Consider the following 56,778-nt stretch of genomic DNA (forward strand, 5'->3'; position numbering starts at 1 on the left):
TCCAGCATGCCGTCTGGATGATGCTGCGTGAGATCCCCTACGGCGAGACGACCTCGTACGGCGAGCTCGCCGCCCGGCTGGGCGACCGCAACCTCGCCCGCCGCGTGGGCAACGCCGTGGGGCGGAATCCGATCAGCATCGTCGTGCCGTGCCACCGCGTGGTCGGCGCCGACGGATCGCTCACCGGGTACGCGGGCGGCCTCGAGCGCAAGCGGTTCCTGCTCGAGCTCGAGGGCGCGCCCGTGGTCGCCCAGGCCCGACTGTTCTAGCCGGTCCGGGCGTTCCCGATCAGTCCTCGGAGATCTCGGCGACGGTCTCGGCGATCTGCGAGACCGACAGCTCGCGGGCGATGTCGGCCTGCGCGATGATGCCGACGAGGTCGTGCCCGTCGATGACCGGCAGGCGACGCACCTGGTGGTCCTGCATCACCTCGAGCGCCTCGCGGATGTCGTCGTCGGCGCCGATCGTGACGGGCTTGCCCTCGGCGAGGCTTCCCGCCGTGACGGTGTTCGGGTCGCCGCCCTCGGCGATGCACTTCACGACGATGTCGCGGTCGGTGAGCATGCCCTTCAGCCGGTTGTCGTTCCCGCAGATCGGCATCGCGCCGACATCGAGGTCGCGCAGCAGCCGCGCCGCCTCGACGAGGGTCTGGTCCTCCTTCACGCACTGGGGGTCGGGCGTCATGAGATCGCGTGCCACAGTCATCGGAGTCGTCCTTTCTCTGGGCTGTGTGCGGCATGCTACGCACGCGCCGGCGTCACCGCGCGGGGGTTGACGCCGGTGCCCGCCGACTCGCCCCGAGGCCTACTTGCCCATGATCGTGTTCAGCGCGAGCACGATGATGAAGCCGTTGAAGAAGAAGCTGAGCACCGAGTGCCAGACGACCGTCCACCGGATGCGCGGCGTCGTCTCGACGTCGTTGGGCGTGAAGCTCGTGCCCACCATGAACGCCACGTAGACGAAGTCGAGCAGCGTCGGTTCGGTCGTGTGCAGGAAGACGAGCGGCGGCTCGGATGCCGCGGCCGGGGTCGTTGCCGCGGCCGCACCGCCGGCACCGCCCACCCGTGCCCGCCGTACCCTGCCCGGCCCCTGGTGGTACACGCGGTAGTAGATCTGCGCGAAGCCCCAGTGCAGGAACCCCCAGGCGAGCAGCATCGCCCACACCCCGAAGAAGTCGATCGCAGTGCCGAAGGCGGGGTCGGATCGCAGCACGAGCAGCTCGCTCGCGGCCGAGACGCCGATGAAGCTCGACACGATGGTGATGAGCAGCGACGCCAGGCGCCCGGGCGGCCTCGTCGAGATGAGGGTCGGCGAGCTTCGCCACGAGCTGCGCGAGATGCGCCCGAGCACGATCATCCAGCCGACCATGTACGCGGTCGAGAGCAGGCACCACAGCGCGAGCGAGATGATCTGGAAGTCGGTCCCCTGGTCGGCGAACACGAACGCCACGCCCACGATGAGCACGATCCCGAGCGCCACGAGGTTCAGCACCCGCCCCGCGCTCCGGGTGGCGACGACGACCCGCGACGCCGTGGCCTCCGACATGCGCGCCTCCCCCGTGAGCACCGAGCCCGCGACGCCGTGCGCGGCGCGTCCCCCTATGGTGCACCGGGGCGGGGCTCCGTGGCCAGAGGCGGGCGCATGTCCCGTGCGGCGGCGCGGATGCGCGGGGACCGGATGGCCGGGCGGATGCCGTGAGCGGATGCCGCGAGCGGATGCCGCGGCATCCGTCATGCTTGAACGCATGCCCGAACCCGCAGCTCCGTCGTCGCCCGAGGCACAGGCCGCCCTCGCGGTGCTGGCCGATCGCGTGCGGCGGCGGCACGCGGCGTCCGCTGGACGCGTCGCGCTCGGCATCACCGGGAGCCCGGGCGCGGGCAAGACGACGCTCGCGCAGTCGCTCGTCGCGGCGCTGAACGCGGACGCCGCCGCAGCGACCGCCGCTGCGCCCGGCCTTGCCGTGCACCTGCCAATGGACGGCTTCCACCTCGCGAACGCGACCCTCGACCGCCTCGGGCTGCGGCACCGCAAGGGCGCGATCGAGACGTTCGACGGCTGGGGCTTCGTGGCGCTGCTCGAGCGCGTGCGACGCGAGGTCGACCGCACGGTCTTCGCGCCCGCGTTCGAGCGAGACGTCGACGAGCCGGTCGCCGGCGCGATCGCCATCGAGCCGGCGGCGCGCATCGTGGTCGTCGAGGGCAACTACCTGCTCGGCGAGGCCGAGCCCTGGAGCCGGGTGCGCGACCTGCTCGACGAGGCGTGGTTCTGCGACGCCGACGACGATGAGCGGATCTCGCGGCTGGTCCACCGGCACACGGCCTTCGGCCGCTCACCCGAGGCGGCCCATGCCTGGGCGACCGACGTCGACGGCGCCAACGCGCGCGGCATCGAGCCCACCCGCAACCGGGCCGACTTGGTGGTGTCGGGCGTCACGTGGCGAGCGCTCGACGGCTGAGGCCACGGCGTCGGTGGTCGCGGTTGGGGGTGCTGCGTCAGCCCGTCGTGTCGGTCGTCACCCGGCCCGACGCATCCACCGTGACGACCGTCGTGAGCTTCTTGCGATTGAGCGCGCGGTAGGCGACGTAGATGAGCCAGAGCCCGCCGGTCAGGATGATGAGGACCAGATTCCAGAACCAGCCGATGCGCTTGTTCTTCGAGAGCACCGCCTGCCCGCCGGTGAACGTCTGCACGGTCCAGCCGCGCTGCACGTAGCGCGCGACCTCGGTGCTGAGGATCTGCGTGCGGGTCTCGTCCGACAGCGGCACCGGGCCGCCCGCGTTCACTTCCGTCATCCCCGTACCGTACCGCCGGCGATGCCGTCCCCACATCCCTCGGGACCGGTCGGCGCCTCGAGGAGTACCCTTGGGGGCAGCCGTGGGACCCGAAGGAGCCGCCCATGCCGTACTACATCATCGAGCGGAACTTCGCCGAAGAAGTGCAGACCCCCGTCGCCGACGCACTCAACATCAACCTCATCAACGATGAGGAAGAGGTGCGCTGGCTCTACTCATTCCTCTCGGTCGACCGGCGCAAGACGTACTGCCTGTACGAGGCGCCGTCCATCGAGGCGATCCGCGCCGCGGCGGTGCGGGCGGGGCTGCCGGCCGACGTGGTGACTGAGCTCACCGGCCGGGTGATGCCGAACGGTCTCCTGCAGACGATCAGCTGAATTCACGCCAGTCCGCGCTCGCGCGCGACGGTGATCACGCCAGTCCGCGCTCGCGCGCATACATCGCAGCTTGGGTGCGGTTGGCGGCACCGATCTTCGTCAGGATGTTGCGCACGTGGTTCGCGGCCGTGTGCTCGCTGATCACGAGTGCACCGGCGATATCGCGGTTGCTCCGCCCCTCGGCGAGGAGCCCGATCACCTCACGCTCGCGTGCGGTCAGCATGCCTTCGCCGGTGCCCGTGCCCGCGTCGGCCGCGGCTGGGGCGAAGCCGACGTCGAGTTCGTGCAGCACCCGTGCCATCCCGGCCGGTTCGGCGAGGGCACGAGCTCGCGCCGCATGCGCGGCCGCCTCCGCGGAGCCCGGCTCGAGGCGGTCGAGGTGCGTCGCCATGGCGGCGAGCGTGCGAGCAACGTGGAGCGCGGCATCCGTTCGCTCCGCGAGGTCGAGAGCGGCGGCGAACCGATCGGGCGGTGAACCAGTGCCGCAGAGCGACTCGACCTGCCCGAGGTAGCAGTCAGCCGGACCGAAGGGGGCCACGAACAGGCCGGACATGAGGTTGAGGCCCGAATAGTCCGACAGCCATCGGTGCAGGCGCTGTGCGACGTCGGCGTCCTCGAGCCAGAGCGCGGCCTCCGTCATGAACGCCAGGCGCGCGGGCCAGTCGCTCGAGTCGGGCGAGACGGCGCCGACGTGCTCGAGCATCCAGTCGAGGGTGCGACGCGTCGGCTCCCTGAGCCCGAGCTCCGTGTAGAGCGCGAGGAGCCCCGGCGCCCAGCGATCCGCCGGCGACTCGTCGCCGCTCACGAAGGGACGTATCCGCTCGAGGGCGCCCCGTTCACGGCGCAGCATGTAGCTCTGCAGGGCCGACGCACTCGCGTCGCCGTCCGAACGGAACGTCTTCTCGTCCCGTTCCACGCGTTGACAGGCGCTTGTCGCGTCGTCGAGCCGGCCGGCGATCAGCGCTCGGATGAACTGCAGGCTGTGGACCCAGTAGTCCCAATGGCGGGTCCAACGGCGGCTCAGCTCGACGCAGTCCCGCTCCGCCTCGTCCATCGCGGCGCGATCGCCGACGAGGTACGCGTTCGCCCCGAGGTGCAACGCGGCGGCGCCGATCCATTCCGTCCCGGTCAGGTGCACGAGCGGGAGGAGCTCGCGCACCCGTTCCAGGCGCCGCTCGACGCCGGCAGGGCGGAGCGTCAGCGAGACGGTCGAACGCAGCACCGCGGTGAGCACCTGCGGATCACCGAGGGCACGCGCCAGCGTGACGGCATGCTCGCCGATGCGCTGCGCGTCGTCGACGGCGCCGGTGAAGGCCGTCGCGCGCGCCGTCGACGCGAGCGCCTCGACGTAGAGCGGATCGTGCTCGTCGGGCTGGATGGCGGCCAGCGCCTTCGTCAGCATCTCGAGGGCCCGGCTGCCCGGCAGCCCCGGGCGCCACGAGGCATCCTCGAACCCGATGGCCGCACGGACGCGCAGCCGCGGATCGCCCGACGCCCCGGTGGCGCGCTCGTAGAGTGAGCGCGCTCGGGGCGTGTCGGACGCCAGATTCCAGCTCTCCGCCGCGCGGAAGAGGAGTTCGGCGCGCTCGTCGGCGTCGGGCGTGATCTCCGCTGCGCGCTCGAACAGTCGCCCGGCGTCCTCGTATGCGACCCGATCCTCGGCGAGCTGGGCGGCGCGCACGAGGTAGGTGACCGCGCGGTCGCCGAATCCGAGCGCCCGCGCCGCGGCGTAGTGGTGGGCGAGTCGCTGGATGAGCCGGGGAGCCGCGGGGAAGTCGGCTTCGAGGACCTGGGCGATGCGGGCGTGGACGCGCAGGAGCTCGGTTCCCGGCATGAGGTCGACGACCGCCTGCCGCGCGATGGCGTGGGGGAACCGGTACCGGTCGCCCGCCTGCCGGGGCGCCTCCAGCAGTCCCGTCCGCGTCGCGGCATCCATCGCCTGCAGTGTGACGTCGACGGATGCCTCGCTGATGCCGAGTACCTCGCTGAGGTCGACCTCCTGCCCGAGCACTGCCGCGAGTTCCAGCACCGCTCGCTGCGCGCCGTCGAGCAGGGCCGCGCGGGCGCGCACCTGGTCCCCGACCGAGTCCGGCAACTCGATGACGCGTCGATCGCCGACTCGCTCCGCCTCGACCACCCGCCGCCACATCGCGCGGAGGAGGAACGGGTTGCCGCCCGTGAGCTCTGCCAGCACGCCAGCCGACTCGCGGGCTTCCGACGGCGACACCCCTGCGCGGACGACCACGTAGTGGGCGATCTCGTCGAGCGTGAACGGCGGAAGCTCGATCCGCTGCACGCCGCGGAGCCGCTCGAGCGATGCGAGGGTCTCGGCCAACGCGTCGGAACGGTCGGGTGGTGCGGCGCGGAGGGTTCCGATGAGGAGCAGCCTCGATGCCGTCATCGATTCGACGATGCGACCGAGGAGCCGGATCGCCGCGGGGCCCGCCCAGTGCAGGTCCTCGAGCACGAGCACAACCGGACGCCGTCCGGTAGCGGATCGCAGCACGTCGACGACCGCCTCGAACACGCGCTCCTGGCCGAGGAACGGGGCGCCGGCGTCCGGCTCGGTGCGCTCGAGCATGCGCTCGATGAGGTCGGCCGACTCCACCTCTTCCGCGTCGGTGGCGCCGTCGAGGAACGCCGGCGCCAGCACGCGCAGCGGGTCGCCGAAGGGCTCGAACGGCGCGCCGAGCTCCTGGATGCATGCGCCCACGAGCACGGCGGCGCCGTCGCCGTGGATGTCGGTGGCGACCTCGCTCACGAGGCGCGACTTGCCCGAGCCCGGCTCGCCGCTGAGGAAGACCGCGCGCCCCGCGCCGCCCACCGCGTCGGCCCACGCTGCGTGGAGCGCCTCGACCTCGTCGTGCCGGGCGATGAATGGCGGCTGACCGGACGTCGTCCATCCCGCCGGCAGCGCCGGGGCGGACCATTCCCGCATCTGCCCACCATATTCCCGGCGCGCGCGGGCGGCGATGGTCCGAATTGACTAGTCTCCCCGCCGCCGGAAGATGGGCAGCCCACGTCATGCGGCGCCTCCACCGCCTTCCTAGCGTGAAGCCCACGATGATCCTCCGGACCGTCGGATCATGAAGGGAATCAGATCATGGACGTTCGTGCGTTCCTCATCATCCCGGCGGCCGTGGTCGTGGCCGTGCTCGCCGGGTGCGGACAGACGGGTGCGGCATCCGGTGCCGGCGCGGGCTCCGGTGCCGCGCACGTGAAGGCCCCGTCGACGTGGGTGTGCAGCGCTCCCGCCTACATCAGGGAGCGGGCGCCCGAGGGCGCCTGCGACAGCGTGGACGGCAACGGTGCCGACACTTCGGCGGTCGATGACGACCTCTCGCCGGCGATCGGTCGGTGACCACTGGCCGACACCCTCCACCGACGCCCGCCGCCCTGCCGCTCACCGCGGTGGGGCGCCGGCGCGAGTGCGGGCAGCGGCTCGGTCACCCCCCATCCGTGGGCTTGCCGCTCGACCGGGCACGACGTAGTGTCACCAACGACTGCGCTCCCGGAACCCGATCGGAGTCACGATGCCCGCAACCGCACTCCCCTCCAGTGGTGAGAGTCGGCCTGAACCCCGACCGAGCGGCATCGCCGCGGCCAAGACCTGCGACGCGAGCGGCATGGCCGAGATCCATCGCATGTTCCGTGCGGGCTTCGGCGAGGCGCCGACGCTCGTCGCCGGGGTGGCCGACGGCGACGTGGCGCACGCCGAGGTGGTGAGCGACCACCTCCGCATGCTGTCGGTCGGGCTGCACGCGCACCACGAGGGCGAGGACGCCATGCTCTGGGATGCGCTCGGCCAGCGGGCTCCGTCGTGCAGCGTGCACGTGCAGCGCATGAAGGCCCAGCACGCCCAGCTGCTCGTGCACCTCACGGCCCTCGATGCGGCGCTGCCGGCGTGGCGGGCGAGCGCAACGACGACGGATGCCGCGGCGGTCCTCGCAGCGCTCGACGGCATCAATGCGGCGCTCGCCGAGCACCTCCCCGACGAGGAGTCGAACATCGTGCCCGTGATGGAGACGGTGATCACGCAGCAGGAGGTCGACGCCCTCGCGACCCACGGCCGCAAGGCGACGCCGAAGGGGCAGATGTTCCTGCAGTTGGGCGCGATCCTCGCCGCGCAGCCCGACGGAGGGGTCGCCTGGCAGAAGGCGCACCTGCCCGGGCCGGTCCGGGTCATCTGGCGCGTGGTGGGCCGCTCGAAGTACGAGGCGAACCGGGCAGAGCTGGTCGGCGACCGCCGGCCGTAGCGGAGGTGCCCTCGGCCATCGTGCTCAGGGCAGCGGCGGCGACGGCGCCTCGTGCAGCATCCGGAACTCGTGCCGGCGCAGCAGCTTCAGCACCACGTTCGCCGGCGGTCCGAACGCCGTGAGGCCCGCGTCGGTCGTGCAGGGGGCGATGCCGTCGATCGCGTAGTCCCGTCCGTGCCAGACCACCGTGCATCGACCGTGGGCCGCCTCGACGTTGCGGTACCAGTTCACGCCCGTGCCGTAGGTGAGCTCCGCGACGAAGCCGTCGGGCACGCGGGCGAGGATCAGGGGCGTCTCGAACACTGCACCCGACTTGCGGCCGGTGTGCCGTACGAGTGAGAACGGCCCGAAGCCGGCGTGCGCCATCCGCAGCGTGAGCGGATTCAGGGCGTGCTTGATCGTCCAGAGCCATGCCCGCTTGATGGGGCCGCCGGTGCTCCGCGCCACGGTGGGCCCGTCACTCCGCCATCGACGAGCGCCGACCGGTGCTCGGGGCCACGGACGCCTGCAACGGCGCCGACTGGAGCAGCTGCAGGATCGCGTTCAGCGGGATGGCCGCCCACGTCGGGCGGTTGCGGGTCTCGTAGATCGCCTCGTAGACGGCCTTGTCGAGCTCGAACGCGGCGAGCAGGTCGCGGTAGCGGCTGAGGTCGAGGCCGGATGCCGCGACGTAGCCGTCGAGGAAGGCTCGGCGTGCGGCATCCGCCCACCGTGCCGCCGTGGCGGCGCGCTCGGGCAGCGCCAGCGCGGTCGATCCCGCGACGTAGTCGAACGAGCGCAGCATTCCGGCGACGTCGCGCGCGGGAAGGTCGGGACGGCACCGCTCGCGCATCGGGCGCAGCGGCTCGCCCTCGAAATCGAGCAGCACCCACCCGCGACCGGGCACGAGCAGCACCTGGCCGAGGTGCAGGTCGCCGTGGATGCGCTGCAGTTCGGGCCACGCGCCGGCCCGAGCCCGAGCGTAGAAGGCCTCGATCGCCGGGCGGTGCCGGTCGAGCTCGTGCACCTCGGCCACGGCGATGCCGAGCCGACGCGTCCAGGCGCCCGTGATCCGGTCCACGAGCGCCGGCTCGGGTGGCTCGCGCGGGAACAGCTCGCCGAGCGAGAGATGCACCTCGGCGACCGCGGCGCCGAGCGCGCGCGCCTCGACGTCGAACGGCGTCCCGGCCGATGCGGCGGCCAGCGCCACGCGCCAGGCGTCCTCGACCCCGGGCAGGAACTCCTGCGCGAACGCGAGGTGGCCGCGCGCCCGGCCGCTGGGCCGGCCGACGTCGTCCCATTCGCCCAGCACGTCGCCCACCGTCGCCGGCACGTGCGGCGAGCCCGCCTTGGCCAGTGCCGTCTGCAGCGTGACATCCGGATTGTCGCCGTCGTGCAGCTGCCGGAACACCTTGCAGATGATCGGTGCCGACCTGGCCGGCCGGTAGATGATCGACGTGTTCGACTGCTCGCCGCCGAGCACGGTCGCCGGCGCGCTCCGCGGCGGTCGAGCGGATGCCGCGGCGTCGCCCGAGTAACGGCCGCGCGCGGTCGCGGCACTGGGGCCCGCGGCGATCGCCTCGCCCTCGTCGACGATCATCGCGAGCAGCGCATCGGTGTAGGCGGGGTCGTGCGGTCCGTCGTAGAGCCACCGGTCGCCGCCCTCGGGTCCGCCGCCGGGCACTCCGACTCGAGCAGGCAACCGGGCGATGAGGTGCTCGGATGCCGCGGGCGACTCCTGGGGTTCCGCCCGCTCGACCACCGGCACCTGGTAGAGGATCGGCGGCTCCGAGGCGTCGTCCATGAGGAAGAGGGTGCGGACGTTCGCGCCCTCCTCGGCGGTGGGCGACTCGAGCGCCCCGATGACGCGAAGCTCGGGCGCGTGCCCCTTGCCGCCGAACCAGCGCTGCTGCGGCATCCACCCGGCGATCGCGGCAACGGCCCTGTCCATGCCTGAACCGTACGGCGAGCCGCGGCGGATGTCGAGGCGAGACGCCGAGCGCAGGGCGGAGCGCGGCTCGCCAGTCGCGAGTCGCCCGTGCGAACCAGCCTTGGCGGCCGTGCACAAGGGGCTGACCGGCACGCGGCCGCGCGCCGATACTGGGCGCATGTGGACGGCATTCCTCTTCGGCGCGGTGGCGTCGGCCGCGCTCGTGATCGGGGCGTTCATCGGTGGGCGCTTCACGCTGCCGAAGCGCTTCCTCGCGATCATGCTGTCGTTCGCGGCAGGCATGCTCATCACTGCGCTGAGCTTCGAGATGTTCCAGGATGCCTATGAGCGGGGCGGCATCTGGGTGGCGGCCGTCGGGCTCCTGGTCGGCGCGCTGGTCTTCACGACGCTGAGCGCCCTCCTCGACCGTTGGGCCCAGGCGGGCTCGGATCCGACGCCGGCCGACGAGTACCGGGGCAGCGCGAAGCTCGACACGGATGCCGCGGCCGAGGGCCGCCCGGCCACGGCGGCGTCCGTGCAGGGGGCGGCCGGGCTCGCGCTGCTCGCCGCGGCCACGCTCGACGGCGCACCGGAGAACCTCGCCCTGGGCATCTCGCTCACCGAGGGAACGGGTGGCGTCGCGCTGCTCGCCGCCATCTTCGTGTCGAACCTGCCCGAGGCGCTCGTGGGCGCGGCGTCCATGCGGGAGCAGGGCCGCTCGATGCTGCAGATCATGGGCCTCTGGGGCGCGTGCGCGGCCGTGCTCGTGTTCGCCGTCGTCATCGGTGCCGGCCCGCTCTCGGGCAGCGACCCCGAGGTCGTCTCGTTCCCCCTCGCGTTTGCAGCGGGCGCTGTCATCGCCGCGCTCGCCGACACGATCATGCCCGAGGCCTACGAGCACGGCGGGCCGGCCGTCGCGCTCAGCACCGCCGCGGGATTCGTGCTCGCCTTCGTGCTCTCGCTCGCCTGACTCGCGACCTCAGTCGGCCGTCACCGGGTCGCCGACGGCGATCGTGTCGGCCCCTGACGAGGCGTCGAGGTCGGGGACGAGCCAGATGCCGAACCACGTCTTGCCGTCCCACCTGCGGTGCTTCGCCAGCGTGCGGATGGGCTCCTTGCCGCGCGCCAGCGACACCGGGTCGATCGTCGTCATGACGCAGCGGTCGCAGACGCCGCTGACCCGAAAACGCACGCCGCCGAGGTGGATGAACGGCCAGCCGTCCTCGGCGAACGGCTCGGCCGGGTCGCCGTCGATGACGACGTTCGGACGGAACCGCAGCATGTCGAGCGGCGGCGTGCCGCCGTCGGTCCACCGGTCGAGCTGGGCGAGGGAGGACTCGCTCGCGAGCAGCAGCGGGCCGGTGTCGGCGAGCGACATCCGGTCGTCCGCGAGGCCGCCGTGGGCGGGATTGACCGGGCGCACTCGCGGGTCGGGCTGCCACACGAGGCGCACGGAACGCCCGAGCCGGGAGCTCAACCACTCGTCGGGCTCGAACCCGGCCGGAAGCGCGGTGCGCTGGCGCGACACCGTCACCGTGACGGGTGCGGCATCCGTCGGCTCGTCGACCCGCAGGGGCGCGCCGCCGCCGTCGCGGTCGGCGAGCAGCAGGCCTCCGTCGGCGAGCGGCTCGGCGGTCAGCGCCAGCAGGCGGTTCGCCTCTCGCGCCGTGACGAGATCGCCCGCCGAGTCGACCACGGCCCAGCGCCGATCGCCGACGAGCCCCCACGGCAGCACGGACGCCGAGCGGACGTCGAGGCCTGCGAACGACTTGACGGGATAGACGCGGAGCCGGGTCACCTGCATCAGAGCACGCTACCGCGACGCCGTCATCGTCGCGCAGAGTTCGTTGCCCGTCCGGGCACAATGCGGCAGGCGACCGCGTCCGGCTCCGTAGCATCGGCGGTATCGCGACCGCCCGACGTCGCGACGCTGCGGCCGGAGGGGTGAGATGGCCGAACGCATCTGCGAGACGTGCGGCACGAGGAACGACGCCGAGGCGCGGTTCTGCGTGAACTGCGACTCCTACCTCGGCTGGGATGTCGGGCGTTCGACGCTCGACGGCGACGCGCTCACCGGCACCATCCCGAAGATCGTGCAGTCGGTGCCGACCGCCGTTCCTGACCCGGCGACCGCGCCCGTCAGTGAGCCGGTCGCGACGCCCACGACGCCGCCTCCTGCGACGCCCACGACCCCGCCGCCGGCCGTGAAGCCCACGGCAACGCCTTCCGCTCCGTCCGCCGCCGAGCGTGCGCCCCAGCCCGATCAGGAGCCGCCGCGACGCAAGCCCGCACGCCACGACCCGCCGACCGTCACCGTCACGACCCCCGACGTGGTCCTCACGCCCGAGGCTCCCGCCCGGATCGAGCTCCTCATCGAGAACACGTCGACCATCGTGGACGGCTACGACATCGACGCCGTCGACCCGCCGGCCTGGCTCGAGCTCACGCCGCCCGACGCGCACCTCATGCCGGGCGAGGCCCGCACGGTCATGCTGTCGCTCGCCATCCGTCCCGGCGTGCTCGTGCTCGCGCAACGCCGGCCGCTCACCTTCACCGTCCGCTCGCTCGAGGACCCCGAGCGGATGGCGACGATCCACGTGGTCGCGACGGTCCCCCCGCGCGGGGCGCGACTCGCGATCGAGGCGCGGCCGATGCTCATCCGGCTCGAGGATGCCGCGACCGGTTCGTTCTCGCTCCGGCTCGACAATCGCGGCGCGAACTTCCCGCAGACGGTGGGCCTCTCGGGCGAGGACCCCGAGTCGGTCGTGCGGTTCACGTTCACCCCCCAGGTGGTGGAGGTGCCCGCCGGCGCCATCGTCGAGGCATCCGTCGACTTCGTCGCACCGCCGCCGCAGCCGGGTGCGGTGCTGAACCGCCAGCTCACCATCTCGGCGACCAACGACGAGGGGCCCGTGACCGCGACCGTCACGCTCGTGCAGGAGACCGCCCCCGAGCCGGTCGACGCGCCGCTGCGCGTGCAACTGCAGCCCAGCACGCTGCGCCTCCTCGACGCGCAGGACGCCGACTTCGACGTGAACGTCGACAACCGCGGCGGCCACACGCCGATCACCGTCACGCTCACGGGCGCCGATCCCGAGCAGCGGCTCGCCTTCGCATTCGCACCGGTCAGGTTCATCGCCGTCGCCGGGCACATCACCCGCGCCCACGGGCGGGTGCGGGCGAACCTCCCCGCCCGCGGCGCGAGCGCGTCGCATCCGTTCACCGTCGTCGCCTCCGACGGCACGACGGATGCCGAGGCCGCCGGCGTCCTCGAGATCACGAGCTCGGCCGCGGCCATCACGACCGCGAGCCTCAGCGTCAACCCGCAGCGGCAGGACATCGGCACGCACGGCAAGGGCACCTTCGGCGTCGACGTCGACAACCGCCGTGGCTCCGAGGCCGTGCAGGTCGCGTTCGCCGCCCGCTCCGACGACGGGCAGGCGCGGGCGACGTTCGCGCCGCCCCAGCTCGTGGTGCCGCCCGGCACGACCGGGCACACGTGGATGACGGTCTCGGCGCCGCATCCGCCGCGCAACGGCACGGTCGTGCGCCGGCTCGAGGTCAGTGCGAGCGACGGCACGCAGCAGCTCGTCGGGAACGCCGAGCTCACCCAGACGGCGCCGAGCCGCAGGGGACCGCTCAGCGTCTGGCTCGTGATCCTCGGTGCGGTGCTCGTGGTGATCGGCACGCTCAGCCCCTGGTTCGCGCAGTTCGAGCCCCTGCTGCCCGCGGTCGAGCTCGTGCGGATGCTCGTGCAGTCGTCGAGCCTCGACCCCGGCCTGATCGTCGAACCGGCGCTTCGGCTCCTCCTCTTCATCCTCGCGATCACGATGGCGTTCGGCCTGAACGGCAAGTCGGGCGGACTCACCCGCAAGTCGGCGATCCTCATCGTGCTGCTCAGCGCCGGGTTCCTCGTGTTCCTCGCGATCGCGGCGTTCGTGCCCGAGCTCGCGTTCGGCATCCTCCTGGTGTGGCTCGGCGCCGTGCTCGGCTACGTCGGCGGGGTGCTCGCGCGATCCCGCGACTGACGGATGCCGCGACGGGCGATCCGCCCCGCATGACGGATGCCGCGTCGCGGGCACTCGCGACGCGGCATCCGTCAGACCTCAACCGAGCAGGTGCTCCAGCACCCGGCCCATCCACGCGGCCCGGGTCGCGGCATCCGTGATGCCCTCGAACCCGAAGCCGGCCACGAGCGAATGCGGCGTGGCGACCACCGCGGCCTCAGGGAACCCGGCCGCCGTCGTGATGATGAAGTTGTTCGGGTTCGGTCCACTGCCGGGCGGGGGACCGGTGACCTCCCAGCCCGCGCTGTCGCCGTTCTCGAACGACGTCGTGCCCTGGCCCGTCGACACCTCGATGTCGTCGACGAACACGCCGAGGCCCTGGGTCGACCAGTCGCTCACGTACCCGATGGACACCTCGACCTGGCCGCCGGCATAGGCCGACAGGTCGACCGACCACTGCTGCCAGCCGGCCGAGTTGCCCGACGTCGCCGACCACGAGCCGGTGGTGCCGGTCGAGGTGCAGGTCGTGGTCGCGGCGTCGAACGTCTGGTAGTGGTCGAGCTGCGGGTGCAGGTCGCGCCAGCCGGCCGGACAGCTCTGCCCGGTGCTGTCGGTCGTGTGCCCGTTGAGATCGGGCAGCGTCGTCCAGTCGTCGCCGCCGGCCGTGCGAGCCTCGACGGCCAGGTGATCCCATTCGGCCTCGGTGTCGTACGAGGTCCAGAACGACATCGTGGCGCCGCCGGCCGGCACGTCGATCGTGTTGGTCAGGCGCTTGTACGACACGTCGCCGATCTGCGAGTAGGCGTACGCATCGCCGGTGTGCGGCGCGAACGGGCCGCCCTCACGGTCCCACCTCGCCGCCACCCAGCTCTCGAACTGCGGGTACACCGCCGGGTCGAGGATGCCGCTCGTGGTGATGTACGAGTTGCTGTGGTCCTGGTTCTGGGCGCTGTCGTCGCCGTTGAACCCCCATTCGAGCCCGGTGAGCGGCGTGTCGACGCCGAGGGCGTTCAGGATGCTCCCGTCCTCGGTGGTTCCGGCGTCGTCGACGGTGAGGTACGCGCCGAGCCAGTACTGCAGGGTGTCGTTGGTGAAGTCACCCGATCCGCCGAGGGCCCGACACCGGGCCTGGACCTCTGCATCGGCCCGGCACTCGGCGTTCGCCGCCGTGGGGTCGTACAACTGGGTGCCGAGGTTCGGCGTGTACTGGCTGCCGGCGTACTTGCCGGTGTAGAGCACCTTGCCGCCCTCGTTGAGGAAGTCGCGCACCTCGAGGGTCTCGTCCATCGCGAGCCGCGAGGCGTTGCCGCCGCCCCAGCCGGGCTCGCGGGTGACGATGTCGTCGCCGGTGTACCAGATGACGCCGTCGTAGTGCGACAGCACGCCGAGGCTGTCGGGCGCGGTCCGGCCGCGGGCATCGACGTCGTAGACGTCGTAGCCCGTGCCGTTGGCGTCGAGCGCGGCCGTGTAGGAGTCGAGGTAGCTGGGTCCGCCGGCCTGGGCCGGCGAAGCGCCCGTGTAGTCCTCGGCCGACAGGATCAGCACGTCGTCGTCGGATTCCTCGACGGCATGGTAGGTGAACGAGTCGCTCGTCGCCCCACCCCCCTCGAACCACACCTTCACGCTGTCGCCGGGTTCGGTGCCGGTGACGAACCCGCTCATGATCCGGTAGTACACGTCGGTCTTGCCGCCGTAGCGGTCGCCGCCCGTCCACTCCTCGGTCGGTGCGCTGATCGGGGCCCCGCCGTTGATCGAGTACTTCACGGTCACGTCGCCGAGCTCGCGCTTGGCGACGACGCGCACCTCCTGCGGGTCGCCGTAGGAGTAGTCGAACGTGAAGTTCGCGAGGGGCAGTCCGTCCTTGTAGGTGTCGTCGCTCTCGAGGTAGAACGGCTTGGTCGTCAGGCCGAGGTGCGACACCGGATCGGCCGGGTCGGCCGCGGACTTCGCCACGTCGAGCGAGAACGGCAGTGCGCGCTCGAACTCCGCCTGCACCTGCGCCTCGTCGTCGGGGAACACGAATCCGCCGCCCGCCGGCAGGCCCTCGCCGAGCTCCGGTGTCCATGCGAGGGCTCCGCGCTGCACGTGCGCGAAGTCGGTCGTCTCGCCGTTCGTCACGTACAGCACGTCCGAGGAGAGGCCGGTCTCGAAGCCGGGGATCGCGGAGTTGTCGCGATTGCCCGACAGCGCGTAGTAGATCGGGTCGTCCGCGGTCGGGGTGCCGGTCTGCCAGCCCTCGGCGTACAGCAGGTAGGGCCCGTAGGAGTGGTAATTGACCTGGAACGAGAAGTCGGCGCGGTCGAACAATGACATCATCGCCTGCGTCTCGGGCTCCGATCCGGCCGAGGGACCGCGGTAGGTGTCGCTGGTGGTCTGCGACGACGAGCCCTCCTCGTCGTATCCGAAGTGCTCGGGGAAGTTGCGGTTCGGGTCGACCCCGTCGGCCCGGGTGACCTGGCCGTCACCGTCGTTGTCGCGCAGGTTCTTCCGCCACAGCCGCTCGTGGTCGAACGTGTACTGGTAGCCGTCGGGGTTGGCCACGACGACGAACCACAGCTCGTTGTTCTTGAGCAGGTTCTTGATCTCCTTGTCGTTGGCCCGCCATCCGTCGATGTACCAGTTCAGCAGCCGCCGGTTCACCTCGGTCGAGATCCACTCGCGGGCGTGCTGGGTCGAGCTGTAGAGCACCGCAGGACGGGTGCCGTCGGCGATCCCGCGCGCGCCCTGGGTCAGCTTGAGGGCGATGAGCTCGCGACCCTGCTCGGTGTGGCCGAGCACCTCCAGCTTCACGAGCTGCGGGTTCTTCTTCGCGAGGCTGTAGAGCTCATCGCGGATGCCGCCGGGTTCATCCCACGACCGCCAGACGTCGTATCCCGACGCGGCCTGCTCTTCGGCCAGCTGCCGTGCGGACTTGCCGTCCTTGTTCTTCTTCACCTTGACGTCGACGCCGCGGTCGCGGAGGCCCTTCGCCTCGCCGGCGGTGAGCACGACGTCGAGGCTGACGCCGTCGTCGGTGATGCGACTGTCGGCGACATCGAAGCCGCCCGCCGCGATCTCCGCGGCCTCGGCGGTGCTCACGTCGGCCGTGTACATGTCGAGCGCGCCGGCATCATCGACGGTCGCGTTCGCGGTCACGGGGGCGAGCACCGAGAACGCGAGTGCGAGTGCGGCGATGCCGAGGACGGGGCGAAGTGGAAAGGAACGGGTTCCGGCCATGACGACTCCTTCGGCCCGTCTCCGGCCAGACATGCGTGACGACATCGTCGGGTGCCTGTTGTTCGCCACGTCCCTGGTGCTCACTGCGGACCCTAGGGCATAGCCTGCTGCGGTACGCGCTCGGCTGTCAAGGAATCCGTGAGTCTTCCTCACGCGGGGCGGGCCGACGGGGCGGTCAGACCCACTCGCGGCGCACGGCCTCCGCGCCGAGCTGGATGCGCGTCGTGACGCCGCCGCGCTCCATCAGCTCGGCGACCCGGCGCTGCACGGTGCGCACCGAGATGCCCAGCTGCGCGCCGGCCGCGGCATCCGTCAGCCCGAGCAGAAGGAGCTTCAGCAGGTCGCGGTCGATCGCCTCGACCTCGTTCTCGAGCCCTCCGTCTTCGACCAGTCGGGTCGACGCGCGCCACGCTTCCTCGAACATGGCGTTCACGAGGTCGAGCAGGCCGCTCGGATGCACCAGCAGGGCGCCCGACACCTTGCGATCGCCGTGCGAGTACATGGGGAGCAGCGCGAGGATGCCGTCGGCGACGAAGAGGCGCGTCGGCAGCACCGGCAGCACCCGGATCTCCTCGCCCAGCGGCATCACCTCGCGGGCCTGGTCGAGGAATCTCGGACGCTCGAGCACGGATGCCTCGACGACGACCCGGTAGCGGACGCCCCGTGCGAGCGCGCGGTCCTCCTCGGTGTTCTCGCTGCCGTCGATGAGCGCCACCTCGCGCAGCACGAACGCGTCCACCCGTCGTTCTGCGGAGGCCTGCAGTTGCCCGAGCCGCTGGCGCACCGCCTCGGGGCCGAGCACCACGTCGACGACATCGGGCACCTCGCGCTGCACCGCGCCCTGCCGGTAGAGCTCGCTGAGCTGCACGAGCGTCTCGTGCGCCTCGGTCAGCCGGCGCTCGCGCTCGAGCAGCAGCGGACGCAGCGCGAGGGCCGGCGGCGAGGCGACGACCCGATCGGGGGCGGACGCCTGCCTGGCGAGCAGCCCGATGCGCTCGAGCTCGTCGACCACCGCCTGCACGCGCGCCACCGGCATGCCGGCCGATCGGGCGATCTCGCCGACGTCGGCCGAAGGCGTCGCGAGCAGGAGCCGGTAGACCGACGTGTGCTCGTCGTCCAGTCCGATCGCGTCGAGCACGAGCGCCGCTCCCGTCGTCTGCGCCGTGGCGAATCGCGGCCATGGCATCTCTCCGCCACCACCCTAGCGGCGGACGTGTGGCAGCGTGCTTGCAAGCCAGCAACACATGCGAGAGGTTCCCCCATGCCACAAAGCAGCAGAACAGCCGCGCAGCGCCGCCGCCGTTCGATCGCCGCCGCCATCAGCGGCTTGGCGATCGGCGTCGCGGGTGTCAGCGCCGTCGCGCTTCCCGCGGCCGCCGACCCGGCCGATGGGGGAGGTGCTCCGCCTGCGGCATCCGGCACCTCCCCAGCTGCTGCCGCAGGCGGCACGCACACCGTGACCCTCATCACGGGCGACCGCGTGAAGGTCACCGACCTGCCCGACGGCACCCACACCGTCGACGTCGACACCGCGGTGCCCGGCGCGGCCGTGCAGACCGTCGAGGTCGACGGCGACCTCAGCGTGCTGCCGCAGTCCGCGATGCCGTACCTCGCGGCCGGCGTCGTCGATCGCGACCTCTTCAACGTCTCGCAGCTCATCGAATACGGCTACGACGACGCGTCCGTCAGCGCGACGCCCGTCATCCTCGAGTACGCCGACGGCCCCGCGGCGTTCAGCGCGCCGCTGCCCGGCGTCGAGATCGGCTCGACCCTCGAGAGCATCGGCGGCGCTGCGGCGACCGCCGACCACGCGTCTGCGGCCTCGACGTGGAGCGCCCTCACCGCGGCATCCGGTGCCTCGACCTTCAGCAGCGAGGTCTCGCTCGGCGGCGGCATCGAGGCCATCCACCTCGACGGCAAGGTGCAGGCCACGCTCGACAGCTCGGTGCCCTGGATCGGCGCGCCCGCGGCCTGGGAGGCCGGCTACACCGGCGCCGGCGTCACCGTCGCCGTGCTCGACACCGGCTACGACGACACCCACCCCGACCTCGCCGGCCGGGTGCTCGCCGCCGAGTCGAAGAGCTTCGTGCCCGGCGAGGACGACCCCGCCTCCGACCCGCATGGCCACGGCACGCACGTCGCCTCCACGATCGCCGGCACCGGCGCGGCCAGCGACGGTGCCAACCGCGGCGTCGCCGACGGCGCCGACCTGCTCGTGGGCAAGGTGCTCGGTGCCGACGGCTCCGGCCAGGACTCGTGGATCATCGAGGCGATGCAGTGGGCCGGCGATCACGCCGACATCGTGTCGATGAGCCTCGGTTCCTCCGAGCCGTCCGACGGAAACGACTTCATGTCCGAGGCGCTCGACACGATCGCCGAGCAGACGGGCGCCCTCTTCGTGGTCGCCGCAGGCAACAACGGCGCGCCCGAGGCGATCGGCGCGCCGGGCGCGGCAGCCGAGGCGCTCACTGTGGCGTCCGTCGCCGACCCGACGGGCGCCCTCTCGTACTTCTCCAACCAGGGCCCGCTCGCCTTCTCGGGTGCGCTCAAGCCCGAGCTCGCCGGCCCCGGCGAGGACGTCACCGCCGCCCGCTCGGCCGACAGCCCCGGTGAGGGCTCGTACGTCGCGATGAGCGGCACCTCGATGGCGACGCCCCACGTCGCCGGTGCGGCCGCACTGCTGAAGCAGCAGCACCCCGAGTACACGGCCGACCAACTGCGCGCCGCGCTGCTCAGCACGGCGAAGGACGTCGGGCTCCGCTCGTACGAGGCCGGTTCCGGCGTCGTCGACCTCGAGACCGCGATCGACGCGCCCGTGATCGCGTCGGGGTCGGGTGACTTCGGCATGCTCGCCTGGGGTGAGGAGCCCGAGCTCGTCACGCGCACCATCGACTACACCAACCGCAGCGCCGACGAGGTCGTCCTCGACCTCGTCGCGTCGCTCGACGGCGCCCCCGACGGTGTGCTCACCGTGGCGGACGACCAGCTCACGATCCCGGCCGGCGAGACCCGCTCGGTCGAGCTGACCGTCGACCCGTCGAAGGTCGAGACCGGCACGCAGCTGTCGGGCGCCCTGGTCGCGAGCCTCGACGGTACCGCCGTCGCACGCACCGCCCTCGGCACCATCGCCGAGCAGGAGCGGTACGACCTCACCATCACCGCCACCGGCTTCGACGGCGAGCCCGTCGAGACCTACGCGGTGCTCTACGACGTCGCCAACGACTGGTACGAGCCGATCTCCGTGAGCGGCGAGACCACCATGCGCCTTCCCGACGGCGAGTACGCCGTCGTCGCCTACATGACGGTCGATCACGCCGCCGACGAGTCGGTGACCGTGCTGGTCGGCGACCCCGACCTCGTCCTCGACGGCGACGCCGAGGTGGCCTTCGACGCGCGGGCCGCGAAGCCCGTGACGGTCGACGTCGGCACCGACGGCCTCATCCCGTGGTTCAACCGCCTCGACCTGCGGGCCGACACCTTCACGTCGAGCTACATCGACACGGTGACGAGCGACGGCTTCTACGCGCAGCCGATGACCGCGCCGAACGCCGAGGACTTCTCGTTCACGAGCCGCTGGCGGCTGGCGAAGCCCATGGTCGACTTCGCGGCCGGCAAGGAGTCGCTCGACCTCATCCCGCTTCCCGGCTCGATCCTGCGCGACACCACCGTGAAGGCGGTTGCCGTCGACGCCGGGCTCGGCAGCGTCGAGGAGTTCGCGAAGGCCAAGGCACGCGGCAAGGTCGCGGTCGTGACCCGTTCGACCGAGGTGTCGGCGTCGGCTCAGGCGGCGAACGCGCTCTCCGCGGGTGCCGCGGCCCTGCTCATCGTGAACGACGCCGACGGCGAGTTCAACACGTGGGTCGGCAGTGAGGACTACATGAGCGAGGTCGACCTGCCGGTCGCATCGATCAGCGGGGTTCAAGGGCGAAAGCTCCTCAAGTCCATCGGTTCGAAGAAGCTCACGATCACGGGTTCGGTCGAGGCCGCTCCCGAGGAGGTGTTCGACATCCTCCGCTTCGTCGACGGCTCGATCCCCGAGGACCTCGACTACCGGCCGGACGGCCTCGCCGAGGTCGACACCACGTTCCACGGTCAGACCGGCGAGCTCATCGGCGAGTTCCGATGGGACTTCGACCCGGTCACGCAGTACTCGGTCGGCGCCATGCTTCGCACGGAACGCGGCATCACCCGCACCGATTGGGTCAACACCGACCAGGTGGAGTGGAATCAGGGTGCGATGCTGATCCCCGCCAGCTGGGAGGTGCGCGACCTGCGTCGGTCGTACGAGCCCGGCTCCGTCTCCGAGGCGACCTTCTACGGCCCGATCGTGCGCCCGTTCGTGGGGCCGGGATACTGGGCGCCCGAGCGCACCGGCGGCTACGCACAGGTCAACGTGCCCTCCTGGGCCGACGGCGGCAGTCCCCAGCACACAGGTGCCTTCGACGTCTTCGAGCCTCGCGACGATCGGTCGCAGACCACCGACGTGTGGGTCGACGGCGAGCTGCGGGCGTCGGTGCCGTGGCAGTCGGCGACGGTGTTCGACATCCCCGACGGCACCACCGACTGGCGCGTGCTGAACACCGCGGTCCACGACGGCAGCTACATCCCCGGCTCGACGAAGACGGTGACCGAGTGGACCTTCCAGTCGACCGGCACCTCGGATGACTACACCGAGCAGACCCTGCCGATGATCCAGGCCTACTACGACGTCGATGCGGATGCCTCGGGCGCCGTCGGTTCCGGACGCAAGGCCGGTGCCCCGGTCGACCTGGGCCTCGAGCTGAGTCACATCGAGAGCGCCGACGGTATGGCCGAGCTCACCGACGCGACGCTCGAGATGCGCGTGGCGGGCGGCGATTGGAAGCCCGTCGAGCTTGCGGATGCCGCTGCCGACGCCGCGACCGTCAGCCCGATGATCAACTACCCGGTCGAGCGGCCGTTCCTCGAGCAGTACGCCGCCGAGCTCCGGGTGCCCGACGCGGGTGCGTGGATCGACCTCAAGGTGACGGCGAAGGATGCCGCGGGCAACACCTTCTCGCAGGAGATCGAGCGAGCGTTCGAGGCGGCACCGGCGAAGGGCGGTCACGGCGGCGGCAACGGCGGTCAGGGCGGCGGCAACGGCGGCCAGGGCGGCCACGGCCCCCACGGCCCGCACGGCGGTCACGCCTGACCTGAGGCACTGACCCACAGCAGCGACGCGGCGTCGGCCCGATCCTCGGATCGGTCGGCGCCGCGTCGTCGTGTCGGCCGCGCGTGCGAGCATGGGTGCATGCCCGCCGATCCCGCTCCCCGTGGCGGATCGCGCCCCACGGCCGGCGACTGGCGCCGCGAGCTCGCGCCGTTCACGCCGGGCCTCGGGCACGAGGCATCCGATGACGGCGGGCACGTGGCAGCCGATGCCGCACCTCGACGTCCCCTCGCCCTGCAGTTCGAGCTGCGCCGACGGGTCACGCGTCGTCCCGGCGAATGGCAGGGTCCACGTGACGAGCCCGCCCGGCGGGCCGGGTCGGTGGACCGACTCGCGGTGCGCCCGGTCACCCAGGGGGCACGGGGCGCCTGGATCAAGGCGGGCCTCACCTGGCAGAACGTCGGCTTCCAGGCGACCGCCGGCGGTTACGACCCGGCGCAATCGCGCTGGTTCGCGCAGTTCGTGATGCTGAAGGGCTCCTCGCCGAGCGTCTTCGCCACCTACGGCTCCGAGTGGATCACGCTCGACGAATTCGAGAGTCCGCTCCTCTGGGCCCTGCTCGACGAGGCCGCGCGGCTCGGCATCGAGCTCGTCGGTTCCGACGTGACGCCCGGGCTCGCCGTGCTCGGCGCGGCATCCGTCGTGCTCGACGCCGCGATCGACGACGGCGGCGGCCTCGAGCTCGCGCCCCGGCTGGAGTTCGCCGCGAGCGGCAGCGGCGGCCCGGGCACCGTGCGAGCCGTCGGCGACGCGCGTCTGATCGCGCGACACGGCCTCTACCGGTTCGACCTCGATGCGGGCCTCCTCGAGCTGGCGCCCCTGGCCCGACGCCTCGCCCCGGCCGAACGCTCGGCGCTCGCACAGCCCCGCACCGTCCGGGTGCCCGCCGACGAGGTGTCCGAGTTCCTGCGCGGGCACTTCCATGCCCTCGCCCGGTCGATCACCGTCACCAGTCGTGACGGCAGCTTCGACCCTCCGCCGCTGCCGCCCGCGGCACTCGTGCTCGACGCGCGCTTCGAGCCCGACGACGTGCTGCGGCTCGCGTGGCACTGGGAGCACGCCGACGGGCGCACGGCGGCGGTCACGGCATCCGTCGACGCGGCCGCGGCCGACCCCGAACTCGACGACGACCTGCTCGCCCGCGTCGCCGACGAACTGGGCTGGGTGCCGCTCGACGCCGTGGTGCTGCGCGGCGTCGACGCGGCCGAGTTCACCGCCGAGCGCCTGCCGCGACTGGAACGCCTCGCTGTCGGCAGCTCGCTGCGCATCGACGTCACCGGTGAACGACCCGAGTACCGCGAGGCCACCGCCGAGCCCGTGATCACGGTCACCACGGTGGAGACGCTCAAGCGCGACTGGTTCGACCTCGGCGTGGTGCTCACGGTCGACGGCAAGCTGGTGCCGTTCATGCCGCTGTTCCGGGCGCTCGCCAAAGGGCAGAAGCGACTCCTGCTCGTCGACAAGAGCTACCTCATGCTCAACCAGCCGGTCTTCGCGCCGCTGCGCGAGCTCATCGAGGAGGCCGGCACGCTCGCGGAGTGGGAGACCGGCCTGCGCATCCACCGCTCCCAGACGAGCCTCTGGGCCGACTTCGAGGACCTCGCCGACGCCGCAGAGCCCGCGATCGCCTGGCGCCGCACCGTCTCCGCGCTGGAGGACGGCCGGGTCGACGAGCTGCCCCCGCCCGACGGCCTCGCGCTCCCGCTTCGCCCCTACCAGCTTGCCGGGTTCCGCTGGCTGGCGTTCCTCTGGGCGAACCGGCTGGGCGGAGTGCTCGCCGATGACATGGGCCTCGGCAAGACGGCGCAGACGCTCGCGCTCATCGCCCACGCCGTCGAGCAGCCCGACGGCCGGCTCCCGTTCCTCGTGGTGGCCCCCACCTCCGTCGCCTCGAACTGGGTGCGCGAGGCCGAGCGGTTCACGCCCGGCCTCCGGGTCGCGAGCGTCACGGCGACCGAGGCGAAACGGCGCGGTCGCATCGCGGATGCCGCGGCGTCGGCCGACCTCGTCGTCACGACCTACGCCGTGCTCCGCCTCGAGGCGGCGGCATTCGCGGCGGTCGAGTGGGGCGGGCTCGTGCTCGACGAGGCGCAGTTCGTGAAGAACGCGGCGACCAAGGTGCACGAGGCGGCACGCGGCATCCGCGCACCGTTCCGCCTGGCCGTCACCGGCACGCCCATCGAGAACCACCTCGGCGAGCTCTGGGCGATCCTGCGGATCGTGGCGCCCGGCCTGTTCCCGTCGCGCCGCGCGTTCGACGAGCGCTACCGCAGGCCGATCGAGCAGGACGGCAACGCCGAGCGGCGCGAGCGCCTGCGGCGACGCATCCGCCCACTCATCCTGCGCCGCACAAAAGAGGTGGTGGCCCCCGAGCTGCCGCCCAAGCAGGAGCAGGTGCTGACGGTCGAGCTGGCTCCCCGCCACCGCCGCCTCTACGACACGGTGCTCCAGCGCGAGCGGCAGAAGCTCCTCGGGCTCATCGACGACCTCGACCGTCAGCGGTTCATCGTGTACCGCTCGCTCACCCTGCTGCGCCTGCTCGCCCTCGACGCCACGCTCGTCGACGAGGAGCGCTATGCCGGCTACCCGTCGGCCAAGCTCGACGCCCTCTTCGAACAGCTCGACGACGTGCTCGCCGAGGGCCACCGCGCGCTGGTGTTCAGCCAGTTCACCTCGTTCCTCGGCCGAGTGGCGAGCCGGCTGGACGCCGCGGGCGTCCCCTACGCCTACCTCGACGGGTCCACGCCGGTGCGACGCCGCGACGCCGAGATCGCGCGCTTCCGTGCCGGCGAGGCATCCGTGTTCCTGATCAGCCTGAAGGCCGGCGGGTTCGGCCTGAACCTCACCGAGGCCGACTACGTGTTCCTGCTCGACCCGTGGTGGAACCCCGCGAGCGAGGCGCAGGCCGTCGACCGCGCGCACCGCATCGGGCAGGCGAAGCAGGTCATGGTCTACCGGCTCGTGGCGCAGGACACGATCGAGGAGAAGGTGATGGCCCTGAAGGCTCGCAAGGGCGAGCTCGTGGCGTCGATCCTCGACGCGGGCACCGAGGCCACGGATGCCGCGGCGCTCGACGGCGCCGACACGATCAGTGCCGACGACCTGCGTGCGCTCCTCGACGGCTGAAGCCGTCGGCGGCCGCTGTCGCGCTTCCTGAGCGAATGCTGAGCTTCACTCGAAAACGGTCTGCTACGCTCACTGGGACGCTTGACCCACACCCGAAGGGTCGCGTCAGGCCCGATCCGGGCCGCCGCATACCCTACGACGTCGCGCCTCGGTGGCAGAGCCCCGAGGCGCGCGTCCGGCATAGTCAGGTCCCGCGCTGCGCTCCGAGGCTAGCGCCTCCAGCGGTCGCGTCGACGCGTGCGCGGCTCGTCGAGGCCGATGTGCACGCGCGTGCGCTTGCGTTCCCACACGATGAACGCCGAGCCGAGCGCCCAGAGCGGCACCTGCGTGAGGAACGCGATGCGGAACGCCTCCAGGCTGTAGGTGTCGGGGGAGCCCGCGCCCTGCGCGTCCATCGCGATGCCGATGAAGAGGATCGCGAGCAGCGCCGCGAGGAACCCGCCGACGTTGACGATGCCCGTGGCCGTGCTGAGCCGATGACTCGGGTTGAAGGTTCGGGCGTGGTCGAATCCGATCATCGAGGCCGGGCCACCGGTGCTCAACGCGAACGCGAGCAGGAAGAGCAGCCAGATGGGCGCCGGGCCCGGCCACGCGATCACGACCAGCCAGACCAGCGCCTGGATGCCGATGACGGGGAGCACCAGCATCCGTGACCGCCGCATCGGATGCCGGCTCGAGAGCGCCCCGATCACCGGACCGGCGACCATGCCGAAGATCACGTACACGCTGAAGATCAGCGAGGCCATGGCGGGGGAGAGCCCCTCGCCGACCGTCAGGAACGGGAAGCCCCACAGCAGGATGAACGCCGTGCCCGAGAACGGCGTCGTGAAGTGCGACCAGAACGCCAGGCGGGTCGCCGGATGCGCCCATGCCTCGCGGAAGCCCTCGCGCAGGTCGGCCGACGACATCACCGCGTGGATGGTGCCGGTGGCGGTGTCCACCGAGACATCCGCGTCGCGATCGGGAGGTCGGTTGCGGATGACCGCGAAGGTGAGCACCGTGAACAGGGCGCCGAGGCCGGCGAGGCTGCCGAACGCGACGCTCCACGAGGAGGCGTGCAGGATCGCGGCCATCGGCAGGATGGCGAGGAGCTGCCCGGTCTGGCCCACGATGCCGGTCATCTGCACGAGGAACGGCGCCTGCCGCTCGGGGAACCACACCGCGACCACGCGGAGCACGCTCGGGAAGACCGCGGCGTCGCCGGCGCCCACGAGCATGCGCGCGAAGATCGCGGTGCCCACGTCGGGCGCGAACGCCATCACGAGCTGGCCGATCGCCATCAGGAACATGCCCGCCGTGATGATCGGCCGTGCCCCGAACCGGTCGAGCAGCAGGCCCACTGGGATCTGCATGGCCCCGTAGACGGCGAGCTGCACCACCGCGAAGAGGGACAGCACCGAGGCATCCGCGTCGAAGCGCACCGCCGCGTCGACGCCGACCGCCGACAGCGACGTGCGGTTCGTGACCGAGACCACGTAGGCCGCCACGCCGACACCCCACACCAGCCACAGGCGCCAAGCGCGCACGGGAGGGATGGCAGTCGTCACGAGACCTTCAGGGAGAAACGGATGACGGCGGCCTCGGGTGCGAGCCGCCGCCGTTCCAGCCTAACCGGACCACTCGACCCGACGTCGTTTCGTGCCCGGTCTCCGGTGCCCGGAACGCGAACGAGCGGATGCCCCGTGGTGGGACATCCGCTCGTTCAGGCGTTCTCGCGACGCCGGGGCGCCGCGCTCGGCCTCGCCGTCGCTAGAGGTCGGCCCCCTCGGCGGCGGCGTCGACCTTGGCCTCGTACCCGGCCTCGAACGCGGCGCCGGCGGGCGCCGCCTCGGGCTGCACGAGGGCGCCCTCCGCGTCGAGGTCGGTGGCGGCCTGCTCGAACTGCGAGTTGTACAGGCGCCAGTACGCGCCCTGCCGCTTGATCAGCTCGTCGTGGCTGCCCTGCTCGACGATGTCACCGTGCTCCATCACGAGGATGAGGTCGGCGTCGCGGATCGTCGAGAGGCGGTGCGCGATCACGAACGACGTGCGTCCCTCGCGGAGCGCCGCCATCGCGTGCTGCAGCAGCAGCTCGGTGCGGGTGTCGACCGAGGAGGTCGCCTCGTCGAGGATCAGCACCGACGGCTGCGCCACGAACGCGCGGGCGATCGTGATGAGCTGCTTCTCGCCGGCCGAGACGTTCGACGCGTCCTCGTCGAGCACGGTCTCGTACCCGTCGGGCAGCGAGTGCACGAACCGGTCGACGTACGTCGCCCGGGCCGCGTCGAGGATCTCCTCGTCGGTCGCCGACTCGCGCCCGTAGCGGATGTTCTCGCGGATCGAGCCCGCGAACAGCCACGGGTCCTGCAGCACCATGCCGGTGCGTGCGCGCACGTCGTGCCGGGTGAGGTCGGCGATGTCCTGGCCGTCGAGGAGGATGCGGCCCCCGTCGAGCTCGTAGAACCGCATGATGAGGTTCACGAGCGTCGTCTTGCCCGCACCGGTCGGACCGACAATAGCGACGGTCTGGCCGGGCTCGACCCGGAACGACAGGTCGCGGATCAGCGGGCGCTCGGGCGTGTACGAGAACGACACGTGCTGGAACTCGATCGTGCCGTCGCCCTCGACCGGAGCAGGCGCATCGGCCGCGTCGGCCTCCTGCTCGTCGGCGTCGAGCAGCTCGAACACACGCTCGGCCGAGGCCGTGCCCGACTGCACCACGGCGGCCATGCCGCCGAGCTGCGAGAGGGGCTGCGTGAACTGCTGCGAGTACTGGATGAACGCCTGCACGTCGCCGAGCCGCAGCTGGCCGCTCGCGACCATGAGTCCGCCGAGCACCGCGATGCCCACGTAGGTGAGGTTCCCGATGAACATCATGGCGGGCATGATGATGCCCGAGAGGAACTGCGCCTTGAACGCGGCCTCGTAGAGCTCCTCGTTCTCAGCCCGGAAGCTCTGGCTCGAGTCGTACTCGCGGCCGAACACCTTCACGAGCGCGTGACCCGAGAAGGACTCCTCCACCCGCGCGTTGAGGCGGCCGACCTTCTTCCACTGCACGCCGAACGCGGCCTGCGACTTCGGGCCGATGACGCCGAAGATCACGCCCATGAGCGGCAGCGAGACCAGGGTGACGAGCGCGAGCTGCCACGAGATCGAGAACATCATGATCACGACGCCGACCACGGTGAGCACGCTCGTGAGGGCGCTCGAGAGCGACTGCTGCATCGTCTGCGTGATGTTGTCGATGTCGTTCGTGACGCGCGAGATGAGCTCGCCGCGCTGCACCCGGTCGAAGTAGCTGAGGGGCAGGCGGTGCACCTTCGCCTCGACGTCTTCGCGCAGGCGGAACATGGCCCGCACCATGATGACGTTGATCACGTAGCCCTGCACCCACGACAGCACCGATGCGGCGATGTAGAGCATCAGCACCATGATGACGACCTGGCTCAGGGCGACGAAGTCGATGCCCTCGCCCGGGGTCAGGGTGCCCGCCGCCTCGACGATGTTCGCGAGGTCCTCCTGGCCTGCGGCACGCAGGCCGGCGACCGCCTGTTCCTGCGTGACGCCCGCGGGCAGCTGCAGGGAGATGACGCCCTCGAAGATGAGGTTCGTCGCCTCGGCGAGCACCTTCGGCGCGATGACCGTGAGCACGACGCCGATGGCGCCGAGCAGCGAGGCGAACGCGAACGACCACTTCCACGGGTTGAGGAGCCCGAGCATGCGGCGGAAGCTGGCGCCGAAGTCCTGCGCCTTTCCGGGCGCGACGCTGTCCCACGATCCGGAGTTGCGGCGCGCCTCCTCGGCGAGCTCGTGTTCGATGCGCTCCTCTTCGGTCATCTCCTGGGGTTCCGCCTGCCGTGCCCGTCCGCGGGCGCGGCCGTTCGTCTTGTTCGTGTCGGCGCTCATGCCGTTGCCTCCACTCCGAGCTGGGATTCGACGATCTCGCGGTACGTCGTCGACGTCTGCAGGAGTTCGTCGTGCGTGCCGATGCCGACCATGCCGCCGTCGTCGAGCACGACGATGCGGTCGGCGTCGGTGATGGTCGAGACGCGCTGCGCCACGACGATCTTGGTGACCTGCGGCAGCTCCCGCCACAACGCCTGGCGCAACCTGGCATCGGTGGTCAGGTCGAGCGCCGAGAACGAGTCGTCGAACACGAGGATGTCGGGGTTGTGCACGATCGCCCGGGCGATGGCGAGCCGCTGGCGCTGGCCGCCCGACACGTTGGTGCCGCCCTGTGCGATGCGACCGTTCAGGCCGCCCTCCATCTCGGCTACGAAGTCGCGGCCCTGGGCGATCTCGAGCGCGTGCCAGAGCTCGGCGTCGGTTGCCTCCTCGCGGCCGAAGCGCAGGTTGGAGGCCACGGTGCCGGCGAAGAGGAACGGGCGCTGCGGCACGAGCCCGATCGTCTTCCACAGCTGGTCGAGGTCGGCCTCGCGCACGTCGACGCCGTTGACCCGGATGGAGCCGCCCGTCGCATCGAACAGTCGCGGGATGAGCGAGATGAGCGTCGTCTTGCCGGCGCCGGTGGAGCCGACGATCGCGACGGTCTCGCCGGGCTCGGCGCGGAACGTGATGCCGTGGAGCACCGGGGACTCGGCGCCGGGGTAGGCGAACTCCGCATCGAGGAACTCGACCGCTCCGACCTCGGGGAAGACGGCGACGGGGTTCTCGGCGCGGGTGAGCGTGGACTCGCTCGCGAGGACCTCGCTGATGCGCTCGGCCGACACGGCCGCGCGGGGGATCACGATCGTCGTGAAGGCCGCCATGAGCACGCCGCCGAGGATCAGGCCGATGTACTGCATGAAGGCGAACAGCGTGCCGATCTGCACGTCGCCGTCGTTGACCTCGATGGCGCCGAACCAGATCACCCCGATGATCGTCACGTTGATCACGAGCATGAAGAAAGGGAACAGCGTGATGAACAGGGTGCCGACGCGACGTCCGACGTCCATGATGTCGGTGTTGGCGCCGCGGAACCGCTCCTCCTCGATCGGTTCGCGCACGAAGGCGCGCACCACGCGGATGCCGGTGAGCTGCTCCCGGAGGATCCGGTTCACGGCGTCGAGCTTCACCTGGAAGCTGCGGAACAGCGGCACCATGCGGCTGATCACGATGATCGCGACGACGAGGATCGTGAGGACCGACGCCCCGATGAGCCAGCTGAGGCCGACGTCCTGCGAGAGCGCCATGATGATGCCGCCCACGGCGAGCAGCGGCGCGCTGATGAGCATGGTCGCGCCCATCATCGCGAGCATCTGCACCTGCTGCACGTCGTTGGTGTTGCGGGTGATGAGCGAACCCGGCCCGAACTGCGACACCTCGCGCTCGGAGAACGCGCTCACCTTGTCGAAGACGTCGTTGCGGATGTCGCGGCCCGCGCGCATCGCGGCCTTCGCGGCGAAGTACGTGGCGATGATGGCCGCGATGATCTGCCCGAGCGAGATGGCGAGCATGAACATGCCCGTCGACCAGATGTAGTCCGTGTCGCCCTTGGAGACGCCGTTGTTGATGATGTCGGCGTTGAGGCTCGGCAGGTAGAGGCTCGCGAGCGCGGACATGAACTGGAACACCAGCACGCCGAGCAGTAACCACTTGTAGGGCTTCAGGTACCGGATGAGGAGTTTTCCGAGCATGGTTCTCCGAATGGAAGAGGTGAAGGCGGGAGACGAAGGAGGGACCCGCCGGCGGCGATCTCGAACCCCCGCTCGATATCGCACCCGCTAGTCTGCATCGAACCCCTACCCTCCGACATCATCCGCTCGGCTGATATCGCTGAGAGCGCAATCACGCGGGGCGGGCGGAGCCGCGGATGCGCCGCCCGAGCGGTCGTCAGCGGTCGGGCCGCGGCGCCATGCGGTAGGCGCTGAGCGAGGCGAACGCGAGCCACGCGAAGCCGGCGATCACCGCGAGCCAGAGCAGTCCGACACCGGCGGGCACCATGGCGAGCGCCGCGCCGCCGAGGAACCCGAGCACGACGACCGCCGCGGCGACGAACGAGATCGTCGCTGCTCCGCCCCGCCCCTCGCTGCGGAACCACGTGCCGATGACGATCGCGGCCGCGGCCAGGCTGAGGAACCCGATCGCGCCGGCCGCGAGGTGGAGGAGTCCGCTCGCCGACGCGGTCGTGGCATCCGTGCCCCCCGGTGGGAACCCGCCCGTCGGGTCGGGCGGGAAGATCGCTGCGGCGAACAGGCTGACGCCGTACAGGCCGAGGAGCACGGCCGCCCACGTGCCGCGACGGCCGGGCAGCAGCCGGGCGAACCCCACCGCCGCGGCGAGCACCATGAGGCCGGTGAGCACGAGGTTGGCCGCCTGGATCCAGCCGAGCGGGCCGAGCAGCAGCAGGCTGAGCGCGTGCCGCGACAGGTCGAAGCCCGGCACGAGCAGCGCCTGCGCGAGCCCGACCACGAGGTAGAACGGACCTGCCACGACGCCCCAGCCCAGCAGGGACTTCGTGACGGCGCGGCCCCGCTCGAACGTGGGGGCCGATGAGGGGGCGGGAGTCGTCGCGGACATCGTGCGCACCTTCCTGATCAGTGTCGTGTCGAGGACATGTATTGCCCTCATGGGTGTAGTATTGCACCGAGCGATGCAAAAGTAAACGCACGAGTGCAGAAGAGGATCGATGAGCGCGCAGCCGATGGCCGACCGGACCGACTACGAGGACCCGCGGATCACGCGTTCACGTGCGCTGATCATGGATGCGGCCGCCCGGGTGTTCCTCGAGCGCGGATATCCCGGCACCAGCGTCGACGACATCGCCGCCGAGGCGGGCGTCTCGAAGCGCACCGTGTACAACGTCTTCGACGACAAGGAGCAGCTCTTCCGTGCGATCATCGGCCGCGCCATCGAGACGGCCGAGCGATTCTCGTTCGACTTCGCGTCGACGACGGCCGACGCCGACGACGTGGAGGCAGCGCTCATTGCGCTCGCACGCGAGCTCGCGGCATTCGTGTTGGGTGGCCGCGTGGTGCCGCTGCGGCGCCTGCTCATCGGCGAGGCGTCCCGTTTCCCCGAATTCGCGGCCGAGTACTACGAGCGCGCGCCGGGCCGCGTGATGACCGCGATCGCCGACGCAATGCGGAGACTCGGCGAACGAGGACTGCTGCGCATCGACGACGCGGAGCTCGCCGCCGAGCACTTCGCGTTCCTCGCGATCGGGCCGTCGCTCGACCGCGCCCTCTTCGACGTCGCCGGCGACACGGATGCCGCGACGGCGACGCACGCGGTCGAACGCGCGGAGCGCGGCGCCGCCATGTTCCTCCGGGCCTACGCGGCCTGAGCGGCGGGGCTCAGGCGTCGGCCCGGCCGGTGACGATCGCGCGGAGCGTCTCGACGGGCAGCTTCGGGACGCGGTGTTCGTCCACGAGCCCGTTGGCCTCCTGCCGGGTGTCCGTGAGCTGCGTGTAGCAGAACCCGGCGAGCACGGGTGAGGCGTGCAGCGCCGAGACGAGCTCCGACAGGTGCACCTCGAACTCGGTGGCCGAGCCCGAGACCGAGTAGCCCCAGGTCTCGATGTCGGAGTCGGGCGCAAACGTGATGCCGCCGAACTCGGTGACCATGACGGGCTTGCCGGCGGTGCCCGCGGGGAGGGCGACCAGGCGGCGTCCGGCCGGGCCGACGCCGTCGCGCATCGCCTCGATGGACGCGGCATCCGCGTAGCTCGTGCGCAGCGCCGAGCCGGTCGTCGCGTAGTCGTGGATGGTGAGCAGGTCGGACTCGGCGTGCTCCCAGCCGTCGTTCGAGACGGCGAGCCGGGTCGGGTCGAGCGCCTTGGTGAGGTGGAAGAGCGCCTGCACGTAGTGCAGCTGGGCGGCGTCGTGCGACACGTGCTGCACGCCCCAGCTCTCGTTCACGGGCACCCACGTCACGATCGACGGATGCGCCGCGTCACGCGCGATCACGTCCATCCACTCCCGAACGGTGCGCTCGATCGCACGCGGCGAGAACTCGAAGGCGCTTCCGATCTCGCCCCACACGAGGAGGCCGAGGCGGTCGGTCCAGAAGAGGAGGCGGGGATCCTCGACCTTCTCGTGCAGGCGCACGGCGTTGAAGCCCAGGTCCTTGATGAGCTGCACCTCGGCGCGCAGGGCGTCGGCGCTCGGCGCGGCGAGGTGCGTCTCGGGCCAGTAGCCCTGTTCGAGCACCGAGCGGAGGAAGTAGGGGCGATCGTTCAGCAGGAAGCGGCCGCCGTGCTCGTCGACGCTGCGCAGCCCGAGGTACGAGGCGACGTCGTCGATCACCGTGCCGGCCTCGTCGACGAGCCGGAGCCGCGCGTCGAGCAGCGTCGGGTGCTCGGGCGACCAGAGCAACTGCTCGTAGCCCTGCCCGTTCGCCTGCCGGGGCAGCGCGACCACGACGCGGTGCTCGGGCTCCGTCAGGCGCGTGCGGAGGGTGCCGAGCTCCTCGCCGTCGTGCTCGATCTCCACCTCGAGCCACAGTGGCCTCGTCGGCCGGGCTTCGAGGCGGAGCTGCAGCGCCACGTCGGCACCGGGGATGTCAGGGATCCAGTTCACCCGCGTCACGCGGTCGGATGCCACGGCCTCCAGCCACACCGGCTGCCAGATGCCCGTCGTGCGGTGGTACCAGATCACATGGGGCTCCTCGAGCCAGTCCTGCTTGCCGCGCGGCTGCGAGACGTCGTGGGGGTCGTCCTCGACCCGCACGACGAGCGCGATGGTGCCGCCGAACAGATCCTCGGGCAGCTCGAACGAGAAGGGCGTCTGGCCGCCCTCGTGGGAGCCGAGCAGGTGTCCGTTCGCCCAGACCGAGGCGCGGAAGTCGACCGCGCCGAAGTGCAGCACGACGCGTGGTGCGTCGTCGCCGAGGCCGGCGGCGCGCAGCTGCTCGGGCTCGATCATCCGCCGGTACCACGCCACGCGGTGGAAGGCCGAGTCGCCGATGCCCGACGCAGGGGACTCGGGCGGGAAGGGCACCACGATGCGGTCGGAGAGCGGTGTCTCGCCGAGGTGCCAGCCGGACCCGAGCCCGGCGTCGGCGTCGTCGAACGCGAATTCCCACTCGCCGCCGAGGTCGCACCAGGATCGGCGCATTAGCTGGGGCCGCGGGTAGCTGCCGTCCTGTCGGGAGGCCCGCATCATCGAGGAATCACGCATGCATCGAATCATGACGCATCCTTACAGCGCTGTAAAGTCGCGCGGTCGGCTCGACGCCCTTGAGCGGTGCAGTGGCGAGGCGCGATGATCAGGCGCTGGGCGCGCTGGCGCGCACCGAGATGCCGTGCGGTACGACGATGTGGCGACCGGGTCCGTGGTGTCCGTGCATGCGTTCGTGCAGCAGCTCGAACGCCCGGGTCGCGAGCGCCCGCTTGTCGGGGGCGACGGAGGTCAGCGTGGGAGTCGTGTAGCCCGTGATCGCGCTGTCGTCCCAGCCGACGACCGCCACGTCGCCGGGCACGGAGATCCCGCGGCGGCGCAGTGCGGTGAGTGCCCCCGCGGCGAACCGGTCGTCCCGGGACAGGATGGCGTCGAAGCGGAGCCCCCGGTCCAGTGCCGATTCGACCGCCGCCTCCGCGTCGTGGGTGTCGAATCCGCGCGCCTGCAGCACCAGCTCGGGATCCAGCCGTACGCCGGCCCCCACCAGCGCCTCCTGGTAGCCGAGCAGGCGCCGGCGATTCGTCATGGTGATGTCCCCGTCGACCAGGCCGAGGAACGCGACGCGTCGACGCCCGAGATCCAGCAGGTGCCGCACGCCGTCGAAGGCGGCGGCGACGTTGTCGATCATCACGTGATCCGTCGTGACCGGGGCGTCGATCTCGCCGAGCAGGACGACGGGAAGGTCGTCGCGCAGGCGGGCGAGGTCGAGCGTGGCCATGCGCGTGGGCTGGAAGATCACGCCGTCGACCAGCCCGGCCTCCCGGTCCTGCAGCACCGCCTTCTCGGCCTCGGCATCGCTCAGCGTCTGCTCGATGATCACCCGATAGCCGCGCTCCAGCGCGATCTCGGCGAGGTGGCTCGCCATCTCGCCGAAGTACGGGTGGTCGATCTCGGGCATCGCGAGGGCGATCATGCCCGTGCGCCCGGTGGCGAGGCGACGGGCCGTGAGGTTGGGCCGATAGCCCAGCTCGTCGATCGCAGCCTGCACGCGCGCCCGCATGTCGGGCTGCACGTGGGCGTACCCGTTGACGACGTTCGACACCGTCTTCATCGACACCTGCGCGCGCTCGGCGACGTCGATGAGCCTCACCCGTGCCATCGCCACTCCTCACGTCGAGTTGAGTCTAGGTGCGCCCGAGCGCGCGTCGGTGAAACGCCGTCGCGAAAAATCAACCCACTCGACAGATGACTTTACAGCGCTGTACATTGTCCGAGGCCGTCAGTTTCGACGGCAGGTCCGCGCGAAGGCGCGACACCGTTTTCAACGAGGAGGACGACCGGTGGGCAAGAGGCTGAGGTTCACGAGGTTCATGCAGGGGGCGGCGATCGCCGCCGTCGGCGCGCTGGCGCTGGCCGGCTGCAGCGGCCAGGGCGGCGCGCAGAGCGCCGGAGGCGAGTTCACGGGCGAGTACGACGGCCCCGAGGTCACCCTGCAGTACTGGAACGGATTCACGGGCGGTGACGGCCCGTTCATGGAGCAGATGGTCGACCAGTTCATGGCCGAGCACGACAACATCAAGATCGAGTCCACGACGCAGGAGTGGAGCGACTTCTACCAGAAGCTGCCCGCGGCCGTGACGGCGGGCGAAGGCCCCGACGTCGGCGTGATGCACCTCGACCAGCTGGCGACGATGGCGGCCCGCAACGTCATCGTGCCCGTCGACGACCTCGCCGAGGAGCTCGACCTGAGCGGCGACGACTTCAGCAAGGAGGTCTGGGACGCCGGTGTCTACAACGACGCCCGCTACGGCATCCCGCTCGACGTGCACTCGCTCGCGATGTACTACAACACCGAGCACTTCGCGGCCGCGGGCATCACCGAGCCGCCGACCGATGAGGCGTCCTTCCAGGAGGCGCTCGACAAGCTCAAGGCCGCCGGTTACGAGACGCCGTTCTGGATGCCGGCCCTCTGGCCCGCGCACCTCATGGAGCTGTCGCTGATCTGGCAGGCCGGCGGCGAGCCGTACTCCGAGGACGGCAGCGAGGCGACCTTCGACTCCGAGGAGGGCGTCGACGGCCTCACCTGGATGCGCTCGATGGTCGACGAGGGCTACAGCCCGGCGGATGTCGCGGCCGACGCCCAGTACGTCGCCTTCAAGAACGGCGAGACGTCCATCACCTGGGACGGCATCTGGCAGATCAACGACCTGAAGGAGTCCGGGATCCCGTTCGCGGCGGCACCCGTGCCCGCCATCGGCGGCGACCCGGCCGTGTGGGCGAACTCGCACAACTTCTTCCTGCCCCGCCAGGCCAGCCCCGACGACGACAAGGTCAATGCGGCCAAGGTGTTCATCGCGTGGATGAGCGAGAACTCGGGCGAGTGGGCCGGCGCGGGCATGATCCCGGCTCGCGAGTCCGTGCGCTCGTCGGTCATCGGCGGCACCGTGCAGGAGCCGATCGCCGAGCAGATCGACAACATGCGCTTCCTCCCCGCGGTTCCCGGCCTCGGCCCGGTGCAGGCGGAGACCCTCGAGGTGGCGGTCGCCGACGGCGTGCTCGGCAAGGCGAGCCCCGAAGAGGCGCTGAAGCGCGAGGCGGATCGCGCCACCAAGCTCATGCAGGAGAACCTCGAGAAGTTCGGCGGCTGAACATGAGCACCCAGACGCGCGTGGGCGCCTTCGCAACGGAGGCGCCCACCGCGGCATCCGATGGGGCGGCCGCCCGGCGCGCCGGGGTGTCGCCCACCCGCCAGAAGCCCTTCACGCCCTGGCTCTTCCTGCTGCCCTACCTGCTGCTGTTCACGGTCTTCGTGATCGTGCCGTCGGTGTTCGGCATCTGGATCAGCCTGCACGAGTGGGACTACACGCTGCCGAACAAGCCGTTCGTCGGCGGCGAGAACTACGTCGAGCTCTTCGATCCGAACTCGGTCAACTCCGGCTCGTTCTGGACCTCGATGCGCGCGACCGCGATCTTCACGGTCTTCAGCGTGCCGCTGCTGCTCGTGCTGCCGCTCTTCGTCGCGCTGCTGATGAACAAGTCGTTCCCGGGGCGCAACTTCTTCCGCGCCGTCTACTTCGCGCCGTACGTGCTCGGCGTCGCGGTGGTCGGCCTGATGTGGCGCTACCTGCTCGACAACAACATCGGCCTGGTCAACTACTACCTGGGCCTGTTCGGCCTACCCGACGACACGGCGTGGACGACGTCGGTCCCGGCCGCGTGGGTCGCGCTCGTCGGCGTCACCGTGTGGTGGACCCTCGGGTTCAACTCGGTGATCTACCTCGCCGCGCTGCAGGACATCCCGGCCGAGCTGTACGAGGCGGCATCCGTCGACGGGGCGAACTCGTGGCAGAAGTTCCGCAACGTCACGCTGCCCGGGCTCCGGCCGATCCTCACGTTCGTGACGATCAACACGCTGATCGCCTCGGCGAACATGTTCGGACAGTCGTACATCATCACCCAGGGCGCCCCAGGGCGGGAGACCCGCACGGCCATCTACCAGATCGCCGAGACGGGCCTTCGGAACTTCCAGATGGGTGACGCCGCGGCCATGAGCTACGTGCTGACGTTCTTCCTCATGGTGGTCAGCGTCATCGTCTTCTGGCTGTTCCGTGAGAAGAAGGAGAAGCCGATGCCCCAGGAGCCGTCGGCCGCGCGCGAAGGAGCACTGCGATGACCGCCATCGAGCGCGTGGCCACGCCGGCCGCCGTGACCGCCGTCGAACGGCAGGGCGAGGCGCGCACGGGACGCACCCCCGTGTGGGCCATCGTGCTGCGCTACGTACTGCTCGGCGTGCTCGCGCTGCTCTACATCAGCCCGATCATCTTCATGCTGGTGACGTCGTTCAAGACCAGGGCGGATGCCGCGGGCATCCCGCCGACCTGGATCCCGAACCCGTTCACGACCCAGGCGTACGAGACGATCCTCACGGCGAGCGGCACCCCGGTGCTGATCTGGTTCTCGAACAGCCTCATCGCGGCGGTGCTGCACTCGGCGCTGGTCGTCGTGACCGCCTCGCTCGCGGCCTACCCGCTGGCGCGGATGAGGTTCCGCGGGCGCGGGGTGGTGTTCGGCGTGGTCATCGCCACGCTGCTCATCCCGCCGGTCATCCTGATCATCCCGAACTACCTCATCGTCGGGAACCTGGGCTGGCTGAACTCGCTCGTCGCGATCATCATCCCGACCGCGGCATCCGCGTTCGGCGTGTTCTTCATGCGGCAGTTCTTCCTGAGCCTGCCGGCGGAGCTCGAGGAGGCGGCGCTCATCGACGGCGCGAATCGGTGGAGCATCTTCCTTCGCATCATCCTGCCGCTGTCGAAGCCGGCCATGGCGACGCTCGCCCTGCTGGCGTTCCTCACCAACTGGAACGACTTCCTCTGGCCGGTGTACGTGCTGTTCAGCGCCGACGTGCAGACGCTGCCGGCCGGCCTCGGCACCCTGCAGTCGGCGAACGCCGTGCGGTACGACCTGCTCATGGCGGGCGCCGTCATCGCGAGCGTCCCGGTGCTGCTGCTGTTCGTGTTCCTGCAGCGGTTCATCATCGAGGGCGTCTCCCGCCAGGGACTCAAGGGATGACGCCGAGCCTCCGACGCGTCGCGGCGGCCGGCCTCGCGCTGGCCGCCGCAGCGGCGCTGGCCTCGTGCTCGGCGGGTGGCGGCGATGGTGCGACGGATGCCGCGTCCGGCGGCGCGGCATCCGATTCGCCGTTCGCCCCGGTGATCGACGAGGACTTCCCCGATCCCGACGTGCTCGCGACCGACGACGGCTACGTCCTCTACGCGACGAACGACTCCATGCGGAACGTGCAGGTCGCCCGCTCGGCCGACCTCGTCGAGTGGGAGGTGCTCGACGACGACGCCCTGCCCGAGCTGCCCGACTGGGTCATCCCCGGCAAGACGTGGGCGCCCGAGGTGACCGAGCTCGCACCCGGACAGTTCGTGATGTACACGACGACGACGAACTTCTCCCCGTCCCGCCAGTGCATCGCGGTCGCCACGGCGGAGTCGGCGACCGGGCCGTTCACCGTCCAGGGCGACGGCATGCTGGTCTGCCCCGACGAGGAGGGTGGTGCCATCGACGCGTCGACCTTTCGCGACGACGACGGCAGCCTGCACCTCGTGTGGGAGAACGACGGCAACTGCTGCGGCCTCGACACGTGGCTGCAGACCGCGCCCCTCAGCGCCGACGGCCTGAGCCTCACCGGCCCGCCTGTACGGCTGCTGAAGCAGGACCTCGAGTGGGAGGGCGACCTCGTCGAGGCCCCGACCCTCGTGAAGCGCGACGGCGTCTATCACCTCTTCTACTCGGCCAACTCCTACGGCGACGAGACCTACGCCGTCGGCCACGCGACCGCGCCGGCGATCGCCGGGCCGTGGACCAAGGACCCCGAGCCGTTCTTCTCCACGGATTCGACCGACGGCGCGCTCATCGGCCCCGGCGGGCAGGACATCGTGACGGATGCCGCGGGCGACGACGTGTTCGTGTTCCATGCCTGGGATCCCGACTTCCTCGCGCGCAAGGTCTACACGCTGCCGCTCGCGTGGGATGAGGGAACGCCCCGCGTCGTCGTGCCCTGACCCTCGATCGCCTGCTCGCACGGGTGCTCGCACGGAGCGTGATCCGGGGGCCAGAATGGCATCCGGAGGTCGACGATGATCACGCATGAGGTCTCGAACCAGGTGCCGGCCCGCGAGGGCGTCGACGAGTACGCGGCGAACGCGCCGCTCGTCGAGGCGGTGGCGCGCTGGGGCAGGAGGGCCGCCGAGGGCGGCGCGGCCGCGGCATCCACATTGCACGATGTCGGCCGGCACGTCGGCACGGCCGCCTTCCAGCACGACGCGGAGCGGGCGAACACGCACCCGCCGGTGCTGCACACGCACGACCGGTGGGGCCGGCGCATCGACGAGGTCGAGTACGACGACGCCTACCACCGCATCATGGCGGCCGCGGTGGGCGCCGGTGCGCACACGTCGGCATGGGCCGATCCGGGTCCGGGCGCGAACGTGGACCGCGCCGCGGCGTTCTTCCTCTTCGCGCAGGTCGAGCCCGGGCACGCCTGCCCGGTGTCGATGACGCACGCGGCCGTGCCGACGCTCGAGCTCGCGGCATCCGGACTTCGCGATCACTGGATGCCGCGGCTGCTGCGCCGCGAGTACGAGCCGGAGCTCGGCGGCGCCGGCAAGTCCCCCGCGCTCGTGGGCATGGCGATGACGGAGAAGCAGGGCGGGTCCGACGTGCGCGCGAACACGACGCGCGCGGATCCGACGGGCGTCGACGACGCGTGGGGACGCGAGTTCCGCCTCACCGGGCACAAGTGGTTCTGCAGTGCGCCGATGAGCGACGCGTTCCTCGTGCTCGCGCAGGCGCCCGGCGGCCTCAGCTGCTTCCTCCTGCCGCGCGTGCTGCCCGACGGGTCGCGCAACGTGTTCCGCATCCAGCGCCTGAAGGACAAGCTCGGCAACCGCTCGAACGCCTCCAGCGAGATCGAGCTCGACGGCACGACCGCATGGCTCGTCGGCGAGGAGGGCCGCGGCGTCGCCGCCATCGTGCAGATGGTCACGCGCACCCGGCTCGACTGCGTGATCGGCACGGCGGCGGGCATGCGCCAGTCCGTCGCCGAGGCGGCCTGGCACGTGCGTCATCGCGCGGCGTTCGGCTCGCTGCTCATCGACCAGCCCGCCATCGCGGCGGTCGTCGCCGACCTCGCGCTCGAGTCCGAGGCCGCGACGGTCACGGCCATGCGACTGGCGCGCGCCTACGACGACGACGCCGACGACGGCGAGCAGGCGTTCCGTCGCCTCGCGACCGCGGTGTCGAAGTACTGGATCTGCAAGCGCGGCCCCGGGCATGCCGCCGAGGCGCTCGAGTGTCTGGGTGGCAACGGCTACACCGAGGCGTTCCCGCTCGCCCGCCGCTACCGGGAGCAGCCGCTGCTCGCCATCTGGGAGGGATCGGGCAACGTCATCGCGCTCGACGTGCTGCGGGTGCTCGCCCGCGAGCCCGAGGCGTTCGACGCGTTCTTCGCCGTGGTCGCCGACGCGACCGGCGTGCACGCGGCGCTCGACCTCGAGATCGCCGAGGCGCAGGCCGTGGTGCTCGAGGTGTCGGCGGATGCCGCGGGCGCGGCCGCCCGAGCACGGGAGCTCACCGAGCGCCTCGCCCTGGTGCTGCAGGCGTCGCTGCTCGTGCAGCACGCACCCCCGGCGGTGTCAGACGCCTTCGTGCGCACCCGCATCGAGGGCGATGGCGGACTCCTCTACGGCGCGCTGCCGCCGGGCGTCGACACCGCGGCGATCCTCGCTCGCGCCTGAACCTCGGCGTGCGGCATCCCATCCTCCGCCCGTTGCGCTTCGCGCGCGAGCCTTCCTTTCCCGATGTCGGTGCCGAAGTACCGAAGTACCGAAGTACCGGAACTTCGCGAAGGGAATGATGCTTCGGTGCGCGCGTTCAGCCCACGCGGCGCACCAGGGCGTCGACCGCCGGCCGCTGGCCCTTGACGAGCCGCTCGCGGGCCTCGTCGGGGGTGAACCAGCCCGCGGCGTCGAGCTCGGGGAACGACTGGCGGCGACCCGAGCGCGGCGGCCACTCGATCTCGAACAGGTTGCTGCGCACGTCGGCCGCATCGAAGTCGGACTCCCCGATGAACACGGTCACGAGCTTGCCCGACGCGTAGCGGAACCCGCCGAGCTCCTCGTACTCCACTTCGGGCGCGGGTCGCCCGACCTCCTCGGTGAACTCGCGGAGCGCCGCGGCGAGCGGCTCCTCGTCGGTGTAGGTGCCTTTCGGGATGGACCACGCCGAGGCGTCCTTGCCACGCCAGAACGGACCGCCCATGTGCCCGATGAACAGCTCGAGCCCGGGCTGTCGTCGGTAGAGCAGGATGCCCGCGCTGGTCTCGGCCATGACGACACGCTACCCGGCGGGTGCGACGTGACGCTCAGGCGTCGCCGACGAGCACGTCCTCGGGGTCGAGCACCCTCACACGGGGCCGACCGTCGGGGCCGACACCGGCGATGTCGGGCAGCCCGCGGAACATCGCTGCCGCCGCGCTGCCGACGCGCGTGACGTTGGAGAAGTCGAGCACGAGGCATCCGCCGTCGCCGACGAGCGGAGCGAGCCGGGTGAGCACCTCCTCGGCGCCGGCGAAGAACACCTCGCCGCGCAGCCGCGCGATGGTGTCGCCGCCGCCGCGCCCGCTCTCGTCGACCCGGTCGTCGCGCTCGAGCTGGGCGATCGGGGAGTGCGGCGCACCGCGGTGCTGCAACATGTGCAGCCCGTACCGCTCCGACAGGGTCCGCAGCATGACGATGCCGCGCACGCTGTTGCCGCGCGCGTCGAGCCGCGGGCTGAACGTGCCGATGCCGAACTCCTCGGGCTGCATCGCCACGATGCCGCCGCCCACGCCGCTCTTCGCGGGCAGCCCCACGTGCACGAGCCAGTCGCCCGACGCGTCGTACATGCCGCAGCTCGTCATGACCGAGGTCGTCCAGCGGGCGACGTCCTCGCCGATGACGCGCTCGCCACTGATCGGGTTGCGGCCGCCGTTCGCCAGCGTCGCCGCCATGATGGCGAGGTCGCGCGCGTTCACCGACACGGAGCACTGCCGGAAGTAGGCGCCCGTCGCCACCTCGGCCGTCGAGCCGAGCGTGCCCGCCGACTGGGTGAGGTAGGCGAGCGCGCGGTTGCGGTCGCCGGTGGCGTGCTCGGACTCGAACACCGACTCGTCGAGGTCCAGCTCGCGGGCCGCGAAGGCGTTGAGGCCGGCGTGGATGACCGCGAACTTCTCCTCGGCCGTGTCACCGGCTATGAGCGAGCTCATCACGATCGCGCCCGCGTTGATGAGCGGGTTCAGCGGGCGTCCGGTCGCGGGTTCGAGGCTGATCGCGTTGAACGGCTCACCGCTCGGTTCGACGCCCACGTGGCGGATCACCTCGGCGAGCCCCAATCGTTCGAGGGCGATCGCGAAGACGAACGGCTTCGACACCGACTGGATGGTGAACGTCGTCTCGCTGTCGCCCGACTCGTGCACGCTGCCGCGGACGCTCGCGAGGGCGGCGCCCAACGCCTCGGGGTCGGCCCTGGTGAGCTCGGGGATGTACGACGCGAGTGCGCCGTCGGCGTGCGGTCTCGCCACGTCGAGCACCGAGTCCAGCGCGGCGCGAATGGGATCGCGGAGGTCTGGGATGGTGGGCTCGTACGGTTCCTCGTCGGCCATGGCGCCAGCCTATGCCTCAGCGCGGCTGCGAGGTCCAGATGAACGGCGGATGCTGCGCCGGCGCTTCGCCCGACGCGACCAGCCGTGCGAGCCGAACCGCGCCGTCGAGCGGGGTGCCGCCCGACACCACGAGCTCGGCGTGCGGGGCCAGCCGCGCGAACTCGTGCTCGAATGCCGCGGTGAAGGCGCCGCCGGCGCCGAACACCCCACCGGTGCCCGCGGCGAGTGCCGGCACTCCGGGGTCGAGGGCCGCGGCCAGCGTCGCCCCGACTTCGGCACCCGCGCGGGTCATGATGTCGAGCGAGACAGGGTCACCGGATGCCGCGAGCCCTCCCACGTCCGCCGCGAACCCGGCGAGCAGCCCCGCGCGGTCCGGGCGGGTCAGGAGCTGCGCGGGCCAGCTCGGTGCGGCACCGAATCGCTCGACGGCCGCCGAGAGCAGCGCCGCGGCATCCGTCGTCACGCCGTCGTGCGTGCGGATGGCGGCCTTGAGCGCCTCGATGCCGATCCACGCGCCCGAGCCGCGGTCGTCGTAGAGGTGCCCCCAGCCGCCGACGCGCTTCCATTGGTCGGCGAGGTCGGTGCCGATCGCGATCGCGCCGGTGCCGACGGCGACGACGGCGCCGCCGCGTCCGCCGAGCGCGCCGAGGTGCGCGGTGACAGCGTCGATCGCGAGCGCGACGGGGGCGCCGGCAGTCGCGTCCGAGATCCGTGCGGCGGCGGTATCTGGCGATCCGACGAGGGAGGCGAGGCCGGTGGCGCCGACCCCGACGCCGGCGATCGCGGCATCCGGCCACCGATGCCGCACGTCGCCGATCAGCGCGACGACGACGTCGGACACGCTCGAACCGCCCCCGCCGATGGCGACCCGGGCGCCCTCGAGCCGACGCGCCGGGGCCCCGCCGGACGGCTCGACGTCCGCGTCCGACGGTGCGAGGGCCGCCCGGGAGCCGGTGCCGCCCACATCGATGCCGAGCACCCACGTGCCGCCGGGCCGTTCGTCACTCTCCCAGCCGGCCGATGCGACACTCTTCACGGCCCGAGCCTAGGGGAGCAGCGAGGAGCCGCAGTCGAAGATCGCGACATGATCACGATTTCGGAAACTTCTTGCAAACAATGCATGACTCACGAATACTACTTCCAGAGTCACATTCCCCGGCGCGGGTCAGCGCCACAGAGATTTCAATGAGGAGGCATCTATGAAGAAGCGCTTGCTGCCCGTCGCCGTGCTCGTCACGGCCGCGTTCGGGCTCACCGCCTGTGCGGGCGGATCGACCGGCGGCGACGACAAGGGAGACGTCAGCGCCAAGGGGGAGACCCTCGACGTCTGGATCATGGAGGGCACCAACCCCGACTCCGACGCGTTCTTCGACGAGGTCGGCGACGCCTTCACCAAGGAGACCGGCGCGAAGCTCAACGTGGAGTTCGTGCAGTGGGCCGACGCCCACGACCGCTTCGTCACCTCCATCGCCGGCGGCACCACCCCCGACGTCGCCGAGACCGGCACCACGTGGACGGCCGAGTTCGCCGACGCCGGCGCGCTCGCGCCCATCGGCGACTACGTCGATGACGAGGACCTCGGCGACGACCTCGTCGAAGGCCTCGTGACCTCGGGCACCTACGACGACGAGCTCTACGGCATGCCCTGGTACGCGGGCGTGCGCTCCCTCGTCTACCGCTCCGACATCTTCGAGGAGCTCGGCCTCGAGGCCCCGACGAGCTGGGACGAGATCGTCTCCGCCGGCGAGGCGATCAAGGCCGCGCACCCCGAGATGATGGCGTTCGCCGTTCCCGGTGACGCCGAGTTCGGCGTGTACCCCTGGGTCTGGGGTGCGGGCGGCGAGGTCGCGACGAAGGACGGCGACGAGTGGGTCTCCGGACTCGACAGCTCCGAGTCGCAGGAGGGCATCCAGTTCTACACCGACCTTGCGCTGAAGCACGGCTTCTCGTCGGCCGGCGCCACCACGTGGAAGGAGACCGACGTCCTCGACAACTTCGCGCAGGGCAACGTCGCCATGGCCCTCATGGGCTCGTGGACCCCGGCCGCGATCGTGGAGAAGAACGCCGAGCTCGAGGGCAAGTTCGCCGCCACCCCCATCCCCGGCAAGGACGGCGGCATCGCCCCGTCGGTGCTCGGCGGCTCCCACCTGTCGATGTTCAACACGGCCGACAACCCCGACCTGGCGTGGGAGTTCATCAAGCTCATGACCACGGGTGACTTCGCCGCGCAGTGGGGCGAGCAGTCGGGCTACTTCCCCGGCCAGCAGTCGCTGCTCACCGAGACGATGAGCTCCGACGACCCGCTCGTCGCGCCGTTCGCCACGCAGCTCGTCGACGGCGGCGGCACCGTGCCGGTGACGCCGAAGTTCGGCGCCGTGCAGGCGAAGAAGACGACGAACACCGCCATCCAGGCGATCCTCTCCGGGCAGAAGACGGTCGAGCAGGCCACGTCCGACGCCGCAGCGGAGATGAACGAGATCATGAACGGCAACTGAGTCCGTGACCTCGACGATCCAGGTTCCGACGCCCGCGCGGGGGGCTGAATCCCCCCGCGCGGGCGGCGGCCCCGTGCAGCGCAGGAGCCCGCTGACGCGACTGCGGCCGTGGCTGCTGCTCGGCCCGGCACTGGCCGTGCTCGCCGTGCTGCTGCTGTGGCCGCTCGTGCGGGTATTCCTCTTCTCGCTGCAGGACTACGGCCTGCGCGAGATCGTGTCGGGCGAGCCGAACTGGATCGGCCTCGCCAACTACGGCGAGATCTTCACCGACCCCACGCTGTGGACGGTCGTGCTCCCCAACACCGTCGGGTTCGCGGTGCTCGCCGTGGCGGCAACCGTCGCCCTCGGCACGGGCGTGGCGGTGCTCATGGCCTCGCTCGGCCCGCTCTGGCGCACCGTCGTCGGCAGCGCCATCATGATCGCCTGGGCGATGCCCGCGGTCACCGGCACGTACGTCTGGATCTGGATCTTCGACGCCGACCGCGGCATCTTCAACGAGACCCTCCAGGCGCTGGGGCTCCAGGACGAGCCGGTCAACTGGTTCACCAACCGCTACACCTTCTACGCCATCGTGCTGCTCAACGTCGTGCACCACGGCTTCCCCTTCGTGGCCATCACCATCCTCGCGGGCCTCCTCGGGGTGCCGAAGGAGATGCTCGAGGCGGCCGAGATGGACGGCGCGGGCGCCTGGCGCCGGTTCTGGCGCATCATCGTGCCGAACCTGAAGCAGGTCTTCGCGGTCGTGATCATCCTCTCGACGATCTGGGACTTCAAGGTCTTCGCGCAGGTCTACCTCATGCCCGGCGGCTCGGGTTCCAACCGCGAGGCGCTGAACCTGGGGGTCTGGTCGTACGTGGAGTCGTTCGGCCAGAACCGCTACGGCTTCGGCTCGGCCATCGCCGTGCTCCTGACCCTGGTGCTGCTCGGCATCACCGTCGTCTACGTGCGCACCATGCTGAAGGAGGACGAGCTGTGAGCACCATGACGCCCGCCCCGGTGACCACGCCCGCGGCATCCGGAGCCACCGGTGACACCTCCCGTGGTGCGATCCCGCGCACGCGCCGCACCGCGCGCAAGACCCGTTCGGCCGCGATCAAGGCCGTGCTCGTCGTGCTGCTGCTCGGCTTCACGCTCTTCCCGGCGTTCTGGATGCTCTCGAGCGCCTTCGACAAGTCGGCCGGGGCCGGCGGCCAGACGCTGCTGCCCCGCGAGTGGACGCTCGCGAACTTCGAGTACGTGCTCACCGAGGGCGGCTTCGACGTCTTCCTGCGCAACTCGGCGATCGTCGCCCTTGTCACGGTGCTCGCGAGCGCCGTGCTCGCCCTCCTCGCCTCGGTCGCCGTGGCCCGGTTCCGCTTCCGGTTCCGCACCGGGATGCTGCTCATGATCCTCGTCGTGCAGATGGTGCCGCTCGAGGCGCTCGTCATCCCGCTGTTCGTGCAGGTGCGCGACCTGCAGCTGCTCAACACGCTGCTCGGCCTGATGGTCGTGTACGTCGCGCTCTCGCTGCCGTTCGGCATCTGGATGCTGCGCGGCTTCGTCGCGGCCGTGCCGATCGAGCTCGAGGAGGCCGCCTACATCGACGGCGCGAGCTGGGGCCGGATGTTCCGGTCGGTGCTGCTCCCGCTCGTCATGCCCGGCCTCGTGGCCACGAGCGTGTTCTCGTTCATCACCGCGTGGAACGAGTTCATTTTCGCGATGACCCTCCTCGGCGGCGCGACCGAGAACTACACGGTCGCGATCGGCCTGAAGCAGTTCTTCGGCGAGCACTCCAACGAGTGGGGCTACATCATGGCCGCGTCGACGATCATCACCATCCCGGTCATGATCTTCTTCGTCATCGTGCAGCGCCGCCTCTCGAGCGGCCTCGTGGCGGGTGCGGTCAAGGGATGACCGCGGCTCAGGATCCGGCGCTCCGGGCGCTCGTCGGCGGGGTGCTCTGGCCGGGCTTCCTCGGCCGCGCCGTGCCCTCGTGGCTTCGGGCCGAGCTCGCCGACGGGGGACTCGCGGGGGTCGTGCTCTTCTCGCACAACCTCGGTGACGAGGCTGAGCGGGTCGGCCTCGCAGCCGAGCTCCGCGGCATCCGCCCGGGCCTCGTCGTCGGCATCGACGAGGAGGGCGGCAACGTCACCCGGCTCGAGGCGGCGACGGGTTCGACACTGCCCGGCGCCGCCCAGCTCGGCTTCGTCGACGACACGGATGCCACGACCGCCGTGGGCGTCGCACTGGCCGAGCGCTCGCTCGCGGCCGGCGCGAACGTGGTGCTCGCTCCCGTCGCCGACGTGAACACCGACCCGCGCAACCCGGTCATCGGCGTGCGCGCGTTCGGCGACGAGCCCGAGGTCGTCTCGCGGCACGTCGCGGCGGCGGTACGCGGCATCCAGTCGGCGGGCGCCGCGGCGTGCGTGAAGCACTTCCCGGGCCACGGGGACACGCACGTCGACTCCCACCACGCGCTGCCGACGCTCACCATCGCCCCCGATGAGATCGAGCGGATGCACCTGCCGCCGTTCCGCGCGGCGATCGACGCCGGGGTGGCCGCCGTGATGACCGGGCATCTCGTGGTGCCGGAGTGGGGCGACGCGCCCGCGACGCTGAACCCGACGATCCTGAGGCGCCTGCGCGCCATGGGCTTCGACGGTGTCATCGTCACCGACGCGCTCGACATGGCGGCCGTGCGCGCCACCGTCGGCGCAGGGCGGGGCGCCGTGCTGGCCCTCCTCGCCGGGGCCGACCTGCTCTGCATCGGCAACCCGCGCAACCCGGGCGCCGATGCCGCGCCCGACCAGGACGAACGCGACTTCCGCGAGGTGCAGCACGCCATCCTCGCGGCGCTCGACGACGGCAGCCTGCCCGTCGCCGTGCTCGAGACCGCCGCGGCGCGCGTGCATGCGCTCGGCGACTCGCTCGCCGGTGGGGGATTCACCGGTGAGCAGGGCGGCCCTGGTGTCGGGGCCGCAGCGGAAGGGGGGCGGATGTCGTGGGACACGGCATCCGTCGCCCGCACCGCGCTCTCGGTCGACGGTGAGGTTCCCGCCTCGACCGGCCCCCGCACCGTGCTCGACGTGCGTGGACGATCGACGATCGCCGTGGACGGCGACGCCGACTACGTCGCCGACGTGCTCGCCGGAGGAGGTCGAGTCATCCGCGTCGCCACGGCGGGCGGCTCGAGCGCATCGGGCGGCGACCTGCGCCGACGGGTCGCGGTGGCCGCCGAGACCACGGGCGCCCGGGAACCCTTCGTGCTCCTCGTCGACGCGATCGGGGCGCACAGCCCGCAGCGCGACGTCATCGAGCAGCTCGCCGCGGTACGCCCGGCGGCCGTCGTCGTCAACGTGGGCATGCCCGGCGGCCCGCTGCCGCTGGCGGCCGTGCACACGCGGGCGGCGAGCCGTCTCGCCGCCGAGGCCGTCGGCGAGCTCCTCGCCGAGGGCACGCGCCGTGAGGTGACGGCATGATCGTGCTCTCGCTGCAGTCGGGCACGTCGGCCGACGGCATCGACGTGGCCGTGGTCGAGGTGGCCGCCCACGATGCGGGCGAACGCCCGGCGGTGGGCATGCGGCTGCTGCACGCGGAGACGGTGGCGTGGTCGGCCGAGGGCCGCGACCGCATCCTCGCGGCTTCGGCGGGCGAGCCGCTCACCGCCGGCGCGTTCTGCGAGCTCGACACCCTCCTGGGCCAGGCCTTCGCGGATGCCGCGGCGACCGGGATGGAGGCGACCGGAGCCGTGCCCGACCTCGTCGTCTCGCACGGCCAGACGATCTTCCACTGGGTCGAGGACGGGCACGCCCGCGGCACCCTGCAGCTCGGGGAGCCCTCGTGGATCGCCGAGCGCGTGGGCGCGCCCGTGCTCTCTCACCTGCGCGCCGCCGACATCGCCGCGGGCGGGGAGGGCGCCCCGCTCATGGCCGTCTTCGACGCGGCCTGGCTCGGCGCCGAAGCTGTTCGGACCGGCCGCGCGATCGCCACGGTGAACCTCGGCGGCATCGCGAACGTGCAGCTGGTGCGGCCGGACGGCGACGTGCTGGCCTTCGACACCGGCCCCGGCAACGGGCTCATCGACGCCGTCGTGGCGCGGGCGACCGAGGGCGCCCTCGGCTACGACGCCGACGGTCGCCTCGCGGCCGCCGGACGGGTGGACCCCGCGCTGCTCGACGAGCTGCTGCGGCATCCCTACTTCTCCGCTCCGACGCCGAAGACCACCGGGCGCGAGACGTTCGACCTCGGCGTCGTCGACCGGGCGGTCGCGGCATCCGGAACCGACGCGCTCGGGCTCGAGGATCTCGTCGCGACGCTCACCGAGCTGACCGCGCGCACCGTGGTCGACGCCGTCGCACTGGGCGGCGACGCGAGCCTCGACGCGGGTGCGGGCGCAGACCGGCCCGCACTGCTCCTCTGCTCGGGCGGCGGAGCGCTGAACCCGGCGCTCATGGCCCGCATCACCGCGCTCGCCGCCGATCGCGCCCTCGCCGTCGAGACGAGCGACCTGCGCGGCATCGACCCGTCGTTCAAGGAATCGCTGATGTTCGCGTTCCTCGGCTTCCTGAGCTGGCACGGGGTGCCCGCGCGCCTCTCGGGCGACGCGCGGGGCGAGCCCAGGATCGCCGGCCGCCTGACGCCCGGCCCCGCCGGCCTGCACCTTCCGCCGCCGCTCACCGGCGTCGCATCCGTCAGCATCAGCAGCACCGAATCCGGGGGAACACCGTCATGAACCACACCGCCCAGCACGATGCCGTGCGGTCGGCGCAGTCCGAGCCCGCGACGCGGCCGGCGGCCGAACAGGCCGAGGCGCCGCAGGCCACGGCGACCGAGCAGCATGCCGCGCTGCGCCAGCTGCTCGGCGAGCTCGACACCGAGGGCGTCAACGACGCGCACGGCGAGTTCGACCTGCTCGCGACCGAGGCGCAGCTCGCGGCGATGCAGGAGGAGAGCGCGCAGGCGGTCGCCGCGGTGACGGATGCCGCGCCGCAGGTCGCCGCCGCCATCGACGCGATCGTCCCGCGCCTCCGCGCGGGTGGCCGCCTCGTGTACCTCGGCGCCGGCACCGCCGGACGCATGGGCGTGCTCGACGCGAGCGAGATCCCGCCCACCTTCGGCACCGACCCGGCCCTCGTCGTCGGCGTCATCGCGGGCGGCGAGGTGGCACTGCGCTCCGCCGTCGAGGACGCCGAGGACGACGCGGCGCGCGGGGCGGCCGACCTGGACGCCATCGGGCTCACGGCCGCCGACGCCGTCGTCGGCATCTCCGCCTCGGGCCGCACGCCCTACGTCGTCGGGGCCCTCGAACACGCACGACGGCTCGGGGCACTCACCGTGGGTCTCTCGTGCAACGCCGGATCGACGATCGGCCACGTCGCCGACCTCGCGATCGAGACCGTCGTCGGCCCCGAGATCGTCGCCGGCTCGACCCGTCTCAAGGGCGGCACCGCCCAGAAGCTGGTGCTCAACGCCATCTCCACCATCGCGATGGTGCGGCTCGGCAAGGTGCACGGCAACCTCATGGTCGACGTGCAGGCCACCAACGCGAAGCTCCGCGCACGTGCGGAACGCATCGTGATGCTGGCGACGGGTACGGATGCCGCTGCGGCATCCGCTGCCCTCGAATCGGTGGGCGGTTCGGTGAAGGCCGCGATCCTCGTGACCATTACTGGGGTGACTCCCGATGACGCGATCGCGCGCCTCTCGTCGCACGATGGGGTGTTGCGAGATGCTCTGAGTGAGGTTCGCGCGACGTCCATGCCCGCGACCCGAGCAGAGGAGAACGATGGCTCGTGACGTGCTCTCCAACGTGCGCCAGGCGCTGCCGCGCCTGAGCTCGTCCGAGGCGCGCGTCGCGGAGGCGATCATCGCCGATCCCGGGATCGTCGTCGACCTGACCATCACCGACCTCGCGCAGCTCTGCGGCACCTCCCTGTCGACCGTCGCGCGGTTTTGCCAGACCCTCGGCTACAGCGGCTACCGCGAGTTCCGCATGGAGGTCGCGAGCGCGATCAGCCGCGAGGCCGCGGAGCGCGACCGGTTCGGCCTCGCCGACTCCGACATCAGCCCCGACGACGCCGCGGCCGACGTGGTGGCGAAGATCGCCTTCCACGAGGTGCTCGCGATCGAGCAGACCGTGCAGGGCCTCGACGTCGAGGTGCTCGACCGGGTCGTCGACGCGATCGCCGCTGCCAGGCACGTCGACCTCTACGGGTTCGGCGCGAGCGGGCTCACCGCCCAGGACCTGCAGCAGAAGCTCGCCCGCATCGGCATCTCGGCGTCGTGCTCGGTCGACGTGCACCTCGCCCTCGTGACGGCGGCGCTGCGGAAACCCGGTGACGTCGCGATCGGCATCTCGCACTCGGGGCTCACGAGCGAGACCATCCACGCGCTCACCGTCGCGCGGGACGCCGGCGCGATGACCGTCGCCCTCACGAACTCGCCCGACTCACCGATCACCGAGGTGGCCGACGCGGTGCTCACCACGCAGGCACGCGAATCGCCGTACCGCATGGGCGCGATGTCGAGTCGCATCGCACAGCTCGCCGTCGTGGACTTCGTGTTCGTGCGGGTCGCCCAGCGCCGGCACGAGGACGTCGCCGATCCGCTGCGCCGCACCTTCGAGGTGACCGCCAGCCACAAGGTGGCGGCGCGCAAGCGCCGCGACTGATCCGCCCTCTCGGAGCGGTTCTGCCTCTATCGGACCGGTGCCGAACGCGCGACAATCGAGTGAACGGCGGGCCGGAGTGCCGTCACCCCTCGACACCGCGCCCGTGAGCATCGAGGGCCATCATGGGCTTCCTCATCTACGACCGAGGCGAGCCGATCGAGCTCGACGACCGCGCGCTGGCGCACCTGCAGGTGGTCATCATCGACAAGCTGCGCCGCGGGGAGCACTTCTCACTGACCCTGCGAGGCGAAGGCGGCATGCTGTCGTACTGGGTGAGCCCCCGCACGGCCATCGAGTTCGTCTACCACGGCAATCGGCAGCCGGTGCTGAACCACGCGTGGCTCGAGCAACTCGCCGGCCAGGTCGGGCTCACCGGCGTGCTGACCCTGGTTCCGGAGCCGGCCTCATCTGCCGCGCTTCAGCACGACTCGACGTAGTCGACCTGCACTGTCGCGAAGTCGGCGAGCTCCTCGGCGCTGAACGGCCTGGCGCTGATCAGGCCCACTCGATCGGCCTTCGCATTGAGCAACTGCGCCGTGTCGGCCTCCAGCAGTTCGTCGCTCGGCTCGACGCGTGAGATCGAGGCGGTCTCGACCTGCCACCCGATCGTGAACTGCGCGCGGCGCACCGACCCGTCGCTCGACACGAACGGGATCTCGATGAGATCGAGCTCCTGTTTCCGCGCCAGCGCGAGCCCGTAGCGCATGACGGCGTCGGCGATCTCGGTCCCGGTCAGGTACGACCCGACGCGGCTGGTGATGAGCTTCATGGCGGTCCCCTCTCGGCTCGACGTCTGAGCGGTTGTCGAGGTCCGGGGCACCGATCCAATTCTAAATCCGGATGCCGCGGGGGCGCCAGATGTCCCCTCGCACGGATGCGCGCGGGCGAACGGTGCGCCTCAGTCGCCGAGCCGAAGCGAGCGATCCACGATCGCGGCGGCGACCTTGCTGATCCCGAGCTGGTGCGACCTCGCATACCGTCGGATGAGCTCGAACGCCTGCTCGATGGTCACACCGTTCGTGTGGGCCACGACGCCCTTGGCCTGCTCGATCACCACCCGGCTGCTCAGCGCACCCTGCAACTGCTCGGCGAGCACGGCCGTCTCGCGCATCGAGCGCTCGTGGAGGATCCCGATCGTCGCGACATCCGCGAACGCCCGGGCTGCGATGCGGTCCTCCTCGTCGAGCGTGCCGGTTCGATCGCGGAGGAGGTTGAGCGTGCCGATCGTGTTGTCACGGAGGCGCATGGGCAGCGCGTGCACCGACTCGAACCCGAGTTCCAGGGCCCGGTCGCGGAACCGGGACCACTCCACCGGACTGTCGGCGATGTCGGGCACCTCGACGACTTCGCCCGAGCGGAAGCACTCGACGCACGGCCCGGCCTCGGCGCTGAGCTGGATCACCTCGACGAGGTGGCTCGCCTCGCTGGTGGACGCCATCACGTCGAGCTCGCCATGGCCGTCGGCGAGCAGGATGGCCGCCGCGGTGGTGTCGAGGAGCTCGGCGCAGCTGTCGACGAGCAGCTGGAGCAGGTCGACCACGTCGTATCCGTCGACGAGCGTGTCGGCGAGGATCGCGAACGTCTGGAGGAGTCGCGTCTCCTTCGTTCGCTGCTCGGTCATTGGCTCGCCTCGATCGCGTCGTGCTGGTTCGAGAAGCGGAGCCGGCCGTCGATGATGTCCTGTGCGACCTCCATCATCGTGCGCTCGGTGGCGAACGCATGCCCCTGGATGACGAGTCGCGCATCGTCGGGTGAGAGGTCGAGCTGGGCGAGGACCATGCCGGTGGCCTGGTGCACGATGCGTCGGGAGAAGGCGTTGCCCTTGTCGTCGAGGTCGCGCCCGACCTCGACGAGCGCCTGGCGCAGCACATGGCGGCCGACGACCCCCGCCATCGCATCGGCTTGTCGGATCTGGGTGCGATTCAACTCCACCGGCCGCAGCGAATAGAGGTCGACCGCGCCGATGCGCAGCGGGCCGACCGCGAGCGGGAAGGCGAAGATCGAGCGCAGTCCGTCGTCACGGGCCGCCGCGGTGAACGCCGGCCAGCGCGGGGGCGCCCTGTGCAGATCGGGCTCGAGCACGGGCGAGCCGGAGCGCACGGCATCCCAGCACGGGCCCTCACCCAGGTCGAACTGCAGTTCGTCGAGGCGGGCGGCGATCTCGTCGCTGGCGGACAGCGTCTCGCTGCCGAGCACGTTGCCCACCGTCGAGACGGCGGCCCCACTCACCGGGAAGAGGTCGAGGAACGGTCGGCAGAACTCGGCGGGAGAACCGGAGGACCGGTCCAGTGCCTCCAACGCCGCACCGAACGAGCTCGTCATCACGCCACCGCCTCCTGCCTTCGACGCTACTGGCCCCCGTGAGGATGTGAAAGCCCTCGCTACCACTCGTCTGCACTGCGCGTGTGCGCCCGGCGATGTCGGCGGCGCGGCGTACCGTGGGCGCCATGAGGAACCAGCTGCAGACCAGCGTCGCGCACGATGTGCTCGACGAGCCGTGCCCGCGCTGCGGGTCGACCACGGTTCGCGTGGTCGTTACATCGTCCTTCCACACGGTCGTCGAGATCGAGTCGACGGATGCCGCAGCCGACGCGTTCGCCCACGAAGACCCGCTGTTCGACTGCCGCGAGTGCGGGTTCGAGTGGGGCGAGCTCGTCCGCGACCTCATGAGCTGAGGCGCGAACGTTCGCGCGTCTCGGGCGCGCCGTCCCGGGCGCCCGAGCCGCTGTGGATAACGACCGGCTGGCACCGACTGCTCGCTTAGGCTCGACGCCATGCCTGAGTCACCCGCCCCCCTCCGCGTGCGACTTCGCGCGGGCGCGCTGGCCGCGATCGCGGGGGCGGTGCTGCTTCCCCTGAGCGGATGCAGCGGCGCCCCGGCCCCCACCACCGCGCCCACGTCCTCGCCCACCGCGGACCCGATCTTCGCGACCGACGAGGAGGCGCTGGCCGCCGCCGAGGCCGCGTACGAGCGATTCCTCGAAGTCTCAACCTCCGTGACAAGTGACGGAGGAACCGACTCCGATCGACTCAAGGCCGTGGCGACTGGGCAGGCTCTTGCGGAGGAGATCGATGCCGCCGCGGAGTTTGAAGCCGAGGGACTTCGAACTACGGGATCGGTCGATTTTCGAGTCAACGAACTCCAGTCCAGCGACGTCGCTGGGGGACTGGTTCAAGTGACCGTTTACGTCTGCGATGACCTCCGAAATCTTGACGTTCTGGATGCGAGCGGCCAGTCGAGAGTTGTTGAGGGTCGCGTTGTCGATGTCCCATACACAGTCGTCCTCGAAGGCGACAAAACATCGCTTCTGGTGAGTAAGAGGGAACTTTGGACTCGCGACAATTTCTGCCTTGGTTGATCGCTGGATTGCTCGTCTCTGTCAGCGTGCCCGTTTCCGCTACAGCCGGTGAAATGTGTTCCAAGGAACAGGTTCTGACTGGCACCTGCACTGCGCATAGCGTCATGAACCCGAATCTGGGCAATGTGGAGCTGTCGGGACAGAGCACGACATCGACGGAAGCGGCCGGCGAGGATGATGGCCGTTCTGGCGACGATTCCGACGCAGTGCAGGGCGGCGACGCCGCCGCACCCGCACCCGCGCCTCCGGCCCCGCCCGAGAACTGCAGCCCCTCCAACATCGCGCTGTGCGCGGTCGACCCGACCCGCCCGGAGGACCCGGCGGCGGCGCCCGTGGTGGTGACCCTCCGCGACATCGCGTCGTTCCGGCCCGCTGCGCCCGGCAACGGCATGGAGCCCGCCGGCTGGGCCGTCGAGGGCCTTCCGGCGAACTTCGTGGCCGCGGCATCCGTGCAGGTGGTGTCAGGGACACTGCTCGGCCAACCGGCCGACGTGCGGTTCACGCCGATCGGGTACCGGTGGAGCCACAGCGACGGTGCCGTCGTCGACAGCGCGACCCCGGGCGCGACGTGGGCGGCGCTCGGTCAGGGCGAGTTCACCGAGACGGTGACGAGCCACGTCTACGCGACGGCCGGGGAGTACACGGTCGACGTCGCAGCGACCCTGCGCGCGGAGTACCGGTTCGCCGGCTCACCGTGGCGCGCCATCGCCGGCACGCTCGCCGTGGCGGGCGCACCGCAGCGCGTGCTCGTCGGCGAGTTCGACACCGTCCTGACGCAGGGCGACTGCAACGCCCATCCCGACGCGCCCGGCTGCTGACTACAGTGCGGCGGCCGACGGCTCGCCGTTGCGGTGCCGGTCGGCGACGATCGACGCATCGAGCAGTCGCCGCACCCCTGCCATGCCGTCGGCCTCGAAGGCGGCCCGCTGCCGCATCGCACCCGTGCCGTCGCGCAGGAGCCGCTCCACCGACGCGCGCACCACGTCGAGATCGCCGGTCTCGGTCAGCTGCGGTTCCAGCAGGCGCACGAACCCGCGCAGCGCGTCCGCCGCGGGTGCGAGCGCGCCCGACAGCGGATCGAAGACCTCGCCCCGCATCCCGTGGTGCGCCGAGTGGAACACGGTCGCGCTGAGCAGCTCGGGCGGCACATCCGCC

At 71.2% G+C, this 56,778-nt stretch carries 48 protein-coding genes (2 of these 48 running past the window's edge); 26 read left to right on the forward strand and 22 right to left on the reverse strand.

The window, feature by feature from the left end; translation table 11 throughout:
- On the forward strand, positions 1-269 hold the 3' portion of the coding sequence (locus AC1DZA_RS01555; protein ID WP_476771429.1) for a methylated-DNA--[protein]-cysteine S-methyltransferase. Its footprint begins 268 nt before the window's first position; only the last 269 of its 537 coding nucleotides appear in the window; its start codon lies beyond the left edge, outside the window; its stop codon occupies positions 267-269.
- Between the two features lie 19 nt (positions 270-288).
- Here the strand turns inward: AC1DZA_RS01555 and AC1DZA_RS01560 are convergent, their stop codons facing one another.
- Positions 289-705, reverse strand: a complete 417-nt coding sequence (locus AC1DZA_RS01560) for a CBS domain-containing protein (RefSeq protein WP_476771430.1) — start codon at positions 703-705, stop codon at positions 289-291.
- Positions 706-804: 99 nt separating this feature from the next.
- Complete coding sequence (locus tag AC1DZA_RS01565; protein ID WP_476771431.1) at positions 805-1,545, reverse strand: DUF1345 domain-containing protein; 741 nt, start codon at positions 1,543-1,545, stop codon at positions 805-807.
- Positions 1,546-1,744: 199 nt separating this feature from the next.
- Here AC1DZA_RS01565 and AC1DZA_RS01570 point away from each other — a divergent pair, with 199 nt between their 5' ends.
- On the forward strand, positions 1,745-2,455 hold the full coding sequence (locus AC1DZA_RS01570; RefSeq protein WP_476771432.1) for a nucleoside/nucleotide kinase family protein: 711 nt from the start codon (positions 1,745-1,747) through the stop codon (positions 2,453-2,455).
- A 37-nt stretch (positions 2,456-2,492) separates the two neighbouring features.
- Here the strand turns inward: AC1DZA_RS01570 and AC1DZA_RS01575 are convergent, their stop codons facing one another.
- Positions 2,493-2,792 (reverse strand): hypothetical protein, encoded by a 300-nt coding sequence (locus tag AC1DZA_RS01575; RefSeq protein WP_476771433.1) that lies wholly within the window; start codon positions 2,790-2,792, stop codon positions 2,493-2,495.
- 104 nt (positions 2,793-2,896) lie between these two features.
- Between AC1DZA_RS01575 and AC1DZA_RS01580 the strand changes: the two genes are divergently transcribed.
- Positions 2,897-3,169, forward strand: coding sequence for a DUF4242 domain-containing protein (locus AC1DZA_RS01580; RefSeq protein WP_476771434.1), 273 nt, complete (start codon positions 2,897-2,899; stop codon positions 3,167-3,169).
- Positions 3,170-3,203: 34 nt separating this feature from the next.
- On the opposite strand, the gene AC1DZA_RS01585 is transcribed toward AC1DZA_RS01580, so the two are convergent.
- Positions 3,204-6,107, reverse strand: coding sequence for an ATP-binding protein (locus AC1DZA_RS01585; protein ID WP_476771435.1), 2,904 nt, complete (start codon positions 6,105-6,107; stop codon positions 3,204-3,206).
- Positions 6,108-6,272: 165 nt separating this feature from the next.
- Here AC1DZA_RS01585 and AC1DZA_RS01590 point away from each other — a divergent pair, with 165 nt between their 5' ends.
- Entirely contained in the window at positions 6,273-6,530 is a 258-nt protein-coding gene (locus AC1DZA_RS01590) for a hypothetical protein (protein WP_476771436.1), read from the forward strand.
- Positions 6,531-6,702: 172 nt separating this feature from the next.
- Complete coding sequence (locus tag AC1DZA_RS01595; RefSeq protein WP_476771437.1) at positions 6,703-7,425, forward strand: hemerythrin domain-containing protein; 723 nt, start codon at positions 6,703-6,705, stop codon at positions 7,423-7,425.
- Between the two features lie 24 nt (positions 7,426-7,449).
- Here the strand turns inward: AC1DZA_RS01595 and AC1DZA_RS01600 are convergent, their stop codons facing one another.
- A complete protein-coding gene (locus AC1DZA_RS01600; RefSeq protein ID WP_476771438.1) occupies positions 7,450-7,872 on the reverse strand; it encodes a PNPOx family protein in 423 nt (140 codons plus the stop codon).
- A gap of 10 nt (positions 7,873-7,882) precedes the next feature.
- The gene (locus tag AC1DZA_RS01605) at positions 7,883-9,355 is read right to left on the reverse strand and encodes a maltokinase N-terminal cap-like domain-containing protein (RefSeq protein WP_476771439.1); all 1,473 of its coding nucleotides are present in this window, start codon (positions 9,353-9,355) and stop codon (positions 7,883-7,885) included.
- Between the two features lie 157 nt (positions 9,356-9,512).
- Between AC1DZA_RS01605 and AC1DZA_RS01610 the strand changes: the two genes are divergently transcribed.
- Positions 9,513-10,304 (forward strand): ZIP family metal transporter, encoded by a 792-nt coding sequence (locus AC1DZA_RS01610; RefSeq protein ID WP_476771440.1) that lies wholly within the window; start codon positions 9,513-9,515, stop codon positions 10,302-10,304.
- Positions 10,305-10,313: 9 nt separating this feature from the next.
- Here AC1DZA_RS01610 and AC1DZA_RS01615 read toward each other — a convergent pair whose 3' ends face one another.
- The gene (locus tag AC1DZA_RS01615; RefSeq protein WP_476771441.1) at positions 10,314-11,138 is read right to left on the reverse strand and encodes an MOSC domain-containing protein; all 825 of its coding nucleotides are present in this window, start codon (positions 11,136-11,138) and stop codon (positions 10,314-10,316) included.
- A 145-nt stretch (positions 11,139-11,283) separates the two neighbouring features.
- Here AC1DZA_RS01615 and AC1DZA_RS01620 point away from each other — a divergent pair, with 145 nt between their 5' ends.
- Positions 11,284-13,362, forward strand: a complete 2,079-nt coding sequence (locus AC1DZA_RS01620; protein ID WP_476771442.1) for a COG1470 family protein — start codon at positions 11,284-11,286, stop codon at positions 13,360-13,362.
- A 78-nt stretch (positions 13,363-13,440) separates the two neighbouring features.
- Here AC1DZA_RS01620 and AC1DZA_RS01625 read toward each other — a convergent pair whose 3' ends face one another.
- Positions 13,441-16,557, reverse strand: coding sequence for a M14 family metallopeptidase (locus AC1DZA_RS01625; RefSeq protein ID WP_476771443.1), 3,117 nt, complete (start codon positions 16,555-16,557; stop codon positions 13,441-13,443).
- Between the two features lie 175 nt (positions 16,558-16,732).
- Complete coding sequence (locus tag AC1DZA_RS01630) at positions 16,733-17,743, reverse strand: helix-turn-helix domain-containing protein (RefSeq protein WP_476771444.1); 1,011 nt, start codon at positions 17,741-17,743, stop codon at positions 16,733-16,735.
- A gap of 75 nt (positions 17,744-17,818) precedes the next feature.
- Here AC1DZA_RS01630 and AC1DZA_RS01635 point away from each other — a divergent pair, with 75 nt between their 5' ends.
- Positions 17,819-21,727: a S8 family peptidase gene (locus AC1DZA_RS01635; protein ID WP_476771445.1), complete on the forward strand. Its 3,909-nt coding sequence runs from the start codon at positions 17,819-17,821 to the stop codon at positions 21,725-21,727.
- Positions 21,728-21,826: 99 nt separating this feature from the next.
- Entirely contained in the window at positions 21,827-24,871 is a 3,045-nt protein-coding gene (locus tag AC1DZA_RS01640) for a DEAD/DEAH box helicase (RefSeq protein ID WP_476771446.1), read from the forward strand.
- Positions 24,872-25,080: 209 nt separating this feature from the next.
- On the opposite strand, the gene AC1DZA_RS01645 is transcribed toward AC1DZA_RS01640, so the two are convergent.
- The 4 genes from AC1DZA_RS01645 to AC1DZA_RS01660 form a co-directional block, all read right to left on the reverse strand.
- Positions 25,081-26,397, reverse strand: a complete 1,317-nt coding sequence (locus tag AC1DZA_RS01645) for an MFS transporter (protein ID WP_476771447.1) — start codon at positions 26,395-26,397, stop codon at positions 25,081-25,083.
- Between the two features lie 223 nt (positions 26,398-26,620).
- The gene (locus AC1DZA_RS01650; RefSeq protein ID WP_476771630.1) at positions 26,621-28,687 is read right to left on the reverse strand and encodes an ABC transporter ATP-binding protein; all 2,067 of its coding nucleotides are present in this window, start codon (positions 28,685-28,687) and stop codon (positions 26,621-26,623) included.
- Positions 28,688-28,752: 65 nt separating this feature from the next.
- Entirely contained in the window at positions 28,753-30,486 is a 1,734-nt protein-coding gene (locus AC1DZA_RS01655) for an ABC transporter ATP-binding protein (RefSeq protein ID WP_476771448.1), read from the reverse strand.
- Positions 30,487-30,682: 196 nt separating this feature from the next.
- Entirely contained in the window at positions 30,683-31,369 is a 687-nt protein-coding gene (locus AC1DZA_RS01660) for a DUF998 domain-containing protein (RefSeq protein WP_476771449.1), read from the reverse strand.
- A 109-nt stretch (positions 31,370-31,478) separates the two neighbouring features.
- Between AC1DZA_RS01660 and AC1DZA_RS01665 the strand changes: the two genes are divergently transcribed.
- Complete coding sequence (locus AC1DZA_RS01665) at positions 31,479-32,135, forward strand: TetR/AcrR family transcriptional regulator (protein WP_476760865.1); 657 nt, start codon at positions 31,479-31,481, stop codon at positions 32,133-32,135.
- A 10-nt stretch (positions 32,136-32,145) separates the two neighbouring features.
- On the opposite strand, the gene AC1DZA_RS01670 is transcribed toward AC1DZA_RS01665, so the two are convergent.
- Both AC1DZA_RS01670 and AC1DZA_RS01675 read right to left on the reverse strand, forming a co-directional pair.
- Entirely contained in the window at positions 32,146-33,969 is a 1,824-nt protein-coding gene (locus AC1DZA_RS01670; RefSeq protein WP_476771450.1) for a glycoside hydrolase family 2 TIM barrel-domain containing protein, read from the reverse strand.
- Between the two features lie 88 nt (positions 33,970-34,057).
- Complete coding sequence (locus AC1DZA_RS01675) at positions 34,058-35,068, reverse strand: LacI family DNA-binding transcriptional regulator (protein WP_476771451.1); 1,011 nt, start codon at positions 35,066-35,068, stop codon at positions 34,058-34,060.
- Positions 35,069-35,249: 181 nt separating this feature from the next.
- Between AC1DZA_RS01675 and AC1DZA_RS01680 the strand changes: the two genes are divergently transcribed.
- The 5 genes from AC1DZA_RS01680 to AC1DZA_RS01700 all read left to right on the forward strand — a co-directional run bounded on the left by AC1DZA_RS01680 (position 35,250) and on the right by AC1DZA_RS01700 (position 41,216).
- The gene (locus tag AC1DZA_RS01680; RefSeq protein ID WP_476771452.1) at positions 35,250-36,557 is read left to right on the forward strand and encodes an ABC transporter substrate-binding protein; all 1,308 of its coding nucleotides are present in this window, start codon (positions 35,250-35,252) and stop codon (positions 36,555-36,557) included.
- A gap of 2 nt (positions 36,558-36,559) precedes the next feature.
- Entirely contained in the window at positions 36,560-37,582 is a 1,023-nt protein-coding gene (locus tag AC1DZA_RS01685; protein WP_476760869.1) for a carbohydrate ABC transporter permease, read from the forward strand.
- On the forward strand, positions 37,579-38,481 hold the full coding sequence (locus AC1DZA_RS01690; protein ID WP_476760870.1) for a carbohydrate ABC transporter permease: 903 nt from the start codon (positions 37,579-37,581) through the stop codon (positions 38,479-38,481). The genes AC1DZA_RS01685 and AC1DZA_RS01690 overlap by 4 nt, the downstream gene beginning before the upstream one ends.
- Positions 38,478-39,482: a glycoside hydrolase family 43 protein gene (locus AC1DZA_RS01695; RefSeq protein WP_476771453.1), complete on the forward strand. Its 1,005-nt coding sequence runs from the start codon at positions 38,478-38,480 to the stop codon at positions 39,480-39,482. The genes AC1DZA_RS01690 and AC1DZA_RS01695 overlap by 4 nt, the downstream gene beginning before the upstream one ends.
- Positions 39,483-39,557: 75 nt before the next feature.
- Positions 39,558-41,216 (forward strand): acyl-CoA dehydrogenase family protein, encoded by a 1,659-nt coding sequence (locus AC1DZA_RS01700; RefSeq protein ID WP_476771454.1) that lies wholly within the window; start codon positions 39,558-39,560, stop codon positions 41,214-41,216.
- A 136-nt stretch (positions 41,217-41,352) separates the two neighbouring features.
- On the opposite strand, the gene AC1DZA_RS01705 is transcribed toward AC1DZA_RS01700, so the two are convergent.
- From AC1DZA_RS01705 to AC1DZA_RS01715, 3 genes are read right to left on the reverse strand one after another with little or no spacing between them, the layout of a single operon-like run.
- A complete protein-coding gene (locus AC1DZA_RS01705; protein WP_476771455.1) occupies positions 41,353-41,808 on the reverse strand; it encodes an NUDIX hydrolase in 456 nt (151 codons plus the stop codon).
- 34 nt (positions 41,809-41,842) lie between these two features.
- Positions 41,843-43,120, reverse strand: a complete 1,278-nt coding sequence (glsA, locus tag AC1DZA_RS01710; protein WP_476771456.1) for a glutaminase A — start codon at positions 43,118-43,120, stop codon at positions 41,843-41,845.
- Between the two features lie 16 nt (positions 43,121-43,136).
- On the reverse strand, positions 43,137-44,156 hold the full coding sequence (locus AC1DZA_RS01715) for a BadF/BadG/BcrA/BcrD ATPase family protein (RefSeq protein ID WP_476771457.1): 1,020 nt from the start codon (positions 44,154-44,156) through the stop codon (positions 43,137-43,139).
- Positions 44,157-44,319: 163 nt separating this feature from the next.
- On the opposite strand from AC1DZA_RS01715, the gene AC1DZA_RS01720 reads away from it, so the two are divergent.
- The 8 genes from AC1DZA_RS01720 to AC1DZA_RS01755 all read left to right on the forward strand — a co-directional run bounded on the left by AC1DZA_RS01720 (position 44,320) and on the right by AC1DZA_RS01755 (position 52,701).
- The gene (locus tag AC1DZA_RS01720) at positions 44,320-45,615 is read left to right on the forward strand and encodes a sugar ABC transporter substrate-binding protein (RefSeq protein WP_476760876.1); all 1,296 of its coding nucleotides are present in this window, start codon (positions 44,320-44,322) and stop codon (positions 45,613-45,615) included.
- Between the two features lie 73 nt (positions 45,616-45,688).
- On the forward strand, positions 45,689-46,591 hold the full coding sequence (locus tag AC1DZA_RS01725) for a carbohydrate ABC transporter permease (RefSeq protein WP_476771458.1): 903 nt from the start codon (positions 45,689-45,691) through the stop codon (positions 46,589-46,591).
- Positions 46,588-47,508, forward strand: a complete 921-nt coding sequence (locus AC1DZA_RS01730) for a carbohydrate ABC transporter permease (protein WP_476771459.1) — start codon at positions 46,588-46,590, stop codon at positions 47,506-47,508. The genes AC1DZA_RS01725 and AC1DZA_RS01730 overlap by 4 nt, the downstream gene beginning before the upstream one ends.
- The gene (locus AC1DZA_RS01735; protein WP_476771460.1) at positions 47,505-49,073 is read left to right on the forward strand and encodes a glycoside hydrolase family 3 N-terminal domain-containing protein; all 1,569 of its coding nucleotides are present in this window, start codon (positions 47,505-47,507) and stop codon (positions 49,071-49,073) included. Before AC1DZA_RS01730 ends, AC1DZA_RS01735 begins: the two co-directional genes overlap by 4 nt.
- A complete protein-coding gene (locus AC1DZA_RS01740) occupies positions 49,070-50,326 on the forward strand; it encodes an anhydro-N-acetylmuramic acid kinase (RefSeq protein ID WP_476771461.1) in 1,257 nt (418 codons plus the stop codon). Before AC1DZA_RS01735 ends, AC1DZA_RS01740 begins: the two co-directional genes overlap by 4 nt.
- Entirely contained in the window at positions 50,323-51,390 is a 1,068-nt protein-coding gene (murQ, locus tag AC1DZA_RS01745; protein ID WP_476771462.1) for an N-acetylmuramic acid 6-phosphate etherase, read from the forward strand. The genes AC1DZA_RS01740 and murQ overlap by 4 nt, the downstream gene beginning before the upstream one ends.
- Positions 51,380-52,264, forward strand: a complete 885-nt coding sequence (locus AC1DZA_RS01750) for a MurR/RpiR family transcriptional regulator (protein ID WP_476771463.1) — start codon at positions 51,380-51,382, stop codon at positions 52,262-52,264. The genes murQ and AC1DZA_RS01750 overlap by 11 nt, the downstream gene beginning before the upstream one ends.
- Positions 52,265-52,386: 122 nt before the next feature.
- Positions 52,387-52,701 carry a DUF7882 family protein gene (locus AC1DZA_RS01755; RefSeq protein WP_476771464.1) on the forward strand — a complete coding sequence of 105 codons (315 nt, stop codon included), beginning with the start codon at positions 52,387-52,389 and terminating at the stop codon, positions 52,699-52,701.
- Here the strand turns inward: AC1DZA_RS01755 and AC1DZA_RS01760 are convergent.
- From AC1DZA_RS01760 to AC1DZA_RS01770, 3 genes are all read right to left on the reverse strand, one after another.
- Positions 52,683-53,033, reverse strand: a complete 351-nt coding sequence (locus tag AC1DZA_RS01760; RefSeq protein ID WP_476762593.1) for a hypothetical protein — start codon at positions 53,031-53,033, stop codon at positions 52,683-52,685. The genes AC1DZA_RS01755 and AC1DZA_RS01760 overlap by 19 nt on opposite strands.
- A 129-nt stretch (positions 53,034-53,162) precedes the next feature.
- On the reverse strand, positions 53,163-53,885 hold the full coding sequence (locus tag AC1DZA_RS01765) for a GAF and ANTAR domain-containing protein (RefSeq protein ID WP_476762594.1): 723 nt from the start codon (positions 53,883-53,885) through the stop codon (positions 53,163-53,165).
- Complete coding sequence (locus AC1DZA_RS01770; RefSeq protein ID WP_476762595.1) at positions 53,882-54,586, reverse strand: GAF and ANTAR domain-containing protein; 705 nt, start codon at positions 54,584-54,586, stop codon at positions 53,882-53,884. Before AC1DZA_RS01770 ends, AC1DZA_RS01765 begins: the two co-directional genes overlap by 4 nt.
- Positions 54,587-54,711: 125 nt before the next feature.
- On the opposite strand from AC1DZA_RS01770, the gene AC1DZA_RS01775 reads away from it, so the two are divergent.
- The 3 genes from AC1DZA_RS01775 to AC1DZA_RS01785 all read left to right on the forward strand — a co-directional run bounded on the left by AC1DZA_RS01775 (position 54,712) and on the right by AC1DZA_RS01785 (position 56,441).
- Positions 54,712-54,939 (forward strand): hypothetical protein, encoded by a 228-nt coding sequence (locus AC1DZA_RS01775; RefSeq protein ID WP_476762596.1) that lies wholly within the window; start codon positions 54,712-54,714, stop codon positions 54,937-54,939.
- A 99-nt stretch (positions 54,940-55,038) separates the two neighbouring features.
- Positions 55,039-55,623 (forward strand): hypothetical protein, encoded by a 585-nt coding sequence (locus AC1DZA_RS01780; RefSeq protein ID WP_476771465.1) that lies wholly within the window; start codon positions 55,039-55,041, stop codon positions 55,621-55,623.
- Between the two features lie 104 nt (positions 55,624-55,727).
- The gene (locus tag AC1DZA_RS01785; protein WP_476771466.1) at positions 55,728-56,441 is read left to right on the forward strand and encodes a PKD domain-containing protein; all 714 of its coding nucleotides are present in this window, start codon (positions 55,728-55,730) and stop codon (positions 56,439-56,441) included.
- On the opposite strand, the gene AC1DZA_RS01790 is transcribed toward AC1DZA_RS01785, so the two are convergent.
- Positions 56,442-56,778, reverse strand: partial view of a carboxylate-amine ligase gene (locus AC1DZA_RS01790; RefSeq protein WP_476771467.1) — the final stretch only. Its footprint extends 803 nt past the window's final position; the window shows 337 of its 1,140 coding nt (coding positions 804-1,140); its start codon lies off the right edge, out of view — the gene reads right to left on this strand; it ends in the stop codon at positions 56,442-56,444. It abuts the gene before it with no gap.

This window comes from Agromyces sp. P2_B3 (genome assembly GCF_056404815.1).

Bases quoted from the DNA above. Each gene is read 5' to 3' on its own strand.
- AC1DZA_RS01560 (WP_476771430.1), bottom strand. From the start codon at position 705: ATGACTGTGGCACGCGATCTCATGACGCCCGACCCCCAGTGCGTGAAG.
- AC1DZA_RS01565 (WP_476771431.1), bottom strand. From the start codon at position 1,545: ATGTCGGAGGCCACGGCGTCGCGGGTCGTCGTCGCCACCCGGAGCGCG.
- AC1DZA_RS01570 (WP_476771432.1), top strand. From the start codon at position 1,745: ATGCCCGAACCCGCAGCTCCGTCGTCGCCCGAGGCACAGGCCGCCCTC.
- AC1DZA_RS01575 (WP_476771433.1), bottom strand. From the start codon at position 2,792: ATGACGGAAGTGAACGCGGGCGGCCCGGTGCCGCTGTCGGACGAGACC.
- AC1DZA_RS01580 (WP_476771434.1), top strand. From the start codon at position 2,897: ATGCCGTACTACATCATCGAGCGGAACTTCGCCGAAGAAGTGCAGACC.
- AC1DZA_RS01585 (WP_476771435.1), bottom strand. From the start codon at position 6,107: ATGCGGGAATGGTCCGCCCCGGCGCTGCCGGCGGGATGGACGACGTCC.
- AC1DZA_RS01590 (WP_476771436.1), top strand. From the start codon at position 6,273: ATGGACGTTCGTGCGTTCCTCATCATCCCGGCGGCCGTGGTCGTGGCC.
- AC1DZA_RS01595 (WP_476771437.1), top strand. From the start codon at position 6,703: ATGCCCGCAACCGCACTCCCCTCCAGTGGTGAGAGTCGGCCTGAACCC.
- AC1DZA_RS01605 (WP_476771439.1), bottom strand. From the start codon at position 9,355: ATGGACAGGGCCGTTGCCGCGATCGCCGGGTGGATGCCGCAGCAGCGC.
- AC1DZA_RS01610 (WP_476771440.1), top strand. From the start codon at position 9,513: ATGTGGACGGCATTCCTCTTCGGCGCGGTGGCGTCGGCCGCGCTCGTG.
- AC1DZA_RS01615 (WP_476771441.1), bottom strand. From the start codon at position 11,138: ATGCAGGTGACCCGGCTCCGCGTCTATCCCGTCAAGTCGTTCGCAGGC.
- AC1DZA_RS01620 (WP_476771442.1), top strand. From the start codon at position 11,284: ATGGCCGAACGCATCTGCGAGACGTGCGGCACGAGGAACGACGCCGAG.
- AC1DZA_RS01625 (WP_476771443.1), bottom strand. From the start codon at position 16,557: ATGGCCGGAACCCGTTCCTTTCCACTTCGCCCCGTCCTCGGCATCGCC.
- AC1DZA_RS01630 (WP_476771444.1), bottom strand. From the start codon at position 17,743: ATGCCATGGCCGCGATTCGCCACGGCGCAGACGACGGGAGCGGCGCTC.
- AC1DZA_RS01635 (WP_476771445.1), top strand. From the start codon at position 17,819: ATGCCACAAAGCAGCAGAACAGCCGCGCAGCGCCGCCGCCGTTCGATC.
- AC1DZA_RS01640 (WP_476771446.1), top strand. From the start codon at position 21,827: ATGCCCGCCGATCCCGCTCCCCGTGGCGGATCGCGCCCCACGGCCGGC.
- AC1DZA_RS01650 (WP_476771630.1), bottom strand. From the start codon at position 28,687: ATGACCGAAGAGGAGCGCATCGAACACGAGCTCGCCGAGGAGGCGCGC.
- AC1DZA_RS01655 (WP_476771448.1), bottom strand. From the start codon at position 30,486: ATGCTCGGAAAACTCCTCATCCGGTACCTGAAGCCCTACAAGTGGTTA.
- AC1DZA_RS01660 (WP_476771449.1), bottom strand. From the start codon at position 31,369: ATGTCCGCGACGACTCCCGCCCCCTCATCGGCCCCCACGTTCGAGCGG.
- AC1DZA_RS01665 (WP_476760865.1), top strand. From the start codon at position 31,479: ATGAGCGCGCAGCCGATGGCCGACCGGACCGACTACGAGGACCCGCGG.
- AC1DZA_RS01670 (WP_476771450.1), bottom strand. From the start codon at position 33,969: ATGCGTGATTCCTCGATGATGCGGGCCTCCCGACAGGACGGCAGCTAC.
- AC1DZA_RS01675 (WP_476771451.1), bottom strand. From the start codon at position 35,068: ATGGCACGGGTGAGGCTCATCGACGTCGCCGAGCGCGCGCAGGTGTCG.
- AC1DZA_RS01685 (WP_476760869.1), top strand. From the start codon at position 36,560: ATGAGCACCCAGACGCGCGTGGGCGCCTTCGCAACGGAGGCGCCCACC.
- AC1DZA_RS01690 (WP_476760870.1), top strand. From the start codon at position 37,579: ATGACCGCCATCGAGCGCGTGGCCACGCCGGCCGCCGTGACCGCCGTC.
- AC1DZA_RS01695 (WP_476771453.1), top strand. From the start codon at position 38,478: ATGACGCCGAGCCTCCGACGCGTCGCGGCGGCCGGCCTCGCGCTGGCC.
- AC1DZA_RS01700 (WP_476771454.1), top strand. From the start codon at position 39,558: ATGATCACGCATGAGGTCTCGAACCAGGTGCCGGCCCGCGAGGGCGTC.
- AC1DZA_RS01705 (WP_476771455.1), bottom strand. From the start codon at position 41,808: ATGGCCGAGACCAGCGCGGGCATCCTGCTCTACCGACGACAGCCCGGG.
- glsA (WP_476771456.1), bottom strand. From the start codon at position 43,120: ATGGCCGACGAGGAACCGTACGAGCCCACCATCCCAGACCTCCGCGAT.
- AC1DZA_RS01720 (WP_476760876.1), top strand. From the start codon at position 44,320: ATGAAGAAGCGCTTGCTGCCCGTCGCCGTGCTCGTCACGGCCGCGTTC.
- AC1DZA_RS01735 (WP_476771460.1), top strand. From the start codon at position 47,505: ATGACCGCGGCTCAGGATCCGGCGCTCCGGGCGCTCGTCGGCGGGGTG.
- AC1DZA_RS01740 (WP_476771461.1), top strand. From the start codon at position 49,070: ATGATCGTGCTCTCGCTGCAGTCGGGCACGTCGGCCGACGGCATCGAC.
- murQ (WP_476771462.1), top strand. From the start codon at position 50,323: ATGAACCACACCGCCCAGCACGATGCCGTGCGGTCGGCGCAGTCCGAG.
- AC1DZA_RS01750 (WP_476771463.1), top strand. From the start codon at position 51,380: ATGGCTCGTGACGTGCTCTCCAACGTGCGCCAGGCGCTGCCGCGCCTG.
- AC1DZA_RS01755 (WP_476771464.1), top strand. From the start codon at position 52,387: ATGGGCTTCCTCATCTACGACCGAGGCGAGCCGATCGAGCTCGACGAC.
- AC1DZA_RS01760 (WP_476762593.1), bottom strand. From the start codon at position 53,033: ATGAAGCTCATCACCAGCCGCGTCGGGTCGTACCTGACCGGGACCGAG.
- AC1DZA_RS01765 (WP_476762594.1), bottom strand. From the start codon at position 53,885: ATGACCGAGCAGCGAACGAAGGAGACGCGACTCCTCCAGACGTTCGCG.
- AC1DZA_RS01770 (WP_476762595.1), bottom strand. From the start codon at position 54,586: ATGACGAGCTCGTTCGGTGCGGCGTTGGAGGCACTGGACCGGTCCTCC.
- AC1DZA_RS01775 (WP_476762596.1), top strand. From the start codon at position 54,712: ATGAGGAACCAGCTGCAGACCAGCGTCGCGCACGATGTGCTCGACGAG.
- AC1DZA_RS01780 (WP_476771465.1), top strand. From the start codon at position 55,039: ATGCCTGAGTCACCCGCCCCCCTCCGCGTGCGACTTCGCGCGGGCGCG.
- AC1DZA_RS01785 (WP_476771466.1), top strand. From the start codon at position 55,728: ATGAACCCGAATCTGGGCAATGTGGAGCTGTCGGGACAGAGCACGACA.